Origin of the sequence: Microcoleus sp. PH2017_24_DOB_U_A (genome assembly GCF_020738205.1) — a bacterium.
GTDB lineage: Bacteria > Cyanobacteriota > Cyanobacteriia > Cyanobacteriales > Microcoleaceae > Microcoleus.
The window spans coordinates 1-57,671 of the sequence record NZ_JAEQCT010000031.1 but is presented as its reverse complement, the minus strand read 5'-3'; the positions used below and the strand labels follow the sequence as shown (position 1 = coordinate 57,671).

Genomic DNA, 57,671 nt, shown 5'->3' with positions numbered 1-57,671 from the left:
TGCGACGCCCGCCAGCCGAGGATAGCAGCTACGATCAGGCTGGGGGAAAGGACGGCGATTAGGGCGTTGATGTCGGTGGAGGGTATGGATAAGCTAGGCCCTGCGTACTTGATGGCGAGGGAAATGGCGGCGGAGAGGGTGAATACTTTGAGGATGGGGCTGATGTTGGTGTTCATGGAGGTGGTCTTTGGTTGTATAATTAGCTATTGAGACTATTATGCCAAGTCTCTGCCATGACTGCGGCACATTACAGTTTTTAACAGGAAACAGGCGATGAATATTGTTTTAAACCCAGAATTAGAACAGTTGATTCAATCTCAGTTAGATACGGGAAAATATGAAAATATAGAAGCGGTGCTGAGAGAAGCGTTAAGGCTTTTGTCTGAGCAAAATAGTCGCCGAATCATCGCTCGTAAAGTAAAGGATTTATTTGATAAAACGCAAGCGATACCAGGAGTTCAAGAAATTACTGAGGAGGAGATTGCTGTAGAGATTGAAGCTTACCGGAGAGGCGAATGAGGATTGTTGTTGATACTAATATTTTAGTGTCTGCGATTTTGAGGGGACGGATGCCCAAAATAGCGATTCAGTCAATCGTCGATCGCCCGGACTGGAAGTGGCTGGTATCACTAGAAATTCTAGCAGAATATAAGGATGTTTTGTTACGTCCCAAGTTTAAGCTAAGCCAGGAAGTGATAGAAGAGTGGTGGGAGATTTTTGATACGGTAACGCAGTCGATTGAGGTGGAGGTTGAGGTGGATTTTCCTAGAGATAGGAAAGATGCTAAATTTCTTGCTTGTGCTTTGGCTGGTAATGCAGATTTTTTAATAACTGGCGATCGAGATTTTAGTGAGGTAGAAACTTTGGGCAATACTCAGATTGTTTCAGTTTCTGATTTTCTGGATAAAATTTTAGAATAGGGGCCCGATTGAGAGCAAAGTACCAAAGCGATGAGGGAGTTGAGGCGAGGAATTTCTGGTTAGGGCGATCGCATTTTCCTGGATCGGCTTGATTAGAGTAGGTTGGTGCGATCGGCAGCCGAGGATAGCTGCTACCATCGGGCTGGGGGAAAGGACGGCGATGATGGCGTTGAAGTCGGTTGAGGCTATGGATAGGCTGGGCCCTGCGTATTTGATGGCCAGGGAAAGGGCGGCGGAGAAGCAGAATACTTTGAGGATGGGGCTGATGTTGGTGTTCATGGATGTGCTGGTTGGTTGTACGATCTGGTTTGGCGAGGGGGAGGGAAACTTTGGCCTTAACTATTATGGCAAGGCTGTGGTCTTGTTTTGTGTGGGGTTTGGGGAAAAGTGCGATCGATCGTGCCGGGAGGAGGGCAATACCTGTTCCCTGTGACCGGAAACAAAATGCGATTACATATTAGAATATGTATATGTCACAGCGCAATTTTTCAGCATCAGGTGTAATTCAGAATGGATAATCAAGAATTAGAGTTAATCGAGAAAATTCGTCAGCAATTTGATAATGCTCCTTATCCTAAAGTTCCTCTAGACCAATCCCCCAAAACAGACTATCAATCTCTCTATATTCATAATCTTGTAACAGCTTACTATTTAAGAAATCAAAAAGTTATAGATACTGAAGGGAAAGTTATTTTAGATGCAGGCTGTGGCACAGGCTATAAATCTTTAATTTTGGCAGAAGCAAATCCCGGAGCCAAAATTGTTGGCATCGACATTTCGGAAGAATCTGTAGAATTAGCACAAAAACGCTTGCAATATCATGGATTCAACAGTGCCGAATTTCATGTTTTAAGTATCGAAAAAATACCGAGTTTGAATCTAAAATTTGACTACATTAATAACGACGAAGTTCTTTATATTTTGCCTGATATAGCGGTGGGCTTGCAAGCGATGAAATCCGTACTGAAACCAGAGGGAATTATTCGTACAAATCTGCACAGTTCTCTTCAGCGCACTAATTATTATCGCGCTCAAGCACTCTTTCAAATCATGGGGTTGATGAATGAAAATCCGCGAGAAATAGAGATTCAATTGACCCGCGATATTATGAATTCTTTGAAGGATGACGTAAATCTCAAACTAACTACCTGGTACGCTAACCTCGCTGAAGAGGAAGAGTCTGTACTGATGAATTATTTGTTTCAAGGTGATAAAGGCTATACCATTTCAGAACTGTTCGAGGCGCTGAGAGTTAGTGATTTAGAGTTCTTGAGCATGGTGAATTGGCGACACTGGGAATTAACTGACTTATTTAAAGATCCAAGTAACTTACCTGCGTTTCTGGAGATGAGCTTGCCAGAAATTTCTATAGAAGAGAGGCTGCATCTATTTGAACTTTTACAACCCGTTCATCGTTTGATTGACTTTTGGTGCGCTCATCCCAACCAGGCTCAGTCGTTTGTACCTGTTTCCGAATGGACTCTTGTTGATTGGCAGACTGCACGGGTGTATCTGCATCCCCAGATCAGAACCGCTGAGGTACGAGAAAACTTGATTAACTGTATCACTAGCTACAAACCATTCGAGATCAGCCGTTATGTCCCTTTGCCAACCAGAGTTCCTATCCTGATAGAGAGTACGATGGCTGCTTGTCTTTTACCACTTTGGGAACGAGCTTCTTCTGTAGCCGACTTAGCGGAACGCTGGCTCAAGCTCAAACCGCTGCATCCTGTCACCCTAGAAGCCGCGAGTCGCGAGACAGCCTCTGAGGAAGTAAAAAAACTATTAATAACGCTAGAAGCCTTTATGTATGTGCTTTTGGAGCTATCTGCTTGAGACAGAAAAAAAAAAATGTGCAGCGTGATATCAAAACGAACGAAACTGGGTAAGTTAGCTTTACGAGTTAGAAATCAAGCATTTTGCCCCTCTAGGAGAACCAACCCATGAAAACTGAATTAAAAGCTAAGTTCCTGCATCACCTCAATCAAAAAAGACAAGATAAGGGTTTTACCCTGATTGAACTGCTGGTAGTTATCATCATTATCGGTATTTTGTCTGCTATTGCTCTGCCTTCCTTCCTCAACCAAGCTAACAAAGCCAAGCAGTCTGAAGCCAAGCAGTATGTCGGCTCCATGAACAGAGCTCAGCAAGCTAAGTATGCAGAGGATAACGGCTTTGTAAGCGGCGTTGACGCTTTGGGTTTGGGCATCAAAACTCAAACTACTAACTATACATACACAGTTACGGGTGTCACATCAGACACAAAAGCGACCAACTTAGCAACACCTGTGAATAAAAAGTCTCTCCAATTATATGCTGGTGGGGTAGCTATAGGTTCAGCCACGGGAACAGGCGCAGCTACACAGGACAAAACCACGTCAGCAGTTTTATGTGGATATGACGGTGAGGCCACTAGTGCTACGCCAGATCCGAACGCAGCTATCGGTGCTCGGTGTGCAACTGGTGGTACAGAAGTCTCCAAGTAACAAAAGTATTAGGGCTAGAATGGTTTGATAGGTTTAGCCTAAACTTTTAAAAAAAATGGGTAGTGTTGGTATAACACTACCCATTTGCATAATTTTTATAAATATTGGTTTCCCTATGAAAAATTTGATACCGTCTAACTTTTTAGATAACCCGGGATTGCCTGAAAAAATAAGTTTTCAGCAGCAAGCAGATAAATATTCAATGCAGGGGAATTACGCTCAAGCAGCAAATTTGTACGAACAAGCAATAGAAGTTAATCCAGACACCAAATCTAATTACTGGCATTTGGGCTTGATGCTTCTATTGCAGGAACAAGAGGCAGAAGCTCAAACGACTTGGCTGTTAGGCATGACTGAAGGGGAGCCGGAACAAGTTGAGGAGTGGACAGTAGAACTGATACAAGTTTTGCAAACAGAAGCAGAGCGACGTAGAGGTATAGCAGACTATTCATTAGCTTGGGCAATTCGGCAGCACATCCGAGAAATTAATCCTACAGATATTAGCAACCTCTTGCACTTGATTGGCTTGTCCATCCTGCTTAAGACGTATACAGGGGATGAACTTAATGCTCTCGGTTTAATCGATGTTCTCCAATCGGAGCAACTTCCAGAGGCAGACTCTGAGCTATTAATACAAGTCCTCAACTCTGTGTTAAACTATGCTCCCCTGTGCCCTTCGTCATTGGAACTAGCGGAAGCCTGTCTAGCCCATGTGCGGGAACCTCTAGTTTATATTGAAATTGTAATCGCAGCCTCCGCTGAAATCGCTCATTCGGCATTGCTTCCGGGACTAGCCATACGCTTTGCAGAGTTGGCTCGCCGATTAGATGTTAATAATCTCGGAATTTTACTACAGTTAGCTACTTATCATCAAAATGCTCAGCAATATGATGAAGGTATAAAAATTGCTAAGCTACGCTATTCCTTATGCAAACAATTACCAGATCGAGTTTTTTCTAATCATCAGATTATGAGGGGATTGATGAGTGCAGGTGGATATTGGGAACAGGTATTGCCGATGATTCAGAGACACAAATCACTTTTGGAGTCACTGATCGCTGAACAACCAACATCACTGCACCCGAGTACGGTTCAAAATCTGTTTCTTACTACTTTCTTTTTACCGTACTTTGAAGATTGTCCAAAAATCAATAAACTAATTCAAAATCAAGTCTCTCAGTTATGTCAAACGAATGTTGAATTTTATGCCAAGGAGCAGACCGATCGATACAGACAGCGAGTTCCTGGCATCAAAAAAAATGGTACTGCTAAGCGTTTGAAGATTGGTTACTTATCCCATTGCCTCAGAAGGCATTCGGTTGGTTGGCTAGCGCGATGGCTTTTCCAATATCACAATCGCGCTGAATTTGAAATTCATGGCTATTTTCTGATCTATAGAAAGACGGAGGACTCTTTACAGGAATGGTTTGTCAATAATGTCGATCGAGTCCACAAAGGTGGTTTTTACGGTACTGAAGTCGCCGAACAAATTTATCAAGATGAGATTGATATTCTGATAGATCTCGACAGCATCACCCTAGATGTGACTTGTGAGGTGATGGCGCTCAAGCCTGCACCCGTTCAAGTAACTTGGCTGGGTTGGGATGCTTCTGGGTTGCCGGCGGTTGACTATTTTATTGCCGATCGCTATGTTTTACCGGAGTCTGCCCAGGAATATTACAGTGAAAAAATCTGGCGGTTGCCTCAAACTTATATAGCTGTGGATGGTTTTGAGGTGGGCGTACCAGATTTGCGGCGCGATATGTTGGGTATTCCGAGTGATGCTGTTGTATATCTTAGTGCCCAGAGGGGCTATAAACGCCATCCAGACACAGCGCGACTACAGATAAAGATTCTTGCAGAAGTACCAAACAGTTATTTTTTAATTAAAGGTTCTGCTGATGAGGAGTCAATTAAGAATTTCTTTTTTCAATTAGCAGAAGAAGAAGGTGTGGCGGGCGATCGCCTGCGTTTTTTGCCAGAGGTAGGAGCAGAAGCTGTTCACCGAGCTAACTTGGGCATTGCCGATGTAGTGCTTGATACCTATCCTTATAACGGTGCTACAACTACCCTAGAAACTTTGTGGATGTGCATTCCTCTCGTGACGCGAGTTGGTGAGCAATTTGCGGCACGTAACAGTTACACGATGATGATGAATGCAGGGGTAACAGAGGGAATAGCTTGGACTGATGAAGAGTATGTCGAATGGGGGATTCGTCTAGGGAAAGACGCGGCTCTGCGCCAGCAAATATCTTGGAAACTACGCCAGTCACGACAAACTGCTCCGCTGTGGAATGGTCAGCAATTTACGCGAGAGATGGAAAAAGCTTACGAGCAAATGTGGCAGATATATATTGACAAAAATCATTGATAGTCCTAATCCGAGTGAGTAGTTTGTGCAGCGAGTTGCTGCACAAATTCGCTGGATTAATCAGTAATTCTCCTTCATAAAACGGTCTAGTTCTAATGAGGGAATGTTCTCGGCTTTTGCGTGAGCGATCGCCTCTTTATTCTCATTCTCCAATACAATTCTCCCATGCAGGCGCGGCATGAGCGCTTCCCACTGAATTTCGCTCAATTGTCCAATCAGTGAAATTTCTGGGCCGTCGGATACATCTAAATCTTGTTCCATCAAAAGATTCATCGCCACGCCAGACAAAGCTAGATTGACATCTTCCTCAGAAATATTGCTCGTATCTAGCAGTAAAGTCATCTTGCTTTTGTCTGGGTGAGTTGCGATCGCCTTCACCACTCGTTCCAATTCTAAACCAAGAGACTCTTCTGGCTGCGACCAATCTGGAAAAACAATTAGATTAATCTCTTTGAAGTTTAAACGCACTAGAGTTGCCTCAATCAGCGCTGAACTAACCGTTGTTGACATTTTTGACCAAGAGAAATTTTTAGCTTGTTCCAATCCAGCCACAATTAATGAGTTGCGAACCTTCGGTTTTTGCACCTCGCAAAGTGCATTAACCAATCCATCAACATCATCATCCTTCACATATAATGCTGCTTCGCCTGCAACTTCTGGAAGAGAAGAATTGGGACAAGTAATGACTGGACAACCGCAAGTTATGGCTTCAAGAATAGGTAATCCAAAACCTTCATACTTCGATGGGTAAACCAGTGCAATAGCACCTGAATAAGCTACTCTCAACTCCTCATCATTGAGTTGCAGCTTGTGAATTACAGTACCTGAAGTATAAGCTCTCAATTCTGCTTCTAATAGCACTCCACTCCCTGTACACACAATTTCAAAGCCTTGTTTGCTGGCAAGTTGAGCAAAAGCTTTAAAGAATAATCTAATATTTTTATAGTCCGAGCCACCTCCGACAGAAATAAAGTATGGTTTGGATATCCCATACTTCGTTTTAAAACGATTAATATCTTCTTGACCCGCTGGTGAAAAAATACCTGAAACTCCACAGTGAGCGACTGTTACCAACTCAGAAGAAATATCGGGGAAGAACCCTATCAGGTCACGGGCTGTATTTTCTGAAATTGAAATGTATGCAGATGCGTGGCGAATCGAATAGTGCTTTTCTTGCCACATTGGTTCATTCAAATTAGCTCCTAAAACTTCAGGAATCATGTCATATGCCATGAATACAGAAGGCGTTGATAGTGGCGTTGTATAGTATGTCGAGATAAATAAATCTGCACCTTCTTCATCGCAGACTTGCTGTAACATTTCGCGATCGGCATCAGTTTTACTGTAATCATAAGCAGGCACGGTGCAATACCTAATCCCCGGAATTTTTGGCGATGTCCCCACCCTATCTAATACAATTATGTGCTTGGCGAAATCATTTTGTGACCATTCTTCTAGTAGCGAACTCCAAACACGGGCAATTCCTGTCTTGTACATTTGAAAAAATACACCGTCAACCAATATTGTTAACCCGCTTCGCGAGTCGCCGTCCTCTTCTTTTTCAGCAAGTTGTATCTTCGCTGCGTGTTGAATATTAGTAATTTTGCTAACAGCTTGTAAAAAGTCATTCTGTAAAAGCGACGCCTTATTAACCGCAGTCAATTCTCTTTTTGCCAATTGTTGAAATAAATCATCCGGCAATTCTTTTTCTGTTAATAAATGCAGAGACGATCCATTTGAATATAAATTGAGATTAAATTTAGTAGCAATTATGGAAAGAGCTTTAGCTGTGTAAAGAGAAACGTGCTGACCTTCGTGAAGCACGTAGTACCACCATTCATCAGGTTTAGGATTGCTTTCTGGCAGCAATTCTGTACTAAATAAAATATTTTTAGAATTTTTCAACAATTCTTCCAGCTCATTTATCGGGTAAACTAGATGCTCAAATACTTCAAATGCCGTCACTAACTCAAATTGATTATTTGTGGCTTGACCAATCTCAAATCCTTGAGCAAATATATTCTGACAAAACTTGTCTAACCAGTAAAAGTCAAATCCCGCATCTCTCATCAGCCTGACAAATAAACCGTAGCCGCCACCGTAGTCGAGAAATTTTGACTGATGATTAAAGAAGTTAAATAATAAATTTTGGGTTATTTGTGAAAAGGACAGATTTCTGAATGCTAAGCCCACATCACTGCTAGCTATTGGCTGAGAATAAGCGTTTTCTAGCCAGTATGGTTCTTCGGTTTGAACAAATCCGCAGTTTGAACATTTAAAATAGTCTACTTCGTATTTACCCAGTACCTTAGCAACGGCAAAATGATGGGAATCGGATTCGCAAACTTTGCATTTTAGGGGCATATAATATAGTAAATTCCTAACTTATTGTAACTATTAGCTTTATTTTTTTTCTGCCATTTTTTGTCGCGCCTTCCCCAACAGCGCCTGATAATCAGCCCGATCGCCATTCAACTTCACCAACTTCTCCAAAGGCTCGATCGCCCCCACTCGATCATCCATCTCCAACCGCACATTTGCCAAGCCCTCAAGAGCCGTCTGATTCTGAGGTTCCCGCTGCAAAACCGTCTCATATCCCCGTTCCTGGGCCGCCAGCAGAGACTCCTGAGAAACCACAACAGCAGCCACGGGTTTTTGTCGGTGCTGGCTGCTCAAACCGCTGCTGAACAGACTCACCATACCAAAAATTGTCGAACCCGCAAAGCCAGCCATTGATACAAACGCAAAAATCTGCTTAATACGATCGCCCTTACGAACCTGACTATCACTAGACTTTTTCTGCGTACTTTCCATTGCTAACCTTTACTGTAGCTGTTTTCCAGGCACTCGCACTCGTACCTATATCTAGATTGCCCAAGTTCGATCGCAAAACGATCAGTTTTAAAATGTGGAATTCTTTAACACAAAATTTGAAATTTGTCAACACTATTTAAATAAGAATTATGGAAGTGCGATCGAGAGTGAAGGACGATCGCACTTATAATTCTTTAGCCGTTATCCTGCGGTAATTCTCCAAACTGCGATCGATAACTCGCTAGCAAAGATTCCAGTTCAGTCGCCCGTTGACTTTCAGCCTCAGCCCGTTGACTTTCGGCCTCAGCCCGTTGACTTTCAGCTTCAGCCCGTTGACTTTCGGCTTCAGCACGTTGACTTTCAGCTTCAGCCCGTTGACTTTCAGATTCAGCCCGTTGTCGTTCAGATTCAGCCCGTTGTCGTTCTGCTTTTAAAGCTGAAGCCAATTCATCGGGAATCAATAATTTCTCTCCATTATCTTCCCGATAAAACCCAATCAATTTTCCTTCTATTTCTAACCGCAATTGCAATACATCGCTGCGACTATCTCTAATTAATTCATACCCATCTTCCCCCAATCGATACCCGCGCAATTGTTCGGGAATCCATTCACCTCTAGGGTCAAACAACCAATATTCCTCAACTTCTATCCCCTCATACAAGTCTTTTTTATTGATTATATCTTCCGACTTTGTGCCCGGTGATGTTATTTCAAAAATCACTTTCGGCACTTGGCCTTCTTCCCAGATTTTGTAATTATCTCTGCCACCTGGTTCTACATCAAAAATCACCATCACATCAGGTGCTACGCGCAGTTTTGGGAATCCTTGAGCGTAGTACAAATATTGGTTTGCTAAAACAGTAGCTCGACGGTCTGCGAGGTATTGTTTTAAGACTTCTAAAGTGGTTAAAATTGCGTAAAGATGGTCGTAAGTTTCTGCCACTGGTTCTCCATCAGCGCTAGGGTATATGATTTCAGAAGTTTTGAGGGTGGTAACGACTGCTGTCATGGTCGTGCTTCCTGTGAGTTGTATACATATTATAAACTTTTTTGCTGTAATTAAGTAGGTTAATTTAATTAATATCAAATCCGGTAGCATCGGAATGATTATTAGCCGAAATTAGGAGAAGGCAGTGCCGTGTCCCTACCCAAAATATTGTAGGGACACGGCACTGCCGTCTCCTCTATATCATAGGTCGTGTAACCGGAATTGATATAACCTAAAATGCGATCGTTCTTAGAAGAACCCTGACTTCTTTAAGAAGTCGGGGTTCTGGGAGTTCTGTTTTTTAGTTTGGTCTATTTAATACCTCTTATCCTATGACAATTCTCCTTATTCATTCACAATTCCTGCTTCAAACACCTGTTGAGCAGTCAAGTTCAACTCCGGAAAAGCACCGGATTCAATCCTATCGTCTCCCCGAAACTGCGTCAACTCATATTCCCCGTCAGCCAATTGATATACTGAAAGCGTCGGTTGTTTGGGATTGCCTATGTAGCGTCTTCCACCCAATCCCAAATAATCCACAATCCAGTATTCAAAAATGCCCATTTCTTCATAATCTCGCAGTTTGGTAAGATAATCAGTCTGCCAGTTGGTGCTGACTACTTCTACTGCCAAACGTACTGATGAACCCATTGTGATAATCGATTCTGCTGCCCAACGTGGTTCATTTATCACTTGCTGGCGATCGAGAACTATGACATCTGGCTCATATCCTGATTCGTCGCGATCGGGTTTAAGGACACATTCTTTGGGAAGGAAATAGGGCAATCGGGTATTGCGACATATAACGCCAACTTCTATATTGAGAAAGCCAGATATTTCTGAATGTTGGCCAGTTCCTTTGGGCATTTCAATAATTACTCCATTGTGCAGTTCGTAGTGATGTTCTGAATTTTCAGGATACCAGGCAATGAATTCGTTAAATGTTACTAATTTTGTTAAGGCTTGAATCATGTCGATTGCTCCTTTATTCTAATTATATTTAATTTTAGTTGACTCTAACTATTTTTGTAGGGGCGATGCCCCGCCCCTATACTATTTATTCTACGGCAATTTTCCAAACTGCTCTCGATAACGCGCTAGCAAAGATTCGAGTTCAGCAGCACGCTGACTTTCCGATTGTGCACGTTGACTCTCCACTTCTGCGTGTTGCCGTTCCGCCTCAGCCCGTTGCCGTTCCGCTTTTAAAGCTGAAGCCAATTCATCAGGAGTTAATAATTTTTCTCCATTATCTTCCCGATAAAACCCAATCAGTTTTCCTTCTATTTCTAAACGCAGTTGCAATACTTCGCAACGACTATCTGTAATTATTTGATAACCCTCTACCCCCAGTCGATATCCGCGCAATTTTTCAGGAATCCATTCACCTTTTGGGTCAAATAACCAGTATTCCTGAACTTCTAATCTTTCATACAAATCTTTTTTAATCACTTTATCTTCCGACTGCGTGCTTGGTGATGTCATTTCAAAAATCACTTTCGGCACTTGTCCTTCTTCCCAGATTTTGTAATTATCTCTGCCACCAGGTTCTACATCAAAAATTACCATCACATCAGGTGTTAAGCGGACTTTTGGGAAACCTTGAGCGTAGTATAAAAATTGGTTTGCTAAAACAGTAGCTCGACGGTCTGCGAGGTATTGTTTTAAGACTGATAAAGTGGTTAAGATTGCGTAGAGATGGTCATAAGTTTCTGCCACTGGTTCTCCATCAGCGCTAGGGTATATGAGTTCAGAAGTTTTGAGGGTGGTAACGACTGCTGTCATGGTCGTGCTTCCTGTGAGTTGTAGCTCTATTATAAACTTTTCTGGTGTTAAGCTGGCGCGCATCTAATTTTAACAATCATGTTTCTGGAAACAACGAGTGGGGCGATGCTCCTACCTAGCCCCAAAAAATTAAATTTTAATGCCGCAACAGCTTACCAATTCTTCAATGATGTCACATACGCTCAATATTTTTGACTAATAATTGAGTTCGATCGCCCTTTTGAATTCCTTAACTGCCTCAACATGACTCGGCATATTAACACACCTGACAAGTAAATCAATATCGAGTTCTGGGAGCAATTGAGAACTCGCAATCTGTTCGTATCCTTCCTTTCCCAGAGCATACAGAGACAGTCGGCTGTTTTCCCAAAACCAGACTTCAGAAATTTGCAGGCGTTTGTAAGCCTCTAGCTTATCAATTCCGCCGCTAGTTACGACTACTTCGATCGCTAAATCTGGACGTTCTCTATCAGCACCCAATTCGTAAGATTTGTCTGCTTCACACTTCACTCGTTCCGATTCATTTTCTAAAGTCAACGAACCCGTTGGAGTGAAATCGATTCCTGCTTTCAGCAAATATGTTTCTACCAACGCACCGATACGTCCCTTGGCTATTTCGTGTTTTCTTCCAGCTTTTTTATAAATCTCCAGTATCCCATCTAAAAATGACAGCCGAACTCCGGGAATATCCAGCATCGGTTCTAAGGTTTTGAATTGTTCCCAGCTTAACCCTGGAAATAGTAACGGCCGATCTAATTTTTCTTCTAATGTTGTTGCAGTCATGGCGCTCCTTTATTCCTAATGTAAAATCTCAAATCGATCGACCTTCAAATGGCATCAGGATCTATACCCTGACTTATCAAGTATGCCATTAGGCGATCGGCACGCTGGCGTTCCTCATCGGCCCGCTGTTGTTCCTGTTCCACCCGTTCCGCACCCCACAGCAACAAATTGCCATTCTCATCCCACCAGCGCAACCAATAACCCGTTCTCTGAGATTTTTTTCCTGACCAAACCCCCAGAAATAAACCCATTGATTCTATCCAAAATCGACTATTAGCATCTGGTTCTTGCTTTGTGTACTGTCCTGAAACCAAAAGGTATACTTCTAATTCTCCCGATTTAGGATCGAAGATTGCATAAACTGGAACTTGCAAAATTTGCTCGTAAAACCGCCACTTGCCGTAAGGATATTTTGATATTGTCGAATATTCACTGCCCTTAGTATCCGATAAAAATTCCATCACTACTGCTGGAACTTATCCCTCAGCAGTGCGCGTATAACTGCGGCGGACTTCTCCTAGTTCTGCTGGTAATACCGAGGGAACGTAGACCCAATCTGGTGCTTTTACTACTGTTTTGTCATTGACTTTGGCGCACAGTCCAAAGTTGGAAGCTATTAGCATTGAAGCTATGATAAATCCTGCAAGTTCCAAGGCTTCTCGCAGGGCGGCTGCTAAAAGTGGTTGGTCGATGTTTTCAACTGGATCGTCCGGTAATTTAAAATCGTCTGGCAATTTTTCCCAAGTTATATTGTACTTGGTTTGCGTTGCGGGCGGTTTTGATAATGTTTGCGTCATTGCTTTTCCTTGTTTCGATTGAAAGAGTTTTTTTAATAAGATTTGCACAACTTTAATCTCGGGGTGCGCGCTGCCAACCTTACTAACTGAAACCTCTATAATGCGTACCTTCCTAACTGTAGGGCGCGCCACGCACCTTACCGACGGTTATTCAATGATACCAGATTTCAAGGAGTATTTTCGGGAGCAACTGGTTCTGCTGATTTTGCAGTTTGAGAAGGAATAACAGGCAATTTTTGCTGTTTGTTAAAACTGGGCAATCCCGGCTTAACAGATTGATTTACTGCCGTTGTACTCGCATTTACTTTCTCTGAAATAGGAGCTAATGTTTGAGCAACTTTAACTTGCTGCCGCAGTTGTTCTGTCGAGCCCAACAAGCCTCCCAATCCGTTAAATAACCTGCGAATGTTGTTGCGGAAAGCCGGGTCTCCCGTCAGTTCATCCACGTCGGAAGTGATTTTCTGCACGTTCTGAAATGTAGCTCGTGCAGAATCTAGGGTTTGTTGCAATAATAGCAAAGTTGCGGGATTGTTTAGCTGGCTGGATAAGTCTCGCAAAGTAGCAGAAGCTTGGGCTGCATTGGCTGAGAGGATTTCTAAATTGTTGAGCAATTGTCCTTGGTTGATTCGATTAATTGTTGGACTCAAACTGCTGACGGCTACCCGCAATTCTTGACTGCTTTGATTGATGTTATTCAGGGTTGAGACTAAACTGGCGCGGTTGGTTATTACTAATGAATTGACTTCGTTAGCTGTTAATGTGATTTTATTTGCTGCTTGAGTTACTGAATTGGCAGAATTTATTGCAGCGGCCGATACGGCTTTTGTGGAAGTGTCCGCTGTAACTGCTACTTTAGAAACATCTGCGGCGACTCCTGATATTTCCCCCTTGAGCGATTGATTCAAACTGCTCGCTTCTCCTTTTAAAGATTGATTCAAACTGTTTACTTCCTCCTTTAAAGATTGGGTCAAACTGTTGGCTTCCCCTTTTAAGGATTGATTTAAAGTTGCCAATTCGGTTTTTACTGACTCACTTAATTTACCAACATCTCCAGTTACAGATTTATTCAAAGTTTTGATTTCTGCTTTTGCTGTTTGAGTTAAACTTGATAAATCTTGAGTGAGTTTAGCTGCACCTTTAGCTGTACTGGCTGTATTCTCTGCAATTGATTTAATATTGTTGAACAGCGCGGGGTCGGTGTATAAATTAGATAGGCGGACTGTGGATCGAATCAGTTCGTCTAGACTGACTCCAGCTTGACCTTTTAAGCGGGAATTTTTGCAGATTATCTCAGGGGGACAGTCGGTACTAATGGGATTGGCGGTAAGTAACGATTCGGGCAAAATTGAGTTGGGGGTAATGTCGATCGACGATTCGCCAATTAAACCCGATTTATTTGCTTCAATCGCCACATCGCGCGGCATGACTAAAGTACCGGGGGCTATCTCCATTGTCACCTCTACGCCGTTGGCGCTGGCTTTGATGGCGGTAATTTTACCGACGGCGACGCCGCGATACCTGACGGGCGTGCCTATTTGCATTCCCTGGGCGCTGGCAAATTCTACGGCGAATTTGTAGCTGCGGTTCCCTAGCTGTACGCCCTGCAACCAGAGCACTAAGCCACCAAATAAACCGATTCCTACTAAAATCAAGAATCCGACAGAACCTTCTCTTACAGTTCGCGATCGCATATTGCCTCCTTTGGCAATTGGCAGTTGGCAGTTGGCAGTTGGCAGTTGATAGTTGATAGTTGATGGTTGGCAGTTGTTAATTTTTTTCTGATGTGTTGCCTATAGATTTTAGATAGGCGTTTAGTCGGGGTGACAGTTCGTCAATAATTGGCTTGAGTGTTTCTACTTGTGTAGTTGTTAGTAGTTGCCTAGTATAAGCCCGTCTCAACCAGTGCTTTGTTTCATATAAAGAACCTCTGGCAATCTTGATAAATCTCCGATGATCCTGATAGCTGCCTCGACCATCTCCTTCAGCAATATTAGCACCAATACTATCAGCAGCTCGAATAATTTGCTTGCCGACCGTATCTTTAGCTAGTGCGTCCCATTTTATAACAATATTCCAAATTTCATCAGCTAATTTTTCTGATAATTTATAAACATCTAATTTTTGAAAATTTGTTTGTGACATATCCCATCTCCCAATAATACAAACAATTAACCACTGCCAACCGCTTTCCTAACAACCGCCCACTGTCAACTAACAACTGCCCACTGTCAACTAACAACTAACAACTAACAACTAACAACTGCCCACTGTCAACTAACAACTGCCAACTGCCAACTGCCCACTGCCAACTGCCAACTGCCCACTGCCAACTGCCCACTGCCAACTGCCAACTGCCCACTGCCAACTGCCCACTGCCAACTGCCCACTGCCCACTGACAATTGACTATCCAATCACTTGAATTGGGCCGGTAACGCTGCCACTAAAAAATTGTTTAATTAACAAATTATCTGTCGATGCAATGTCGCTGACAGTTCCCTCCCACTGCACTTTGCCTTGATAGAGAAACACGATGCGATCGGCAGTCCGGCGAATGGTACTGTCTTGGTGAGTGACGATCGCATAAGTGCTACAAACTCCCTGAGCTCTCTGCAAATCCCGAATTAAATCTTCAATTACCGTCGAAGCGATCGGATCTAAACCCGCCGTCGGTTCGTCATACAGCAAAACCTCCGGATTGTCCCTGGCATTATCGGGATTTGCCATGATGGCGCGGGCAAAACTTACCCGCTTCCGCATTCCCCCAGACAACTGCGCTGGATAGCGTTCGCCAATTCCCCGCAAACCCACCATCTCTAACTTCTCCTCCACCAATTCCCGAATCCGGCGGCGCGGCAGCTTAGAATGCTGGTACAGTAAAAAACCGACATTCTCCTCTACCGTAAGCGAATCAAACAAAGCAGCTTGCTGAAACACCATCCCAATCCCGATCGGATCTGCCACGTCGTCCACCCATCCCATCCGTCGCTGTCCCTGAACGAAAACCTCGCCCGCATCCGGGGCCAACAAACCCGCAATTATCCGCAAAATCGTAGATTTCCCCGTCCCGGAAGGGCCAATAATTGCCAGGGCCTCTCCCCGATATATCCTCAGATCCACTCGATCGAGGATCGGGTTATCCCCGAAGGACTTACTTACCCCCTTGAGTTCGATTAGCGGCTCAGCCATAAGATGCGATCGATTATTATGTTGTCAGTCATCAGTCATCAGTCTAGCTAATGACTAATGACTAATGATTAATGACTAATGACTTAAATTGACTGCCAGAATCAAAACTCTCTTGTATTGTAAATTTGTCAGCTTGAGCTATTCCAATACCATTAAGACTAATTAACCATGTCAATTAGTTCATTTCCTAAAGCCCTGCGAGTCTTTGCCAAAGCTAAGCAGGTTTTTGTCCAATCCAGAAATCCTTACCCTTCTTCTTTGCGGAACGGGCGAGTTCACCAGTGGTTTAAGTGGTTGGCCCCCGGACTGTTGGTGAAACGGTGGCTGCTGATCAGTGCTAGCGGTGTGGTACTTGCCACTTTGGGTTTAGCGATTTGGACTGGGATGACTCCGATCTTTTTGCTGTTGCAATTGTTGAGAAATTTTTTGACTTGGATTGCGGAAGTTATTCCCAATTACGTGTCGGGCCCGATCGTGATTGCGGGCGGAATTTTGTTAATTCTGTGGGGCCAAACTCGCAGTTTGAACTCGATTACCCAAGTGCTGATGCCCGAAGGCAATGAGGAATTGGTCGATCGACTCCTCAACCACCGCCGCTTGCACCGCGGCCCGAAAATTGTCGCCATTGGAGGGGGTACAGGCCTTTCTCATTTGCTTAGGGGATTGAAAGATTACAGTGCCAAAATTACTGCGATCGTCACGGTCGCCGATGATGGCGGGTCTTCCGGGCGACTGCGACGGGAAATTGGAGTATTGCCGCCGGGAGATATTCGCAATTGTTTGGCCGCTTTGGCCGATGAGGAAAAGTTATTAACTGAGTTATTTCAATATCGCTTTCAAGCCGGTGACGGTTTGGTTGGTCACAGTTTTGGGAATTTGTTTTTGACTGCGATGAGCGATATTGCTGGAGATTTGGAACAGGCGATCGCCGCCAGTTCTAAAGTTTTAGCTGTGAGGGGGGAGGTGCTGCCGGCTACTCTGAGCGACGTTTCTTTGTGGGCAGAACTGTCTGATGGCCGAAGAATTGAGGGGGAGTCCAGCATCACCAAAGCTAACGGAAAAATCGTCAAAATTGGCTGCAATCCGGCTAATCCTCCGGCTTTGCCCAGGGCCGTCGAAGCGCTGCGGGAAGCGGATTTTATTATTATTGGGCCGGGGAGTCTTTATACGAGTGTGATTCCGAATTTGTTGGTGAAGGAAATTGCTGATGCGATCGCCAATAGTGAAGTTCCGCGCATTTATGTGTGCAATATTATGACTCAGCCGGGAGAAACAGACGGATACAGCGTTGCCGATCACATTCGGGCGATCGATCGGGCTTGCGGCCGCCCCCTATTCGATGCTGTAGTAGTTCAAGGAAAAGTCCCATCTGCAAAATCTTTGATCCGCTATTCTCAGGAGAATTCCTATCCGGTTGTGCTCGATAGAGAAGCCATAACGCAACTGGGGCGGCGAATTGTCATCGCCAATGTCATGGATGAAGATAAAAATACCGGTTTAATTCGCCACAATTCCCAAAGATTGGCGGGGATGTTGCTGCGTTGGTACGGGCGAGCCCAGAATATTTAAGCTGATTAAGGGGGAGATGGGGAGATGGGGAGATGGGGAGATGGGGAGATGGGGAGCATCTCATTTTTGCAAAAAGCATTTTTTTTACAGTGCTGTCCCCGCTCGCGTGCTTTGTATAGCACGCGAGCGGGGACAGCACTCTTAAAGCAAAACTGAGATACACCCCAACCGATAATGACTAATGACTGCTGTTCGCGAGCGGGGACGCTCGCACTTCTGACTAATGACAACTGACTAATGACTAATGACAACTGACAACTGACTACTGACTACTGACTGAAATGAAAACTTTGCTTGCAGATTTTGAGGCTACGCGCCAGTTTGGTATTGCGTTAGGTCGATCGCTCCCACCAGGCACTGTAATCTTGTTACAAGGAGACTTAGGCGCCGGCAAAACCACCTTGGTTCAAGGTATCGCCGAAGGTTTGGGAATCTCCGAATCTGTGGAAAGTCCTACTTTCACCCTGATTAACGAGTATTTTGCAGGGCGGATTCCGCTGTATCATCTAGACTTGTATCGACTCGAACCCGAAGAAGCGGAGGCTTTGCACTTAGAGAGTTATTGGGACGGATTAGAAAGGGATTTGGGGATTGTGGCGATCGAATGGGCCGAAAGATTGCAGTACAAACCCGAAAAATATTTGCAAATTTCTTTGAGTTATCTCGATAACGGGCGCCAAATTGAATTGATGGGGACTGGCGAGTTATTGGATTGGGAATGGGAAAATTGAGGAAGTGCGATTCACGCTCGGGATAGCCACAGCGCGTACTTACTGCGGCGGGCGGTTGACTCGAATCAATTTGCCCCTCAAAGTTTCTTCACCAGCAATAGCATCATTAATGCGTGTTGCCAATATTTCTACATTCCGATTTTTAGTGCAGACAATAATACCTGCATGGTCTGGCTTTCGGTTGTGCAGTCCGATAAAATCAAACCGATTTAATGTCAAAATAGCGCGATCGTTACTCACAGCAAATTCTAGCACTTCAGGATCGGGAATGCCCAGATTTGCTTTTCCTGCTTCCTGAACTGTAAGCACATTGTGACCAAAAGCCCGCAGCAATTCCACAACTGGCAAAGGAAATTGTTCGTCTGCATATAATAATGCCATAAGTTATGCTTCCTCATTTTTGCTGATTGCTTGTTCAATTTCCTCTATATGTGAATCAGCATAAGTCCAAACATTGACCAAATCAGCAGCACTTAGATGGGGATAAAATTGGAGAAGTTCGGAATCGCTTGAACCTTCATTGCGAAAACCAACAAGCAGCCACACTGGAATGCGAGTTTTGGCAATACAAGCATCGCCGCCGCACACTTCGGGAGTCTTGGTAATTCCCGGCCAGCTATTGCTTAAACTTTGGGTTAACAGCCGTATTGCTTCAGATTTCTCGGTCGGAGTTAAGGCAAGAAGTTGTGTTTCTAGTTCTTGGAGCATAGGTAATATCGCCTCGATCGTAAGGGAATATACTCTGATAATTTTAGCACAACTTTTGCTGTAATGTTTTAGGTATGTAGTTGCGCTTCAGCGCTGAAGCGCAACTACATACCTTTGTTTATATAAATTGACTACTCAACGTCAAATGTCAAGGCTTTACCCCTGACATTTGTATCTAATTTACCGTTCTCAAAAACAACTTTTCCTCCCACAACTGTCACCACGGGCCATCCAGTTAAATTCCAACCCTCAAAGGAACTCCAGCCGCACTTGCTCGCCATTTCTGCTCCGATCACCGGGCGGTAGTTGTCCAAATCAACTAAGACTAAATCGGCGTCAAAACCCGGAGCGATCGCCCCTTTGTTCGGAATCTTATAAGCCTTCGCAACAGCCGCAGACATCCAATTAGCAACTTGTGCAACTGTACACCTTCCCTCGACTGCTTGCGTCAACATCAAAGGCAAAGAAGTTTCAACTCCGGGCATTCCCGATGGGCTATTTGGATATTCTTGAGCTTTTTCTTCTAACGTGTGCGGCGCGTGATCGGTGGCGATAAAATCAATTACGCCATCGAGTAAAGCTTGCCAAAGTATTTCGTTATCGCGGGTGTCCCGCAACGGCGGATTCATCTGGGCTAAACTGCCAATCTTCTCATAGGCGCTGGTATTTAACAGTAAATGCTGCGGCGTTACTTCTGCTGTTACCCAACTCGGTTTTTCTTGTCGCAAAAACTCGGCTTCGTCGCCAGTTGAAAGATGCAGAATGTGCAGTCGGCGCTGATATTTTTTAGAAAGTTTTACGGCTAGCTGAGTTGCTAACAAGGCTGCTTGATTGTCTTGAATTTGCGAGTGTACAGCTAAATCGGTACTGCCGGCAAATTCCTGACGACGCTGATTAATTCTAGTTTGATCTTCGGCGTGTACTGCAATTAATCGATCGCCCTTTGCGAAAACTCGCTCTAAATTTTCCTCTCCATCCATCAACAACTGTCCGTGCATCGAACCCATAAACACCTTAATCCCCGGAGTCGGATTCGCATCCAACAAATCCGGTAAATTCTCCGGCGTCGCCCCAATAAAAAAGCCGTAATTGACCAAACACTTGTCAGCAGCGCGCCTTAGCTTGTCATCTAAGGCCGCTTGGGTTGTGGTTAGGGGGCGGGTATTCGGCATTTCCAAAAACGATGTCACGCCGCCCTTAGCGCACGCACAGCTAGCCGTAAACAAATCTTCCTTGTGTTCCAAACCCGGTTCGCGGAAGTGTACCTGCGGGTCAATTACTCCGGGTAAGAGAGTTAAGCCGATCGCATTTATTTCGCGATCGCCGGACATGGCAATCTCCGGAGCAACCCGAACAATTTTGCCATCGCTAATTTGCACGTCCCCTACCAAAAATTCGCCGTCAGGTAACAGAATGCGAGCGCGACGGATTAACAAACTTGATGTGGTCGGCATAAGCTATAATTAAATAGGTAATGTACGTAGAAGCCCAGACAAATTTTATCCTCAAAAGAGTTAGAAAAATACTAATAAATATAACTAGCTTTCAGGAAAATTGTAATTTTTACGATCGACCTCGGCGCACTTTACTCAACCAGATAGTACAAAAACTCACGTCTGGGGCGCAGATTTTGCAGATTTCCTCAAAAAACCCCGAAATAAGTTTATAATTTGTATCCAGCCCAGTGACTTAAATACTTATGACTCGTCTAGACAAGTCAGCCGACCCAAAACCCCCGCAAGATACCGAAAATCCTTGGATAGAAGGAATTAAGACGATCGGCTTAGCAGCATTCTTAGCCTTTGGTATCCGCACCCTGGTTGCTGAAGCTCGCTACATTCCCACCGGCTCGATGCTCCCAACCTTGCAAATTAACGATCGATTAATTATAGACAAGGTGAGCTATCGACTTCAAGACCCGCAGCGAGGAGATATTATCGTGTTTATGCCTCCCGATCCGGCGAGTTTGTGCACGGGACAGCCGCCGCCGATCAAAGATGCCTACATCAAGCGAGTGATCGGACTTCCGGGCGATACTGTGGAAGTCAAAGATGGAAAAGTTTATATCAACAAGCAGCCGCTACAGGAAAAATATATTGAAGAAATTCCGCAGTATCCCTACGGGCCTGTAGTTGTATCTCAAAATTCTTACTTGGTACTCGGGGACAACCGCAACGCAAGCTGTGACAGCCATTATTGGGGCTTTGTACCCAGACAAAATATCATCGGTAGGGCGATCGTCCGTTTTTGGCCTCTCAACCGCACAGGCTCGATCGACCCCACACCGATTTATCCCGCTAAAAAATAGCTACCATTCAAATCCTCGGCGGTTGGAAACCGCGTCTATACAAACGATTCAAATCCTCGGCGGTTGGAAACCGCGTCTATACAAACGATTCAAATCCTCGGCGGTTGGAAACCGCGTCTATACAAACAATGTCCGCCTCCGCGGACTAAGAAATATGGAATTTCAGAGCAATGTGCGATGGCTTACGCCCCGCTACGCTACGACTCTTCAACCCGCGGAGGCGGGTTTTGTTGGTATAGACGCGGTTTCAACCGCCGGGTTTGTGGGTTGATCGGTGATATCAATTCCCGTTGCATCAGTATTGTTCAAACCGTCAACTGTCAACTGTCAATTGTCAACTGTCAACTGTCAACTGAATGACGTTTCGCGATCGAGAACTTTCACAACCTTGTTATACATATCCTCAGCTTCTTGTGGCGAATTGCCAATACTCGTCAATCCCAATTTGCCAAACTCCGACAAACAACCCATTAAATGAAACACGCTCCCCGTCTCAGTACCAGTGTCAAAATGCAGTTGATTGTCAGCAATAATATCCATCAAATCATTCGGCAACAATCCCCGATACCGCTCCTTTTTCAAATTATCCGAAGCCACATAATATTTCGGACGGCCCTGCTGGCTGTAAAATAATCCCGTAGTTCGCTCGTACCGACCGTTTGTTAACAGCTTCAAAGCCATAAACGGATGAGTTGTACCTCCTTTACGCAAGTTAATTTCTATTGCTTGAATATCCCATTTCCCGTCCGATTGCTTGACAGCAACATAATCCACTCCAAATCGCTCCAAAGCACCTTTTGCTGCTAAATTTTTTCCCACTTTCCATCCCAATTCTTGCAACGCCAGCCGATAGGATTCATCCGCCGGAAATCGGCAACCCAAGAAAATTTGACCGTCTGGGCCGCCTAAAATCTGGTCGTGGGTTGACAGAATTTCAACTTCGCCACTGGGGACAATTCGACCTTGAACGCTGGGCGATCGCTTTTCTTCTCCTTCGATAAATGCTTCCGCAATTGCCCCTAATTCGGGAATGCGGCTGCTGAAATTTTTCCAGGTTTCGCCTGTTGATTGAAAGCGCAAATTGTGGAAGCAATCGCCAATTGCTTTAACTCTTTCTTGAGGTGCTTTACCTGCGATCGGCTTCAAATCTAAAATTGCATTTCCTTCCCCCGAAAAACCTTCATTTAACTTAATTACCATCCGCTGCAAATCCGGCTGTCTTTCCCACAACGCAGCCGCAGCTTGGGCCAAATCTTCTGCATTCCAAACCAACTCGGAACCGTCAGGATAAGGTACGCCAGCTTCTTGAAAAATTTGCCTGCTGCCGCTTTTTGTTCCCCAATAAAGCAAATCCGGATCGCTAGCCCACAAAGGAATTCCCAATTTAACAGATAACTCGCGCTCTAAGGGCGTCGAGTTGTAACAAACCATATAAGATTTTGTCGGGCGTACTGCTTGGCGAATTCGCTCCATCAAGCGAGGACGTTCTAAAATTTTCTGGGTGAGGGATTTCGCCGATGCATCGTAAGCCGAGAACAGCAAAAGGCGATCGCGCGCGTGAGAAAATGGAATACCTGGGAGCAATTGCAGGTAATAATCTATAATCATGGGGTGCAGCGGCTCCGAGGTGATGTAAATTAAGCGCGTGCGAGGATTTCGCAGGCGAATCAATGAAAATAAATGCCGCTCTTCGTAGTGGTAAGCACCCTCAACTTTCAGAATTTCTTGCTGATCTAAGCTGAGAGAAGGAATGACGATAATATCACAATCTCCGCTGTCAAATTCTTCTATCTCTCGCCAACGTTCGCGTAATTCTGTCTGAAGATTGCGAAATTTTTGCGAGTATTCGGAAGATGAATTGTTTGACTCTTGCATGGCGTTTTCTCCTAATTATTCAAATAATTATTGCTAATGATGTAGGGTGCGTCAGCCCAAATAGTTGAGACAACTCAACTGGCACTCTTATAGGGGTTAATTTTTAGCTACGTTGTTGCGCTTGGGCGCTTACATATATAAAGAGCGCTGAAGCGCAACTACGTACCTTTGAGCGCTGAAGCGCAACTACGTACCTTTGAGCGCTGAAGCGCAACTACGTACCAAGATGGCGCTGAAGCGCAACTACGTACCTTTATTTAAATTGACAAAATTCTCAAATAGTGACTTAAGGTGCGTCAGTTCAAATATTTGAGGCAAATCAAACAGTTTTTTTCAGCGCACCCTACCGGGAACTAAGAAGTTCGCCGCACTCGAAAAAGTTTGGCGTATGCCAATATCGGCTCTAGGCGGCGTTGATTTTGCTTGAGTGCCGATCGCAATTTTTCCGAAGGGCGGAACACCAGAGGAGCCGAATATTTGTTCAGCATCTCGATATCGGGCGACTGACTCAACAGCATAAGTCGTACATCTTTGTCGAGCAAATAACTTAGGGAGAGCAAATCTCCCATGTTAGTAAAGTCATTACCGCGATCGCTAATTACAATTGTATCTTTAATCGAGCGATTAGCCATCGCCTCTTTGTTAATATTTCTCGCAACTTCAGCATTAAAATAGCTCAAGTCTTTGCTCCACCAAGTATCAGCAACACCGCTGACTGTACAGGATGCTATGCTTGCTGTAAATACCCCGGCTAAAACGACTTGCCAAAACCGCTGCTGAGTTTTCACATTATTGGCCAGCAAGCAAGCAACTGCTAGCTGCACCCCCGGAAAGCAGGAAATCAGATACCGACTGACGGCGGAGCGTTTGCCACCTAGGATTATATCCGGTAAAACTAGCATCAAAAACGGGACGAAAATTGATGTTATAATAAACAGCAAAGTTGAAATATTTGTGCGGCGGCAGATGTTGTAAACGGCTGCTGCAATTAACAGCAAAAATGGCAATCTTAGCAGATAAGTCCAGATATTGTCAAAGCCGAAGTCGAAGTCAAAAAATAAGGCTGTAAAGCTGAGCGTCCACAATTTTGCCAGGTACAGCCAACCAGGAGATATTCGCGTCCAATCTGTCGTTGCTGAGGCTCGTTCCAGGTTGGTCGCCAGCACGTAAATCCACGGCAGATACAAGATTAAAGCTGCTGTTACTGCTAAGAAAAATTGCGAATTAGTTAAGTGACCTCGCAATTTTCTTTTTTTGACAAACAGCCAGCAAGCAATTATAAAAACTCCATGTCCGACAAGTGTTAACGTGAAGAAAGGGTGAGTGTAGCAACCGATCGCGATCGCGATCGAGTAATACGCCCAATTTTGCCACCCCCGCAACCGCAATGCTCTCAGCAGCAGCCAACTGCTGCCAATCACCGTTGCAGTCAGCAAACTGTACTGCCTTGCTGTCTGAGCAAACAAGATATCAAAGGGAGATAAAGCCAAAAGTGTTGTTGCTACTAAGGCTGCCAAATTTGAAGCGAAAAGTTCCTGGGCTAAAGCGTACATCAAAGGCAGCGACAGCAAACTCAATATTGCTGGCAAACTGCGGGATGCTGCAAGAGAACTGCCAAATTGCTGCATCCACAAACGAGCCATCAAAAAGTACAAAGGCGGATGCTGCGGGTCTTCTAGTGCTAAGGAACGTATTGTGTCTGCTGCTGTACTTCCCGGTTTTATCCGCTGATATTTCTGCAATTCTGGTGCGGGAATAATGCGGTTTTGAAATAGTTCGTCGTCGATTTCTTGCCTGGTGAAACCAGCGGCGCGGATTGATGTGTAAGCTTCGTCGTGCCAGTAAAGTTTGCGATCGATCTCGAAGAACCGAAATCCGATACCTAGTAAAATGCCGATCGCCAATAACCAGATCAGCAACCGCGAATTTTGAGGATTTTTGGGATTAACAGATGTGTCTTGATGTGTTGTAGATGCCATGCTTGTCCTAATTGTAGCGATCGTCCCAGATGCGTACCGATCGACTCCGGGGACGATCGCACCACTACGCTCAGAAACCGGGTTTTTTACCGGGTTCGCCTGCTGCAACCTGTGTATTGCTGTGGAAAAACCCGGTTTCTCTCCACCCCCGTTTGGGCCCTGTAAAAGATCGATCGATACCTGTACAGATCCCAACCGACCATTATTCTACCTTCTGCCGAAAGCCTTCTACCTTCCAAGCAAGAGCCACCTTCAACAGTTGACAGTTGATAGTTGACAGTTGACAGTTGACCGAAGGAGAGCGACCTCTACCCTTAAATCCGAGGATTGGAGTAATGAATAGTCTGATTTTAATTTCTCTCTCGAAGGCGGGCGGGCTTTCAACCAATTCTTTCTGGTGAGGGCGCGATCGGGCCCAACCACCGCAAAATCAAGAATTCTAAACCAAATCCCCCCAGAACCTCCAGACCCCAAAAATAACTGCTAACATACGTGTTGTACAGTTAATCAACAAGCTCCGCAAGGGGTCTACCCGCGTACCGAAAATGGCAAAAAAAGAAGCTTCTACAAAAACTACTGAAAACACAGAAAAGCAAAAAGCCCTAACTTCCGTACTGTCCCAAATCGAGCGCAGCTTTGGCAAAGGAGCGATCGTCCGATTGGGAGACTCCACTCGCATGAGGGTAGAAACCATCCCCACCGGAGCTCTGACACTGGACATTGCTTTGGGCGGCGGTTTGCCAAAAGGCCGAGTAATTGAAATTTACGGCCCGGAAAGTTCCGGTAAAACTACTCTAGCGCTCCACGCGATCGCCGAAGTCCAAAAAACCGGCGGCATCGCAGCCTTCGTAGATGCCGAGCACGCCCTCGATCCCACCTACGCCTCAGCATTAGGCGTCGATATTGAAAATCTCTTAGTTTCCCAGCCGGATACCGGCGAAATGGCCCTAGAAATTGTCGATCAACTCGTGCGATCCGTCGCCGTCGATATCGTAGTCATTGACTCCGTAGCCGCCCTCGTCCCCCGCGCCGAAATCGAAGGCGACATGGGCGACTCCCACATGGGTTTGCAAGCCCGCTTGATGAGTCAAGCACTGCGGAAAATCACCGGCAACATCGGTAAATCCGGCTGTACCGTGATTTTCCTCAACCAATTGCGGCAGAAAATCGGCATAACTTACGGCAACCCCGAAACCACAACCGGCGGTAACGCCCTCAAATTTTACGCCAGCGTGCGGCTCGACATTCGCCGCATTCAAAGCTTGAAAAAAGGTACCGAAGAATACGGCAACCGCACAAAAGTTAAAGTTGCTAAAAATAAAGTTGCTCCGCCTTTCCGCATTGCCGAATTTGACATTGTATTTGGTAAAGGCATTTCTACCTTAGGCTGTCTGACTGACTTGGCAGACGAGATGGGAGTAATCCTGAAAAAAGGTTCTTGGTATAGTTACAACGGCGAGAACATCGCTCAAGGACGAGACAAAGTGATTCAACACATGGAGAAAAATATCGATTTCAAAAATGAGATCGAGCGGCTAGTACGGGAAAAACTTGATACTGGGGCAGTGGTTTCTGCTAATTCTGTCGCTCCTGTGGATGTCGATGCTGATGATGTCGATGCTGATGATGATGAGGTTGTTGATAATGATGACATTCAAGATGTAGGAGACATGGAAGAAATTTAAATTTTGTCGCGATCGGTCATTAGTTCTGTCCGCGAAGAGCGTATTGTATAATACGCTCTTCGCGGACACCACTAAAATCAAAAATGCTTGTTACAAAAATGAGATGCTCTCAAATTAAATGGGTGCATCTCATTTTTGCATCAATACTAGCTCGCTTCGAGTGCGTAGGCGCAAGCCGGGACGTAGCCATCGCCCGGGGAAATTTCTGTCACCGAGAGCTATTGAGGTGGGTCGCTACTCGAAAAGTCGATTTTAATTCAGTTTAATGGCGACACACCCTACGAATAATATTGCTACAGGGCAAGCTGTCAAATGTTTACTTCACCCTGCTTCTGGTCTCTTCACCTTGATTCACTTGGTAGCACTCGCATCACTGCGTTTACACGCTTCAGCTTCTGACTCATTGCAGGTGCAAATACTTAGGAGCAGAATAGATTCATATACGTAAGTAAAGGAGTTCCAATCACCGCTAAATACTGTGGAGTTTACGGTTACTTCCCTCTGGGTCAAGCTGCGGTAACTAACACTAGCCAGATTTTGACAACTGACAGATTTCACCTCTGAGGCTGTTTGTAAAGAAATGTAAAAGCTCCTGAAAGTTAATTGCTGTTACAGAATGTAGGATTTCTGAGCTGAACTGTAAAAAAAAGTTGTCTTGATTCATCGCAAAAATGAACTGGACAAACATGAATTTCATTTTTCAGGAACTTAAATTCTTATCCCAGGAGAATCAATCATGACTGACGGTCAATTAGGAGTTATATTAAAGATGGCTCAAACAATTAATCCTCAAATTGAGAGCGATCGACATTTTGAAATAGACTTGGAAAAATTGCGTCAACTGCCAGCAGGAACATTAGGGTGCGAAGTGGCGCGATTTCTAGACGAACAAGGGTTTGAGCCGATCGCATCTGGAGACTGGATTCAACGAAACCACGACGTTTAACCGGTTCTCACTGGTCTTTCACCTTCTGCCGAAGATGAATTTGTACTTCAAGCGTTTACTCGCGCTCAAGTATTTCGCCCTTCCTGTGCGATTTTAGTGTTAGTTGGATTGCTAAGTGGCAAATGCCCGATCGGACAAATTATCAAAGGTTTAAAACATGGAAAATTAGCCGAGCGGCTAATTGACTGGGACGTTGCATCTGATTGGGAAACTCCCTTATCTGAAGTCCGAGAGAAACTGGGGATTCTACCATTAATTGATTAATTTTTTAACTCGTCACTGCACTGCAAAACTATGCAAAGCACAATTTACAAACCGGTAATCAGCCTGAGCCCGCGAGAAAGAGCGATCGCCCAATTAGTAGCGCAAGGTCTGCCCAACAAATGTATTGCCAAAAATTTAAATATCAGTCACTGGACGGTTGCTACTTACGTGAGGCGGATTTTTATCAAACTCGGTGTTTGTTCTAGAACTGCGATGATTGCACTGTTGATGCAAGAAAATATGCTCTGGGACTCATGAGTCGATTTAAGATTTTAGATTTTACGTTGACTCACCTTGATGAATCAGGGAACTTGAACTATGGTCTAAAATTTGGGAATCGATTTTGACCCTCGTGTCGGGCATTTATACCTGTTTTTGAGGCGGAATAAGTTAGATATAGCGGTTCTTAGAAAGATGCGGTACGTAGTTGGGCTTCAGCCCTCTTAGTTTAATGGTTATAGAAGCTGTCAACAGTCAGTTGACAGTTGACAGTTGACAGTTGACAGTTTGAGAGCGACCTTTACCCTTAAGTCCGAGGATTGGAGTAATGAATAGTCTGATTTTAATTTCTCCCTCAAAGACTTGGGGCTTTCAACCAATTCTTTCTGGTCAATCATACCTCATCTCTTTGAGAAAGGCTATAGTAGGGTGCGTCAGCCTGATTTAATTCTCTGGTAACTCAGAAATTCTCTACTGACAAGCGAATTTCTTGATGGTACCCGCCCAAATCGAAAATCGAAAATCCTCTCTTCCCCCGAATTTATCCGTGGGGTCGCCTCTAAAATCTAAAATCTAAAATCTAAAATCTAAAATCGATTGACGCACCCTACAGACATACTCGGAGAAAAATAAAAACCCAGTTTCCGTGTGAAACCGGGTTTTTATTTGCAATATTTAAAACCTTTTATGCCAAAGCCAAAGAACGAGAAGAATTTCTCAAAAAATTCAGCAATTCTCGATTCACCGTTTGCGGCGCTTCCTGCTGAATCCAGTGACCACAATTAGGGATTAATTTTAACTTAAACGGAGCGCTAATTAACCGATCCAAACCTTCTACAAGTGTGTGGCTCAAAAACGCATCTTCTTCTCCCCAAAGCACCAAAGTAGGCACTGTCACAGGATCTAACTTCTGCCCCCAATGCCAAAGACGCTGCGGGTGAAACATCTGCTGGTAATAATTCATCGCCGCCGCTAACACTCCTGGCTTTTCTAAAGCGGTTTGATAAATCTGAGTTTCCTCAGCGCTAAAAGCTCCTTTGCGAACAGCTTGTCCTTGCAAGATATTTTGCACAAAATCTTTCAAATTTTGCCGGATCAACCATTCGGGGATACCGGGAACTTGAAATGCCAAAATGTGCCAACTGCGGCGGAGTTGGTCTAAATTGCTTGCCATTTCCTGCACGAATCGCTGCGGGTGCGGAGCGTTTAAAATTGCCAAGCGGTTGAGTTTTTCGGGGAATTTTTGAGCTAAATGCCACGCGATCGCACCACCGCAATCGTGACCGACAATGTGCGCTTTTGTATAGCCCAGCCGATCGATCAAACCGCGAATATCAGCACTCAGCGTATCCAAATCATAACCGCTTTCCGGCTTGTCCGAATCGTTGTAGCCCCGCAAATCCGGCACCACAACCTTGAAATGACGCGCTAAGGCAGGAATTTGATGGCGCCAAGAGTACCAAAACTCAGGAAACCCGTGCAGGAGGATCACGAGCTCGCCTTCTCCTTGGGAAACGCAGTGCAAGCGGATGTTGTTGGTTTCGACAAAGATGTGTTGCTGTTCGGAATCTAAAGACTTCATAGTTGGAAAGTTAGACTTATTTTCGGGCTGTACAGAACTCGCCGACTGATAGCAGGTTCAAACAGCCCAATGGTTTTAATTCTTCTGTTTTTATTCTAGCTGCTTTTCGATCCCCGCCGCTGCAATCTCATTAAACTTAAAACTTGTAGAGTTTTTCGCCGAATAGCAAGGGTTTGAAGCCCTTACTCAGGTCGGCAGATTGTGATAAGAACGGAGTTTAAATCTATGTTCTTATCACTTCGCACTCAACTGTCAACTGTCAACTGTCAACTGTTTAACGTCTTGTTTTTTAGGTGTAACTACTTAGATAAACTTTCTCACCTTAAATCTGTGGTTTTAACAGCGGCGCAGGCGGTTTAATAATAGCACAATTTCGTCCGTTGCCGATCGCATTTTTGAAGCAGACAGATCGGATTGATTGATGATAATACTAAACACCAGCGGCTCGTAATTGGGAACTTCGATATATCCCGACAGCGCCGAAACTCCGCTCAAAGTTCCAGTTTTTGCTTGCAAAATTACGCGGTTTGGTGTAGAGTTTATGCGATTTTTCAAAGTACCGCTATCGCCAGCCACGGGCAGTGATGCGCGGTAGATAGATCCAGTAGGTGAATTCGCCATCAATCTCAAAGTTTGCACCAAGGCTTCTGGACTAATTAAATTGTGGCGGGAAAGTCCGGAACCGTCGGCTAATATGTAGCTGTTTGGATTTACACCTAATTGAGTTAAAGCTATTTTTAACTCCTTCAAACCAATTTCACCTGTATCCTCTTGTGGCACAGGCATCTTGCCTGTGACTGCTTGTGAAACAGGCATGGAGCCTGTAATTTTCCCCAACAATCTCAATAAAACTTCTGCATAAAGATTGTTACTTTCCCGATTAGTTTCTTTCACCAATTCGGCCAGCGGTGGCGATTCAACAAACGCTAATTCCTGATTTAAATTGCGAGGAACAGGGGCAACCAAAGCTTGTTTGACAGGGATTCCCTCAGCTACTAAAACTTGCTGAAAATGCTGTAAAAAATTATTAGCGGGATTGACAACTGCGACATAAGCTGATTCAGATTCCGCACCAACTTTCAACTGCCCGCCAACTCGAATGACAGGCCGATCGAACTCCCTGCCAACTTCAATAAACTCCGATTCGGTGGTGGGGACTGTGACTGAATTGTTCAGAATTTGCCACTGATTTGCTAACTTAGGTTCGGCAAAAGTGACTTTCAGAGGTTGCCCGATCGCCTGTGGGGACAAAACAAGCTCGATCGCGTTTTGATTGAAAATTAAACTGTTAACCGGCGCGCCATAGCCAGCTTGGGCGTCTTCCCATTCCCAATTCGGATTGACTGCACTGCCTTGAAAATAGCTGTCATCGCCAATCAACTCATTTATGCGATCGACTCCACGACGTTTCAACTGCTGTGCCAAGTCCTTCAACTGAGCCTCTGCAAGGCTCGGATCGCCCCTACCGGCAACATACAAACTCCCATTTGCGCCGCTGTAAACCGATGTCTTAATCCGAAAATCGGCACCGAGTTTCTGCAAAGCAGCCGCTGTGGTTAGCAGCTTGACATTGGATGCTGGAATAAAATATTTGGTGGCGTCACGGCTGTAGAGAGTCGCCGCAGATGATAGCGGTTGAATCAAAATGCCCCAGCGCGATCGGCTAAATTCAGCACGATTGGCGATCGCATCTACCTTCGCCCCCAATTCCCCAGGACAAATATCCCCAGCCACCGCAGACGTTTGAGCGACTACCGCCGACGTGCGCCCCAAAATTAGGACTAACAAACTAACCGCAATTCCTTTAATTCTCAAAGCATCACTTCCATCACAATAGACTTCTTAGAAAAGTCCTTTAAATCAAATTTTCGGACGGGCAAGAAGCCCGTCCCACCAAAAAAATCTTTTCTTGTGGAACGGGCATCTTGCCCGTTCCAGGTATTTTTGCAAGAGGTGCGATCGCCATTCAAAATACTTTTTATCAAAATCGTATTGCGAAGCATGACCGCATATAAGTTATTAGTTATCATCTCATATTGACTGCGGTCATGCTTCGCCCCTACGGATATATTCGCTTGCATTGAGATGCACCCGAAAAATATCTGCGTTCATCTGCGCTTATCTGCTTTAAATCTGCGGTTAACCACCAATCAAAGACTTAAGAGAAAAGTCCAAATTAGATGCAAACATATCTTATAAAAATCACCGAGTCAAGACTAATAATAATAACGCATATGAATTCTCGGATTGAACAGCGCCTCTACAGGTTTTCCGCCTTTGAGGTGCTGTTCCACGATCGACTCTACATCACTCGGTTTAACTCGACAATACCAAATTTGGTCTGGGGTGACTCGCACAGTCGGGCCCGTGTTGCACTGTCCCTGACAGCTAGAAGCTTCAACTTTTACTCCTGGGACTGGTTGGGCTTCAAAGGCAGCTAGCACTGCTGCTGAACCATGTCTCAGGCAAGATTGATACTGGCAAACTAATACACAGCGCGTTTCTGGTTGGGTATCTGCTTCTGCGGCGGTAGATTCTGGCATCGCTAAGAATTTATAGAAGAAGGAAGAGGGAAGAAGGAAGAGGGAAGAAGGAAGAGGGAAGAAGGAAGAGGGAATCTTCGGTAGGGATTTTGGAAATTAAGAACTTCCTCATCGTCGGGCACGGTTGGGATATCTGCTGTTTAACATATTTTAACAATGTTGTCAGGTCGATCGCCCGCGCGCTTGACTGACAAACGGCAGAATTCGTGAGTGCGATCGCAAAAACCTTGATAAATTCTGGCATTCAAACTATTTGAGTCCTTCTAGCTTGTCACGAATCCCTTCTCCCCGGCTGCTTTTCTTCAGTCTGTGTCACGCTTTCCCTATATGATCGGATGTAGAGCAACAACTAAATCAACCGCCAATCATGCCCAAAACAGTAGCCGATGTGATGAGTCGCGATCCGATTTTGGCGCGCCCCGAAACGCCCTTAAACGAAGCGATTAAAATTTTAGCCGATCGACGTATTAGCGGCCTTCCCGTTGTAGATGAGAATGGTTTATTGGTAGGAGTCATCTCCGAAACCGACTTGATGTGGCGGGAAACCGGCGTTACTCCGCCCGCTTACATCATGGTACTCGACAGCGTGATTTATCTAGAAAATCCCTCGCGTTACGAGCGAGAACTCCACAAGGCTTTAGGGCAAACAGTAGGAGAAGCGATGAGTCAAGAGCCCGTTACCATCGAACCAGACAAATCTGTCCAAGCAGCAGCCAAACTAATGCACGATCGCAGCATCCACCGATTGCCGGTAGTCGATAGTGCTGGCAAAGTAATCGGCATCCTCACTAGGGGAGATATTATCCGATGGATGGCAGCCGAGTCTTAATTAATTGTTGCAGTTGAAGGATTGTATCAGAAAATGAGCCGATCGCTCCTTCAATCTCTAAGCTTTTGGCAATCACCAATTACCAATTACCAATTACCAATTACCAATTACCAATTTTAAAATCGCATGAGTATTACCCCTGAATCTGTCGAACAATTGCTAAATTCCGAGGATTTTGGCGAAAGGTTGCGGGCTGTCAACCAACTGCGGCAGCTAGAACCAGCGATCGCCTATAATTTGATTCAAATTGCGATCGGCGACAAAAACGTCCGCGTTAGATACGCAGCCGTCAGCCAAATGTCAACCCTCGGCGAGCAAAATCTGCCGAACGCTTTAGAGGTACTGCTTCACAGCTTGCGAAACGATCCCGAACCCGACGTGCAAGCAGCCGCAGCCGATGCTTTGGGCGCCTTGAAATTAACCGCTGCTTTAGAAGATTTGCAGCAAGTTTACAGCAGTACATCTGAATGGTTGGTGCAACTCAGCATCGTCGCAGCTTTGGGAGAAATGGGCGATCCAAAAGCATTTCCGATGTTAGAAAATGCCCTGGGTTCTGAAAACGAATTGATCCAAACTATTGCCATCAGTGCATTAGGAGAATTAGGGGATAAACGGGCCCTGCCGCTGCTGCTTCCCTACGCTTCCAATGCAGATTGGCAGATTCGTTATAGAGTCGCCCAAGCTTTGGGGCGGTTGGGCGGTGTCGAAGCAGATGCAGCTTTGGAAATTCTTGCCAAAGATGAGGTTGAGCAAGTGTCTCAGGAGGCTAAAGTCGGACAAGATAATATTTTGAAATTGTGAGTTTTGAGCGGTGAATTTTGAATTAATTGAGAATTTTTTGTGAGGATTCTACTAAAAAATTAGTTGGCGCGCGATCGCTAACAAGAGTGAAACCCGGTTTCTTCGTAGATTTTTCGTAACTAAACGCAAAACTCGAAGAAACCGGGTTTCTAGCCCCCAGCCCGCGAACTGGGCGCGCAATATGAACCTTAGTGACGCTCCTACATCAACCGCAAGCGGTATATTGTAGGCATCTGAGTCCTGTTAAGGATATCGAGATCTTCCTTCCCGCGGACTCCAATGGTTTCCCTTTACGGCGTTTTATAGTGAGGAACACGTCCCGCCCCACTTGTCACCTGAATTTTTTGGACTTAGACCCAGATTGTTATTCTTTGATCCAAGATCTAAGTATTTTACCACGACTATTGAACTTTTGTTCATCTCGTCATCCACCCGCCCACTGCTCAAAGCTGCGCTTTGAGATTATGGACAGGTGGAATCGGAGTCTCACACGCCTCTCATCCCACACTAACCTTCGATCGGTATAGTGTGGGGATTCCCGTCTGTTAAGCTAATCAGGAAAAATCTCAAATCTCAAGCTCTATCTCAGATTCCGCACAGGGCGGTTTTATTGTCGTCAGACAAGTTAGGTACGTAGTTGCGCTTAAGCGCTCTTTCCTAATATTATAAAGAGCGCTTAAGCGCAACTACGTACCTCGATCCAGATGCGAGCCGATCTTTGAGCGATACTTAGGGCATGGGGCATACCTCACTTTTTTTGAGAACCGCTATAAATTGTATTGTTGTACGTATATTAACGGTTAAACCTTAAAAAGCAAGTATAATAAATGACTTTAAAAATAATGTTGTGGGTAATTGTTCTGCGTGACGCGCTCGTGGCTGCGGAATCTCGGTTGTATTGATTCCACGGGCGATCGCACTCTTGGCTTTTTTCAACCAGAGTCCGGATATTGACATCCGCAGTTGAAGAATAGGTATAATAACAATAGATACAACAGTGGCAGGGATTAAGACAATTGTTGAAGCCTGCCCAGCCTGCGATCGGGGAAATTATCGTTAAGACGGTAAGCCATCTACCAGCTCAGCCCAGTCTTAAACATTTTTATCATCCCCATGCTTGAACAACTACAAAATTCCGATTCTCAGTCTGCGGACATTTTAACAGGAGAGCGATCGGCTTCTCAACTGTCACAACCCGCACCAGCCACAACCAATCAAAACTTTATTTATAAAGTTTTAGAACTTACGAACATAGAGCGCAGCAAATTGAGTTTGTCCCCCCTAACCTTAAATACTCAGTTGTTGAATGCGGCGCAAAATCACACCCTAAACATGGCAGTGCAAGACTTTTTCGATCACACCGGAAAAGATGGTTCGTCAATGGGAAATCGGATTACTGCAACGGGCTATAAATTCAGCTCGGCAGCAGAAAATATCGCTGCGGGATCGTCTACACCCGACCAAGTTGTATCATCATGGATGAACAGCAGTGGCCACCGGGCTAACATTCTTAATCCGAATCTGAAAGAGATTGGCATTGGTTACTATTTCCTAGCCAACGATACTGGCAGCGTCAATTACAATCACTATTGGACGCAAGTTTTTGCTACTTCGCTTGATGGTAGTGTCAATCCCGCACCACCTCCAACGCCAACTCCAACTCCAACTCCCACACCAACTCCCGTACCAACTCCAACTCCAACTCCAACACCCAGCACATTAGTCTCCATTACTTCGCCAATACCCAATGCTACAGGGGACGGCACCCCGACGACAGCACCCAAGAATACAGCCAGCGGTGGCAATTATTTCCTATCAGATGCTGCTGATACTCAAATACCTGCCAGCGCTGTGGGATTGCAAATTTTTGCCCTTTCCGGGAAAGACAATCTCACTGGAGGAGCAGGCGCTGATACGATTAATGGAATGCAAGGCGCGGATACAATTAACGGCGCAGGTGGTAATGACATCTTATCCGGCGGTAAAGATTCGGATTTAATTGATGGCGGTGTTGGTAATGATTTTATCAGCGGCAACAATGATAACGATCGACTGATCGGAGGAGATGGTAACGATACTCTCCGGGGCGGCAAGGAAAACGATATCTTGATTGGTGGTAACGGCGATGATGTCTTGGCGGGCGATCGCGGGCAAGACATTCTGACCGGCGGTGCTGGAAGTGATACGTTTATCCTAGCAGGAGGTTTGTCTGTTTCGGCTACGTTAGTTGGTGCCGATGTGATTACCGATTTTGTCGCCGGGGATAAGATTGGTTTAACCGACGGGATCGGATTTGCCAACTTGACTTTTGAATCTGTGAGTTTGAAGTTGGATGCAGGTGCAAGCATCGCTTCTACGGCGATTAAGTCGGGGGCTAATTATTTGGGAATCGTGCAGGGTGTAAGTCAAAGTCAGCTTACATCTTCTGTTTTTGTGAGTGCAATTTAGGAAGTAGATCGGGCAGTTGAAACCGCGTCTATACAAACTAAACCCGCCTTCGCGGGTTGAAGATTACTCGTTACCAGGTACAGCGACAAGAACGAGTTAATCTTCTTTCTTCAGTCCGCGGAGGCGGACTTCGTGTGTGTAGACGCGGTTTCAACCGCCGAGTCTTCTCGTATTCTTCTTTCTTCAGTCCGCGGAGGCGGACTTCGTGTCTGTAGACGCGGTTTCAACCGCCGAGTATTCTTCTCGTATTCACGTAAAATCTACAATTGTATTGATGCTACAGCCGATCGCAAATTGCCTTGAAATTCGCCTAACAACAGGTGCGTCGCTTTGAGATTTTCGGTATGCAAGGTGAGGAATTTTCTGGGGCGACGCACCCTACGATCGCAAAAATCTACAATTGTATTGATGCTACAGCCGATCGCAAATTGCCTTGAAACTCTCCCAAAATTCGATCGCACTCTTGCTTCTCCAAACCAGTCCAGTGCATCATCAAAGCTAATTTTACAGACTTGCCGCTTTTTTCCAACAAAAAACCCGCTTCATCCCGGCCCAAATCAGTTAAATCTTGTAACATCCGTACCGCCCGATCGCGCAATTTCTTATTAGTCACCGCCACATCAACCATCCGATTGCCGTAAACCTTCCCCAGCTTGACCATTACGCCAGTCGAAAGAATATTCAAAGCCATTTTTGTCACAGTACCAGCTTTCAAGCGCGTCGAACCCGCGACTATCTCCGGGCCAACCAACAACCGAATATCCACATCAGCCTCAAAATTCACCTGTTCGACGGGTACGCAGGCGATAAACACTGTTTTCGCCCCCCGCTGGCGCGCCGCGTGTAAAGCACCCGCTACAAAGGGCGTTGTACCCCCAGCCGTAATCCCGACAACCACATCGAGATTGTTAATGTGACGGTGGGCGATCGACTCAGCGCCATCTTCAGCCCGATCCTCCAAATCCTCCGAACTCCGCACCAAAGCCCCCGCACCCCCGGCAATTATGCCCTGTACGAGTTCTGGCGGCGTGCAGAAGGTGGGGGGACACTCGGCGGCATCGAGTACCCCCAAACGCCCGGAAGTGCCCGCACCGACGTAAAATAGGCGGCCTCCTTGACGTAGAGATTCGGCAGCAATGTCGATCGCCCGGGCTAACTGTTCGCGGGCACGGGCGATCGCATTTAAGGTTTGGGCGTCTTCTGCGTTGAACAAGTCCACCAATTCGATCGAGCTAAGTTGGTCTAAATTCGCGCTGTTGGCATTCACCTGTTCCGTCAGCAGATGCCCCCGTTCTTCCAAATTCTTCATTTTTTGTCAGTTATTAACGATCCGTTGGCAATTTTTGCTTCTGGTGGGCATAGTCAGGAGACATACAGAGTCCCAGCTTCAGCCTAGAAGCCTGTATCTAGAAATCGAGTCTAGGATTGAGAATGCTGGAAGATATCAAATTTATCCTTCTTCCTTCTTCCCTCTTCCTTCTTCCTTCTTCCCTCTTCCTTCTTCCTTCTTCCTTCGTGATTACAAAAGTCCTTCGAGTCGGCGGCGCATAGAATCCAGTTCGTCTTGAGAAACCTCAGAATCCGACTCCGGCTGTGACTCCGGTTCCGACTGCCCCTCTGCCTGCCACTGAGTCTGTGTTACATTGTCTTCTGGCGGAATCGCTAGTGCGCCCGCCGGCACAAGTTCCCAATCATAATCAACACTGTCGCAGAACTCCTTAATTTCCTCATCGTCGATCGCCTCGACAGCGGGTTCGGGAAAATCCTGAGCTTCCAACATCACGCCAAAGCGTGTGGCGTCGTCTTCTGACTCAAACATCAGAACTTTGTTGCGATCGCCGAGTTGAATGGTGTGAATTCCCTCATTCTCGGTGCGGGCATTGAAGAGTAAGACGAACACTCGCATAAGTTTTAAAGACCTTCTTAACCACCGTTTTTTTATCTTAGAAGCGATCGGGCAATTTTAGATTTTAGATTTTAGATTTTAGATTGACTGTCTGTTGTACGAGGTGTGGCGATTGTAGATTTTAGATTTTAGATTGACTGTCGGTTGTACGAGGTGTGACGATTTTAGATTAAGTTTGGTAAAGATTTCTGGAGTCTGTGCGACATAGGAGGGGGTGAATATTGAAGTTTCATTGTGCGATCGGCACTTCCAAGCTCAGTTATGAGTCTAGCAAAGACAGAAAGCCTTCGTCAGAATCCCAGAATTTTTCCGCTCTACTACTAAATTGTATATTTCAATTCTCGACCAAAACTCGTCAAATCCCCCCTCTCCCCCTCCCCCTCTCCCCCTCCCCCCCTCCCCCTCTCCCTTTCTCCCCCTCTTTCCTCTTCCTCTCTCAAACCGGCTGATTTCCTCAATTCCTGAATTCTCACAACCTTGAGAAATAAGCATGACTAACTCGGACGATGACAAAAAACAACTCGCACCCCGTTCTGGGCGCCACTGGTGGCGTATCTTGCTGCTTAGCGGTACGGGAGTGGGCATTCTCGGCCTGGTTGGGGCGGTAGCCGCACGGGAGTGGGTGCAGAAAAAGTTAGCTCCTTTGGTGGCCTCTGAGGTCAGTCAGACATTGAAGCGGCCAGTGCAAATCGGACGTTTGGAGCGATTTTCTCCGATCGGCTTGCGGTTTGGTCGATCGACTGTACCCGCAACTGCGATCGATCCAGATTACGCTTCCACAGAAGCAGTGGAAGTGAAATTTTCAATTTGGCCGCTGCTGTTCAACCGCACTCTCAAATTAGATATTACCTTAGTTAAGCCGAGCGCTTATATCGAACAGGATGCAGAAGGCCGCTGGGTTGATATTCCCACCCAGGACAAAAAACCTGCGGGTTTATTTAAAACGGAAATTGAAGCAATTCGAGTTGAAAATGCCGCCGCAGTTTTGGTTCCGAGTCCCGAAGTCGGACAAAAAACTTCGGCGCCAATTTCTGTAAGTCTCAAAAATGGCAGCGCTTTATTTCGCGAGCAAAATCAGCGCGTTCTCTACGAACTTAACGGTCAGTTTACCAATAATGACAATTTTGCAGTTAAAGCAGACTCTCTATTGCCTGCGGCTCAAACTAACGTGCTACTGCAATCGCAAAACTTACCTTTGTCCGACATCGCTCGCTTGCTGAAAATTTCCGGAATTTCTCTACAAAAAGGTCTGGCAAATAGCAATTTAACCGTGCAAGTGCGAGATAATAAATTATCTGGAATTACAGGAACGGCGAGTTTTGCTGGAGTGCAAGCAAGTATCAAACCGCTGAAACAGATTATCCAAAATGGTAGCGGTCAATTGCGGTTTCAGGGAACTAATTTAATTGTCGATAGTTTGACTGGTAATTACGGTTTAATTCCCGTTCAAATAGCCGGAACAGTTGCGACTGGAGCTAATTTTAATACCGAACAAGCGAGTTTCAATCTGATAACTAACGTGCAACCGGTAGCTGTGGCAAGTATTGTCAGTGCGGTGGAGGCAGAGTTAGGGCAGAAAGTAGTATTGCCGATCGCAGTTGCCGGAGAAGTTAAGGCGGATGCTAAACTGACTGGAACCGTTGCAAATCCATTGCTGGCAGGTACGATCGCCTCGACAAAACCCGCTACAGTCGATCGCCTGCAATTAAACAATATTAGCACTAACTTTAAATTGGAACGCGGGAGAACAGCTCAAACTCCAACTCCCACCCCGAATTCTCCACCGTCAACTGTGCCGTTGTCCTCTTTAGCTTTGACATTGAGCGATATATTGGTTGTGCCGGCGGCGGGCGGTAAAATTGGTGGCAAAGGTGAAGTCGATATAACGTTGGGAAGTGAGAATTCGCGATCGGGTTTGGTGTTCGATTTGCAAGCGGAAAATCTGCCCGGAGATGCGATCGCCCAAATTTACGCTCTCCCGATTCCCGCTGCTGTTAAAATTGGTAGTGTTTCCGCCAAAGCTCAAGTTTTCGGGCCGTTAAATAATATCCAAGCTAGAGCTAAATGGCAAGCACCACAAGGGACTTTTCCGGCTAGCGGCGAAATTCGCGCCGGAGGTAATACGGCGGATTTGCAAAATACCGTTGTCAAAATTGGCGATGCTACGGTGAATGTGGATGCGGCGATCCAAGACCGTCAGTGGGAAGCTATAATCAAGGGCGATCGCGTGGCAGTCAAAAGTTTGCAGCCACTGATTCCCCGACTTAATTTACCTCCAGAATTAGCAGGTTTGTTCAGCGGCACCGCCGAAGTTGCAGGAACTCTGGACGATTTGAGTTTAAATGGTATTTATGCTAGCGGCAAAGGAACGCTGAATGTTGTTGATAGTATTGTTGATGTTAATGCCAAACTAGAATCAGGCCGCTGGCAAGCTTCTGGCAAAACCGAAAAAGTTGCCATCAATCCCTTACTTGATATTGGCTTGCCATTTTTGGCGATCGCAAATTCTGCCAATCTCGACAATCTAAAATCCAAAATCCAAAATCTAAAATCTCTTGACGGACAGCTAGCCGGAGAATTTCAGGCGGCGGGAAATCTTGACAATTTAACCGCTAGTGGCATCAATCTTAGCACCAACGGTAAACTCAATATTGCCGACAGCAGTGTCAATCTCAAAGGAGAATTGACAGACGGAAACTGGCAAGCAACCGCAGAAACAGATCGCACTTCCATCAGCCGTCTAGTAGATTTGACACTCCCGATTTTAGATGTGGCTTCCGCATTCAATCCCGAAAATCAACCAGATAGCAATCTAAGATCTAAAATCCAAAATCTAAAATCGATCGACGGCCAGTTATCGAGTCAATTTACAGCTTCTGGAAGTCTGGAAAATTTGACGGCTAGCGCAATTAATCTCAACGGTAGCGGCAAACTCAATCTGGGCGGCAACAATGTCAATTTCAAAGGAGAATTGGCAGCGGGAAATTGGCAAGGAACCGCAGAAACAGATCGCACTTCTATCAGCAGCCTGGTAAATTTAGGATTGCCGCTGTTAGATGTGGCTTCGGCATTCAATCCCGAAAAGCAAGAACAATATAGCAATCTAAAATCCAAAATTCAAAATCTAAAATCGCTTGACGGACAAATATCGAATCAAATTCAAGCGGCGGGAAGTCTTGACAAATCAAGCGTCGCCGATGTTTCTGTTAACAGCAGTGGCAAATTAAATATTGCCGACGGTACGGTTGATTTTAAGGGAAAATTAGATGCTGGACAATGGCAAGCTGTTGCGGATCTCGATCGAGTTATTCTCAGTCGCTTAGAAAAAACAGTCCGCAATCTCCAACTGTTTACTCTCACGGCGACTTTGCCTAAAGGATTTGACGGCAGAGTTAACGGCCAATACCAAGCAGCGGGAAGTTTGGATAATTTGACAGCTAAAGGAATTCGTGCTAGTGGAGAAGGACGGATTTTGGTCGATCGACTCGGGGCGATCGATACCACGGCAAAATTGGAAAACGGCAACTTGGAAGCATCGCTAGCAACCAACGGAGTTACAGTCAGCAATTTAGAACAAACCCTCAAACAAACAGGTTTGCTGACAACCAATTTACCGCGAGAAATTGCCGGAACCCTCGACGGCAAAATCAGAATAGTGGGAAATACAGATAATTTAACCGCCAACGGCATCACAGCCAACGGCGACGGACAAATTCGACTCGCCAACGGTGGCGGAGTTGTCAACGCCAAAGGTAGCGCACAATCGGGGAATTGGCGCGCGTCAATTGAAGGCGACCAAATTGCCCTAAGTCGCTTCCAGAAAGCCTTTGAAGCCCAGCGGCAAAGCTTGCAAGGCAGCGGTTTAGTCTCCCAAGCCCAAAATCTCCCCCTACTGCGGGGACTATTTAACGGGAATGTTGATTTATCCGGCCCGATTGCTGCTGCTTCCCCGCAAAATGTTCGCGCCGGCGGCAGTTTCCGCATCTCGGAATTGCCCTTTCTCAAACAACCTTTTGATGCAATATTTAACTGGGATGGCAAACGGATAGAAGTAGAAAAAGCTGCAACTCGCGGTTTGACAGCCAGCGGATTTGTCGGCGTTGAGTTAGCTGGGAAAGGATTACCGTCAATTTCCAATCTAGATTTGGATGTAAAACTCTCCAACTTTAACCTGGAAGCCTTGCCAGCAGAACAGTTGGCATTTTTGACACCCATGGGTGCCAAAAAGTCTTCAGAGAAAAATCAGCCTGTGCGCGGCAATGTCGATTTCACGGGGCGCCTCACCGGAACATTGGCCGCCCTGAGTTTAGTTGGCGACGTGGAAGTGCGGAATTTAGCAGTAAATCAAGTCGCTTTTGACTCGGTACTGGCGGGAAAAGTGACGGCGAGTTCCGATAAAAGTGTAGATTTGCGTTTGGCTGGCCCCCAAGACAAAATCGAAGTCGCTTTAAATCAGTCGTTTCTGCCGACATCATTCTTAGTTAAACGCGGGGAATCGGTAGCCCGCGGCCAAGCTGAGGGCGAAACTTTGCGAGTAAATTTAAGCGATTTCCCGCTGGCTGCATTGAATCTCTCACCGGGAGAAGAGGCAGGTTTGGGGCCGATAACCGGTACTGTTTCAGGACAAGTCAACGTGCCCGGTTGGAAGATGCCGTTAAATCCAGCGACTTTGCAAGCCAACGGACAAATTGCGATCGCCCAACCGGCGATCGGCTACATTAAAGGTGACAGTTTCCAAGCCGAATTCAGCTATGCTAACGGCAGCGCCACTCTCACAAACGGCATCTTCCGGCAAGGTACCGGTCAATACTCCATTTCCGGTAACGTCAAAGCAGGCGCAAACCCCGAATTTGCCGGGAAAGTTAACATCCAGCAGGGGAATTTGCAGCAAGTTTTAGCAGCTTTGCGGTATTTCAATTTAGGAGATTTCGCGAGAGGCTTGAAACCTCCCGTTTACGGTAACAGCGGTGACGTGAAAACAGTCGCAGTCGGAGAACCGGAAGCGCCGTTAATCGAACAGTTGCGCCGCTTGGCAGAAATCGAAGTAATCTTGCAGCAGCAGCAAGCTGTGAAATCAGCGGAAAAATTGCCTGCCTTATCTCAATTGCAGGGAACTTTTGGTGGCGAAATTGCAGTGGCAGGTTCTCTGCGAACAGGCGTGCAAGCTCAATTTAACGTCAAAGGCGATAATTGGCAGTGGGGAAAATATGTCGCCGAACAGTTCAGCATTGAGGGCAGTTTTCAGGACGGGATTTTAACCGTGTTGCCGCTGGAAATTCGATCGGGCAAAAGTGCGATCGGATTTTCGGGACAACTCGGACAGAAAGCTCAATCCGGGCAGTTGCGGGTAGAAAATGTACCCGTAGAAGAGTTAGCAAAACTAATCGAATTACCCTTTGTAGACGTAACCGGAAACTTAAATTTGCGGGCAAACTTAGCCGGAAGTTTAGAAAATCCGCAAGCCACCGGCGAATTAAGTTTGCTGGACGGGACGCTAAACGGAGAACCGATTAAAAAAGCCGACAGCAGTTTCAGTTATAGCAACGCCCGCCTGAATTTTGGGGGCAGCGCTTTGGTAACTCAAACCGAACCAATTGAAGTACAGGGAAGTTTGCCTTTCGAGTTACCCTTTGCTGCGGTAAAACCCGACAACAATCAAATAGATTTCAGGGCGAATTTGCAGAATGAAGGATTAGCAATTATTAATGTCTTAACTCCCCAACTTGCCTGGGTCAATGGCAAGGGACAGGTGCAAATTCGCGTTGGAGGGACGCTGCAACAGCCTGTAGCGCAAGGAATTGCGAATTTTGAAAATGCAACCGTCCGGGCGCGGGCTTTCCCAGAACCGATTACAGGGCTAACTGGGGCAGTGCGCTTTGAGGGCGATCGTATTCGGGTAGAAGGAATTCGGGGACAATTGAGTAAAGGGGAAGTTGTAGCCCAGGGCGTGATTCCGCTGTCTGTCCCTTTTGCGGAGGGCGATGTCGATGCAGCGAATCCTTTGGCTGTCAATCTAGATAAATTGGGATTGAATCTCAGAGGATTGTACCGCGGCGGCGCAGTCGGTCAAGTCCAAGCAAGGGGAACAGCTTTGCGGCCGCAGTTGAGCGGTAAAATTGAACTGTACGACGGCGAAGTATTTCTCCCCAGCGCCGGAGGTGGCGGAACTCGGTTAGCTTCTTCCGATTCCCCTTCCACTACGACATCTTCCCCTACGACTCCGACTGAGGTTTCTACTTCTCCTGCGACTCCGACTTCGCCGACATCTTCCCCTTCCTTTGAAGTTGGATTAAACGATTTGGCGCTGAAATTAGGCCGAGGAGTGCGGGTAACGAGTGCGCCGATATTGAATTTTCAGGCGACAGGGGCTTTGACGGTGAATGGAACTTTAGACGATATTCGCCCTGCGGGTACGATTCGGTTGACTTCGGGTGCGGTGAATTTGTTTACCACGCAGTTTAAGCTTGATAAGGGATACCCACAAACAGCTACCTTTGTACCAACACAAGGACTCGATCCGACATTGGACGTGAGATTAGCAACATCGGTACAAGAAGTCTCGCGGTTTCGCACTCCAGGAACATCTGTCGCCTCTGAAATAGCCGATGAACCGACAAGTTTCGGCAGCGTGCGGAGTGTCCGAATTCAAGCATTAGTCAAGGGTAAAGCCTCCCAGTTGGCCGAAAATATCGAGTTGAGGAGTTCTCCAGGGCGATCGCAAACAGAGATTGTAGCGCTATTAGGCGGCAGTTTCGTGCAAACATTAGGACAGGGAGACAGTACACTGGCGATCGCCAATTTAGCCGGTGCCGGATTATTCAACAACCTGCAATCCGTAATTACCAACGCCACCGGATTGAGCGAATTCAGGTTATTTCCCACTCGAATTAGAGGAAACGAAGGACAAACAGCCAGTTCAAGTTCAGGGGCCGCAGCCGGTGCAGGTTCCCTCGGTATAGGCTTAGAAGTCGGGGCCGATATCACCCGCAATCTTTCAGCATCAATCATTCGAGTATTGTCAGCAAATCAGCCAACAGAATTCAACGTGCGGTATCGTTTAAACGACAAAATATTGCTCAGAGGTTCAACTAATTTCCAAGGAGACAATCGCGTCACCGCCGAATACGAATTAAGATTTTAGTCATTAGTCAGTTGTCATCAGTCATGAGTCATTAGTTTGTAGATGTGCGCTGCACTTAGTCTTGAGTTTTACACCCAATGCCCAGTGCAGCGATGCCCAATTCCCAATGCCCAATGCCCAATGCCCAATTCCCCATTCCGCATTAATTTGCTATAATATAAATAGCAAAACCAAAACGGTACTGCAAACCCCGCACACAAGGTTATAGGAGTTAAGTCAAATGGCAAACAAACTCCAAGTGAAAACACAGTCAATCGGCTACAGCGACTTATACTGGAACCGATTTAGTCCGAGAGTCGCGACTATCAGCAGCATCCGCAACGCCAACCACTGGGACGGCGGATTTATCACCTACATTGCATATCCCACAAAAGTAGAAGCCACAGCAGCAATGAAACATTTGCTACTAAATCAAAAAGCTGCGGATGTTGATATGCGGAAAGCCAAGCGGATGAAAGCAAAAGGCATTCGGTGGGAGCTAAAAATTCGGGGTTTAGCATTTAATGAAGTGTTGAAACTGGCAACAATGGATATAACTGGAAAGCTAGTTATGTCACCTGTAACAACTACTCAAGCCACAGGCTAATAGCTGAATTTAGATAATTTGTAAGGGCGGTACCCCATGCCCGCCCTAACTCCAGATTTTTCTCTTACCTCTACATCTTCCTCAGTGTCCTCTGCGGATCACAAAAAACTATAAATATATGCGTTTCATCAGCCCCAAAATAGACTTTGCATTCAAAAAAATCTTCGCATCTTCAGAACATCCAGAAATTTTAATCAGCTTCCTAAATGCAATGCTGTATAACGGAGAACCCATAATCGAAGAAATAGAAATAATTGACCCTTATTTAGCCGGAAGCGTCACAGGATTAAAAGACACCTACCTGGATGTCAAAGCCAAGATTACCGGAAACAAAACCGTAATTGTGGAAATGCAGGTACTCAACGTCGCCGCCTTTGAAAAACGAGTAGTATACAATGCAGCCAAAACCTATTCAACTCAACTCAAAGCCGGAGAAGGTTATTTAAAATTAAATCCAGTCATTGCATTAACCATCACCGACTTCATCTTATTTGAAAACACCGACAAACTAATTTCGTACTTTGAATTCACAGAAACAGAAGAAAAATTCGTCTATCCCAACTGCGAAATCAAATTAGTGTTTGTCGAGTTACCCAAATTCAAGAAAGAATTGAATGAACTCAAAACCCTGCCTGAAAAATGGATTTACTTCATGAAAAATGCACCATCATTGGAAGTAGTACCAGAGACATTGGGGTCAGTTGCAGAGATTAATGCCGCGATGGGAATTGCCAACCGAGCAAATTTGACCCTCGACGAATTAAATGATGTAGACAAGCGAGAAATGTTTATCCAAGACCAACTAGGTTCTGTGACAAAAGGGATAGAGATTGGTATTCAAAGGGGAATACAACAAGGAATACAACAAGGAATACAACAAGGAATACAACAAGGAATACAACAAGGACTTCAACAAGGGATTGAACAAGGGATTGAACAAGGGATTGAACAGGGAATCGAAAGGGGTAAAATTGAGGGGGAAATAGGATTAATTATGCGTCAGATTGTGCGGCGGGTGGGTGATGTTACAATGGAAATTCAAACTCGCATCCAGGGGTTATCTGCGGCACAGTTAGATGATTTGGGAGAGGCTTTGTTGGATTTTACAAGTGAAGAGGATTTAATTGCGTGGTTAGATTCTGCGGTTGGATGAATAGCAGTTTGTAGATACCGTAGTTCAGCGGTAGGGTGCGTCAATCGATTTTAGATTTTAGATTTTAGATTTTAGATTTTAGAGGCGATCCCACGGATAAATTCGGGGGAAGAGAGGATTTTCGATTTTCGATTTGGGATTGATTCCACGGATAAATCCGGGGGCTTGTAGCACCTTTGAAATTCTCGATGAGTTTGGTAGTTCTCAATTATCACTAAAAATCTCATTCTGACGCACCATTTATTCCGGGCGTGCGTCATTTTTGAGATTGTGATGAAAGTAGCGAAAATCTCATTATTCTGACGCATTCTAATTCTAAATGAATCGTATTGAGATATAATAGAGTTTTAACAGAACACAAATTATTGTCCTATGAAAACCGTTGACAAAAGTCAATTAACCGCTCAATTACTCGAATTATTGCAACTTGTCGAGATTGAAGGCGAAGAGATTTTAGTGATGGATGGGAATAAACCAGTTGTGAGAATTTCTCAGTATGAAAAGTCTCTTTCAACTGAATAATTATTTAAGGATATGCGCGGGAAAGTAAAATATTTTGAAGATTTAACTACGCCAACATTTATTTGATCGAGTATTTTGTAAGGTGCGTCGCTATGAAATTGTTGATTTTTGTTGAATATTTTTCGAGGCGACACACCCTACGACTACTGAACCTTATTGAATTGTACCGAATTAACCTATCTTCGCCTTCCCGGTGATGGCTGCGTAACACGACGCAGCCAACCTACATCATGTGAGTGAGAGGTACGCGAGCATTTTTATCCCAAATCCCAAAACCCAAAACCTGTTTGTCCAAACAGGTCATTTCTATGGCAACCTAAAAAACAGGAAACAGAATTTTATAGACCTTGGTAACAGAAAACTAGCAATCAATTATGCAAACTCTGCCCAATCCAACTAAAACCGTATCTAGCCAACCAGTATTCGACACCAGCATCAAACGCCGCAAAACCCGTCCCGTCAAAGTCGGCAGCATCACGATCGGCGGAGGCAACCCAGTCGTCGTACAATCGATGATTAACGAAGACACCCTCGACATCGACGGATCGGTCGCAGGAATTCGGCGACTGCACGAGATTGGCTGCGAAATCGTCCGCGTTACGGTGCCCAGTATGGCCCACGCCAAAGCTTTAGCCGAAATTAAGCAAAAATTGCACGAAACCTACCAAGCCGTGCCCCTGGTTGCTGATGTCCACCACAACGGGATGAAAATTGCGCTGGAAGTGGCAAAACACGTAGACAAAGTGAGAATCAATCCCGGACTTTACGTGTTCGAGAAGCCGAAAGCCGACAGAAGCGAATACACTGACGCGGAATTCGCCGAAATTGGGGATAAAATCCGCGAAACCCTGGAACCTCTGGTGATTTCCCTGCGCGATCAAGGTAAAGCTTTGCGAATCGGCGTCAATCACGGTTCCCTCGCCGAACGGATGCTGTTTACCTACGGCGACACCCCGGAAGGTATGGTGGAATCGGCCCTGGAATTTATTAGAATTTGCGAATCCCTCGACTTCCGCAACATCGTGATTTCCCTGAAAGCCTCCCGCGCGCCGGTGATGGTGGCTGCTTACCGCTTGATGGCGCACCGGATGGACGAATTGGGGATGGATTACCCGCTGCATTTGGGCGTTACGGAAGCTGGCGATGGCGAATACGGGCGCATCAAATCCACTGCTGGTATCGCACCGCTGTTGGCTGACGGTATCGGCGATACTATCCGCGTCTCGCTGACTGAGGCGCCGGAAAAGGAGATTCCTGTCTGCTACAGCATTCTGCAAGCCTTGGGATTGCGGAAAACTATGGTTGAGTATGTGGCTTGTCCTTCCTGCGGCCGCACTTTGTTTAATTTGGAGGAAGTGTTACATCAAGTGAGAGAGGCGACGAAGCATCTCACGGGTTTGGATATTGCAGTGATGGGCTGTATTGTCAATGGGCCGGGCGAAATGGCTGATGCTGATTATGGCTATGTCGGGAAGCAACCGGGTTATATTTCTCTGTACCGCGGCCGGGATGAAATTAAGAAGGTTCCTGAGTCTGAAGGTGTGGCAGAATTGATTAATTTGATTAAGTCGGACGATCGCTGGTTTGAACCTGAGTAGGCTTTACTGGATATAGTTTTCAGGTTTGGGGCGGGCAAGATGCCCACCCCACAACTCTTGTGGTGGCACAGGCATCTTGCCTGTTGCTTTTGGGGCGGGCAAGATGCCCACCCCACAACTCTTGTGGTGGCACAGGCATCTTGCCTGTGGCTTTTGGGGGCGGGCAAGATGCCCACCCCACAACTCTTGTGGTGGCACAGGCATCTTGCCTGTGGCTTTTGGGAATACAACTCGGCAAAGTTGAATAAATATGTATCCAAAATCCGACCAAGCCTTGCCTGTGTTAGATTGGGCGTGATTATTCTGAACTCTTTTCCTCCCGCGCGTCAGACAAATGGTTATAACAAAACGAGGGCTTGTTCTAAGTGCAGCAGCGGTGTTACTCACTGCTGCAACTCTTGCCAACACTGGTTGCAGTTCTAAATCCCTGGCTTCTTTTAGGGGAAGTCCTAAAGAATTGGTTGATGAAGTTTGGCAGATTATTGACAAAAGTTATGTTGATGGCACTTTTAACCAGGTTGACTGGAAAGCGGTGCGGAATGATTATTTGAACCGGACTTATACTAGCGATGAGGAAGCTTATAAAGCAATTCGAGAAATGCTGAAGAAGCTGGACGATCCTTATACGCGGTTTATGAACCCGGAAGAGTTCAAAAATATGCAGGTTGAAACTTCTGGTGAACTCACAGGAGTTGGGATTCAGTTGACTCAAGATGAGAAAACTAAGAAGTTGGTGGTGATTTCTCCAATTGAGGATACTCCTGCTTTTACTGCTGGTATTCTAGCAAAAGATATCATTACTAAGATTGATGGCAAAACTACTGAAGGGATGGATACGAATCAAGCGGTAAGTTTGATTCGCGGCCAGGCTAATACTGAGGTGACTCTGACTATTTTGCGGGACAAAAAGGAAATAGATTTTAAGCTGAAACGCGCTAAAATTGAAATTCATCCCGTGCGGAAGTCGGTGCAGAAAAGCCCGATCGGCGAAATCGGCTATATTCGCTTAAATCAGTTTAGCGCGAACGCTGCATCGGAAATGCGATCGGCAATTAAGGATTTGGAACAGAAAAAGGTGACGGGTTATATTCTAGACTTGCGTTCCAATCCGGGTGGGTTGCTCTACGGCAGTATTGAAATTGCTCGGATGTGGCTCAAAGAAGGTACGATCGTCTCTACGGTCGATCGCGTCGGTGAAGCCGATCGACAAACCGCAAACAAAGGAGAGATTACCGACAAACCTTTAGTTGTCCTCGTAGACGGCGGTTCAGCAAGTGCTAGCGAGATTCTATCCGGCGCTTTGCAAGACAACAAGCGCGCGGTTTTGGTGGGAACCAAGACGTTTGGTAAGGGTTTGGTTCAGTCAGTACGCGGTGTGGGAAATGGTGCCGGTTTGGCGGTGACAATTGCCAAGTATTTTACTCCCAACGGCACTGATATCAACCACATGGGAATTAAACCGGATTTTCAGGTTGAACTCACTGACGCTCAAAAACAGGAGTTGCGGCGCGATCGCGATAAAATTGCTACGACGGCCGATCCGCAGTACGCCAAAGCTTTGGAAATTTTGACCAATAAAATTACTGGTAAAACAGGGAACGATAAGGCGGAGTCGAAACCGCAGGCGACGCCTTCTAAGCCCGCTGCTGCACAGGCTAAACCCAGTGCGGCACCTGCTAAATCTAAGTAGTTTTTAGTCACAAAAACTTCAGTAAAGAAGGACTAAAGTCCTCACTACGAACCTGCAAAGAAGGACTAAAGTCCTCACTACGAACCTGGTTTGTAGTGAGGACTTTAGTCCTTCCAAGTTCGTTTATTGCGGTTGACATTTACCAGCGCGAATTAAACCGATGCGTCGGGCGATCGCATCTTCAGCAGAATCGTAAGGGCCCCACTGTTCTATAATAGTGGGGCTTTGCTGTGCGATTTGAGCCGGCAAAATCTCGCAATTACCAGCAGGACGTTTGACAATATAAAATTTATCTGATTCTGTCATAGCTAAATTTCTCACCTAAAAGTTCAATACTAACTAATCGTACCGTTGAAACCGCGTCTGTACAAACGATGTCCGTGCCAATCGGACTAAAGACAATTACCGTCTAATCTTCAACCCCCTCTTAGAGTGCGTGAGTGTCTGTATAGATACAGTTTCAACCGTACATCCAATCTTCAGAATTAAGATAAGAATTAAAAAAAACTAACACTTTCGGAAGATGCCAGAAATTTTATCTATGATAAAAATATAGACATTTGTCTAAACTGTGCATTATATCAATTCTGGTTGTATCGGAATTATTTAACCGCAGAGAACGCAGAGGACACAGAGGGAGAGAAGAGAGAGATGAATAATTACTCGGCTAGACGGAATTGATATAATGCACTTTCTGTTCTCACCAAAATATTCTAATCAATACCGAAAAAAACCAATGCAATTTATTCCCAAAACAGTCCCCGAAAATCAATCACAAATCATCCCAGTTAAAGAATCTCCCCCGCCAGAAGTTGTTACTTTCGATGTCGGTGGGATGAAATGTGCGGGTTGCGCTGCATCAGTTGAACGCCAACTCATGCAGCATTCAGGCGTAATTTCGGCTTGCGTTAACTTGGCCGTAGAAGTCGCAACAATTGAGTGTCAACCGGGGGCTGTCGATGCAGAGGCTTTAGCGAAAAAGTTGACTGATAACGGATTTCCTTCTCAGTCTCGCTTAGGTGAAAATCAGCGGGAAGCAGAAGCGGCGGCAATTGAACGGCGGCGGCAAGAAATTCGACAGCAAATCAATCAATTGTCGATCGCCCTTATTCTAATTATTCTATCCGGTTTAGGACACATACTCGGCACCAAAGCCCCAATTCTCAGCAACATTTGGTTTCACTGGGGACTCGCCACCCTCGCATTGCTGCTACCTGGCCGCCCGATTATCGTTGACGGCTGTCGCAGTTTGTGGCGAAACGCACCAAACATGAACACTTTGGTAGCTTTAGGCGCAGTCACGGCTTACACGGCTAGCAATGCGGCGCTGCTGTTTCCACGCATGGGATGGGAGTGCTTTTTTGACGAACCCGTGATGCTTTTGGGCTTTATCTTGTTGGGCAAAACTCTCGAACAGCAAGCCAGACGGCGCGCTGCATCAGCTTTGCAAGCTTTAATCGCACTACAACCAGCGACAGCCCGCTTAGTTGATTTTAAACTGCCGATTTTAGATTTGGACTCTCAAGAATTGCCTGCAAACTCGACATCTGCGGTCTACAATCCACAATACATTGAAATTCCAGCCGATCGCGTCCGAGTCGGAGAATGGCTGCAAGTTTTACCCGGTGAAAAATTTCCGGTAGACGGCGAAGTCTGCGAAGGTAAAACAACCGTAGATGAATCGATGCTGACTGGCGAATCGATGCCAGTTTTGAAGCAACCAGGAGATACAGTCGCGGCGGGAACTATCAATAAATCCGGGGCAGTTGTGATGCGGGCAACTCGCACCGGTCAGGAAACAACTGTAGCTCAAATGGTGGCTTTGGTACAAGCCGCCCAAACTCGCAAAGCGCCGATTCAACACTTAGCTGATACTGTCGCCGGATATTTTGTCTATGGCGTAATGGCGATATCGGCTTTAACTTTCCTATTTTGGTATTTCGCCGGAACTCATATTTGGCCTTCTGTGCTTTTAGGACACAATATGGGGCATGGGGCATCGGGCATGGGGCATGGGGCATTGGGCATGGGAAATCAATTATCAATTACCGATTACCAATCGCCTTTGCTGTTAAGTTTGAAATTGGCGATCGCAGTTTTAGTCATTGCTTGTCCTTGTGCTTTGGGACTGGCTACCCCAACTGCAATTTTAGTCGGTTCTGGCATCGGGGCGGAGCGCGGACTTTTAATTCGCGGTGGCGATGTTTTAGAACGAGTGCATCAATTAGATACTGTGGTTTTTGACAAAACTGGGACTCTGACAACTGGAAATCTCACACTCACTGATTATTTGCCGATTTTCCAGAATTCAGAGTTGGATTTGAACTCGGATATTAATGTGGGAAACAAACAAGATATCTGTTCCACAATTTCCACAATTTCCACAATTGACTCAAAACTGCTGCAAATTGCCGCAGCAGTCGAAAGAGGCGCTTGTCATCCCATCGCCGCGGCGATTTTGCGGGAATCTCAACAGCAAGGTTTGCCGCTGCTACCTGCTGATGATTTCTACACGGAACCGGGCTTCGGGGTTTCTGCTTTAGTGGAGGGCCAGCGGGTGTTCGCGGGGAATGCTGAGTGGATGAACCAGCAGGGCGTCGCTGTGGCTGCGGAACTTTTGGAGTCTTGCCAAGGCAAAACGGCGGTTTACGTGGCTTCTGGGGGTGTTTTGCTGGGGGTAATCGGGCTAAAAGATACTCTGAGGCCAGATGCTAAGGCGGCAGTCGATCGCCTGCGGGGCATGGGATTGCGGGTAATCATGCTGACGGGCGATACGGCGTCGGCGGCGTTGGTGGTGGCGCAGCAGCTAGGTTTGGCGGCTGCTGATGTTTTGGCCGAAGTGCGACCGGAGGGGAAGGCTCGGGCGATCGCCAGTTTGCAAGCCCAAGGCTGTAAAGTGGCTGTAGTGGGAGATGGAATCAATGATGCCCCGGCTTTGGCTCAAGCTGATGTCGGTATCGGTTTGCACTGCGGGACTGATGTCGCGGTTGAGACTGCTCAAATTGTGCTAATGCGAAATGCTTTGATGGATGTTGTTGAGTCGATCGACCTTGGTCGCGCTACTTTTAATAAGATTCGCCAAAATTTATTCTGGGCTTTTGCTTATAATACTCTGGGAATTCCAATTGCGGCCGGTCTCTTGCTGCCTGCAACTGGAATTTTACTCAGTCCTGCGGCAGCAGGCGCATTTATGGCGTTTAGTTCTGTTAGCGTTGTTACCAATTCTTTGCTGCTGCGCCGGAAGTTTCGAGGTTAAATTTAGACCTTCCAAATAAAAGTCATCAGTAATTAGTCATTAGCCAGGAACTAATGACTGATGACTGATGACTGATGACTAATGATTTATGGCTACAGTGCCATACTCTCCAAAAGCCGCCAGTTATTGTTTTTCATAACTGAACGACTGACTAGCTCGAACATTTGACGGCAGTGGTTATTGGTTTGCAGGGGCAATTCCTCGTTTTTGATTACGAAGTTCATGCGAACTTCTGAGTCACTAGCCGTGTTTTTCTCAATTAGGACTTCGGCGGTGACCAGTTTCGGAATCGAAACTTGACCCGGAAGTTCGCGAGCCATCAGGGAATCTCCTGTATTGTAGATAATATCAAGATTGCATGACTCTAAAATTTCAATCAGGGATTGACGGAGACGGTCGATCGGAACTGCAACGATAAAAAAACCAGTATAGCGAGCCATAGAAAACTCCAACCATGAGGCACTGAGACTTTATTATCATACCGAACCTAGAACAGATATACGGGAGGATTCATATTTATTTTATTGAGGTGCAAAGTTAGGCAATGAAGGGCAAACTTATCGTATTTGAGGGGGTAGAAGGTGCTGGAAAAACTACACAAATGCAGCGATTGATACATTGGCTGCAAGTAAGTTATTTTCAGAAAGTCCGGTTGGTGGCTACTCGCGAACCGGGGGGTACGGAGTTGGGAAAAGGACTGCGGCATTTGTTACTCAAACAAGATCCGGGTGAATCTGTATCTGATGTAGCAGAATTACTCATGTACGCTGCCGATCGCGCTCAGCACGTCGAAACTTTTCTTAAACCCGAGTTATCGAAAGGAACGATTGTTTTATGCGATCGCTTTACAGACTCCACGATTGCTTATCAGGGTTACGGCCGCAATCTTAATTTAAATTTAATTAAGCAGTTGAATGCAATTGCCACCGGCGGCTTGGAAAGCGATCTGACTTTGTGGCTGGATATTAATGTGGAGGCGGGTTTGACAAGGGTAAGGGCCAGAGGAGAGCGCGATCGGATCGAGCAAGCTGATTTGCAGTTTCACAAGCGCGTACAGCAAGGTTTTACGGAGTTGGCACAGGAACATAAATCTCGAATTTTCCGGATCGATGCCGATCGCCCTGAAGATGCGATCGCCCAGCAAATTCAAGGTATCGTAAGTCACAAGTTAGAAGTTTGGGGATACTAAATAATCCCAATTCGGAAAATTAGAATGACATAGGCGGCCAGAAACCGGGTTTTTTAGGAAATATTTCCTAAAAATTCTCAATATCGATGAAAAACCCGGTTTCTTCCTTTTGTCCCAGCGCCGTGAATATAATTAACCGAAATTAACCGACAAAAAATCCCAGCACTTTACTGGTTAAAACCTGAATACATTCCCATACGCTTGGGTTAAGCTTTTTTGATGATAGGGCTGCCCAGAGATCGATCGCAGTGTCTCTTTTTCACATCCTTGTTATCCGCAAGACAGTCTTATCGCAAGCGTGTTGTCTTGTATACAAGATTCGCCCGTGGGGACAGCACTACCGATTTTTTTTGCTAACCAGATATCTAAACAGAGAGGAAATCTCCAGGGGCGATCGCCTGATTGCCTGCTGAGTCTACAGAAACGCGAGTAATTGCCATAAATCCCCAAGCTAAAAATACCAGTTTAATTGACAGGTATTTGGTCGATCGGGCTCCCAAAGCCTCCCAGAAGACAGATTCGTGGGGTTGTAGGGCGATCGGCTAATAGACTTCTTGCAAAAATATTTAGGACGGGCTAGAAGCCCATCCCACAAAAATCTTTTTTCTTGTGGGATGGGCTTCTAGCCCGTCCCAAAATTTGATTAATAAGGACTTTTGCAATCTTGTCTAATGTTTCGGAATAGTTGCTGCTGTGGTTTCTAGACTGTTATCCCATTTGGGTTGGCTGTTGTTGTCAAAATGTACTCAACTTGCTAACAACCTGCTATACTCATACTATAACCTACATATGTACATTAAATATTGACTATCAGGTGGGAATAAACAGCTAGTTTGATAGAAGCCTGATAGAAATTTAAGCCCTTACAGAACGTTGAAAACTGAATATGCAAGCAAAAAGCAACCACGTCCCTGAGACCATAGGAATTCAATAAAGAATGGTATTAAGTACGTCTACCCTGGTATTGTTTCGGGATTGGCTGATTCTGGCGCGATAAGTTCTCGCTTATCTATCTACCATACCCGCCATACGTTCATCACCCTACAAGCCCACGCTGGCACTGACTTACTTCTGTTAGCTACCGCCTGCGGTAACAGCGTAGAGGTCATCCAACGCCATTACCTAGGGATTGACACAACGGTTCAACTAACTGACATCTAACCCCCCCCAATCCAGCCCGCCCTAATAAGGCGGGTTTTTTATTGTCTATATTCCCATTCGATAGTCCATATGTAATCTGCATATGGGGTTTTCACCCTGAATAAACAGCCAAAACAAACCTACCTACCGCTTCCTGTAGTACACATTCCCCGCAGTAATACAAAATCATTCATTTCCGATAGCATCTCGCGTTTATTAGCCCCGGAAAAGGGTAAAAACAGCCCCTTAAAGCCCGATTACATCGCCAACATACTTGGGGGGGGGGATTTGCTCACTACCTCTCACCCTACCTACCCACCATCTACCCACACCTTTTTGCCTACATTTACCTAATACTTATTGACTTGAAGTTAATTAACATTATTACACAGGCGAGATGATACGTCACTTCATAAATTCATTGTTTGAATTCATAAAAGTCATAACCCTAATGTCATAAAAGTCATATTTTGAATCATTGGGGAGTTATATCTATCATGCCCGATCGAAAGATGAGGTATGTAGTTGGGCTTTAGCCCTCTTAGTTTCGTCGTTATATAAGCTTTCAGTCATACCTCATATTTTTGAGAAAGGCTGTCTATCATGTCCGCTCGAATTACCTTAGTAAGATTGGTTCGATAGTTGGAAATTCTGTCCTGGGATGGATGCGGACTGAAGTCCTCACTACAAACCTTAGTAAGATTGGTTCGATAGTTGGAAATTCTGTCCTGGGATGGATGCGGACTGAAGTCCTCACTACAAACCTTAGTAAGATTGGCTCTCCTGACTTTATGGTGTATAATGTAACAAACAATACATTTACTGTCATGGACTTTTATTTAGACTATCTATTAGACTTGCCTGGAGTCAAGAT

Annotated in this window: 51 protein-coding genes and 1 pseudogene (1 of these 52 running past the window's edge); 26 read left to right on the top strand and 26 right to left on the bottom strand. The window is 45.5% G+C overall.

Annotated elements, in window-relative coordinates; genetic code table 11:
* The 3 genes from JGK07_RS33135 to JGK07_RS08520 all read left to right on the top strand — a co-directional run.
* A protein-coding gene (locus tag JGK07_RS33135; protein WP_366034739.1) for a hypothetical protein crosses the window boundary here: on the top strand, window positions 1-62 show its final stretch. 73 nt of this gene lie to the left of the window's left edge; 62 of the gene's 135 nt are visible here — the last part of the coding sequence; its start codon lies beyond the left edge, outside the window; it ends in the stop codon at window positions 60-62.
* A gap of 211 nt (window positions 63-273) precedes the next feature.
* Window positions 274-519 (top strand): type II toxin-antitoxin system ParD family antitoxin, encoded by a 246-nt coding sequence (locus JGK07_RS08525; protein ID WP_293241654.1) that lies wholly within the window; start codon window positions 274-276, stop codon window positions 517-519.
* Window positions 516-920, top strand: a complete 405-nt coding sequence (locus tag JGK07_RS08520; protein ID WP_293241651.1) for a putative toxin-antitoxin system toxin component, PIN family — start codon at window positions 516-518, stop codon at window positions 918-920. Before JGK07_RS08525 ends, JGK07_RS08520 begins: the two co-directional genes overlap by 4 nt.
* Here the strand turns inward: JGK07_RS08520 and JGK07_RS08515 are convergent.
* Window positions 912-1,199 (bottom strand): hypothetical protein, encoded by a 288-nt coding sequence (locus tag JGK07_RS08515; protein WP_293241648.1) that lies wholly within the window; start codon window positions 1,197-1,199, stop codon window positions 912-914. The two genes, JGK07_RS08520 and JGK07_RS08515, sit on opposite strands and share 9 nt — an antisense overlap.
* A gap of 231 nt (window positions 1,200-1,430) precedes the next feature.
* Here JGK07_RS08515 and JGK07_RS08510 point away from each other — a divergent pair, with 231 nt between their 5' ends.
* The 3 genes from JGK07_RS08510 (at window position 1,431) to JGK07_RS08500 (ending at window position 5,777) form a co-directional block, all read left to right on the top strand.
* Window positions 1,431-2,756, top strand: coding sequence for a methyltransferase domain-containing protein (locus tag JGK07_RS08510; protein ID WP_293241645.1), 1,326 nt, complete (start codon window positions 1,431-1,433; stop codon window positions 2,754-2,756).
* Window positions 2,757-2,863: 107 nt separating this feature from the next.
* Window positions 2,864-3,406: a type IV pilin-like G/H family protein gene (locus JGK07_RS08505; protein ID WP_293241642.1), complete on the top strand. Its 543-nt coding sequence runs from the start codon at window positions 2,864-2,866 to the stop codon at window positions 3,404-3,406.
* Between the two features lie 115 nt (window positions 3,407-3,521).
* Window positions 3,522-5,777, top strand: coding sequence for an O-linked N-acetylglucosamine transferase, SPINDLY family protein (locus JGK07_RS08500; RefSeq protein ID WP_293241639.1), 2,256 nt, complete (start codon window positions 3,522-3,524; stop codon window positions 5,775-5,777).
* 60 nt (window positions 5,778-5,837) lie between these two features.
* Here the strand turns inward: JGK07_RS08500 and JGK07_RS08495 are convergent, their stop codons facing one another.
* From JGK07_RS08495 to JGK07_RS08445, 11 genes and pseudogenes are all read right to left on the bottom strand, one after another.
* A complete protein-coding gene (locus JGK07_RS08495; RefSeq protein WP_293241636.1) occupies window positions 5,838-8,141 on the bottom strand; it encodes a methyltransferase domain-containing protein in 2,304 nt (767 codons plus the stop codon).
* Between the two features lie 39 nt (window positions 8,142-8,180).
* A complete protein-coding gene (locus tag JGK07_RS08490; RefSeq protein WP_293241633.1) occupies window positions 8,181-8,591 on the bottom strand; it encodes a tetratricopeptide repeat protein in 411 nt (136 codons plus the stop codon).
* Window positions 8,592-8,785: 194 nt separating this feature from the next.
* Window positions 8,786-9,601, bottom strand: a complete 816-nt coding sequence (locus JGK07_RS08485) for a Uma2 family endonuclease (RefSeq protein WP_293241630.1) — start codon at window positions 9,599-9,601, stop codon at window positions 8,786-8,788.
* 324 nt (window positions 9,602-9,925) lie between these two features.
* On the bottom strand, window positions 9,926-10,552 hold the full coding sequence (locus JGK07_RS08480) for a Uma2 family endonuclease (protein ID WP_293241627.1): 627 nt from the start codon (window positions 10,550-10,552) through the stop codon (window positions 9,926-9,928).
* 90 nt (window positions 10,553-10,642) lie between these two features.
* The gene (locus JGK07_RS08475) at window positions 10,643-11,362 is read right to left on the bottom strand and encodes a Uma2 family endonuclease (RefSeq protein ID WP_293225660.1); all 720 of its coding nucleotides are present in this window, start codon (window positions 11,360-11,362) and stop codon (window positions 10,643-10,645) included.
* A 195-nt stretch (window positions 11,363-11,557) separates the two neighbouring features.
* The gene (locus tag JGK07_RS08470) at window positions 11,558-12,145 is read right to left on the bottom strand and encodes a Uma2 family endonuclease (protein ID WP_293225658.1); all 588 of its coding nucleotides are present in this window, start codon (window positions 12,143-12,145) and stop codon (window positions 11,558-11,560) included.
* Between the two features lie 44 nt (window positions 12,146-12,189).
* Window positions 12,190-12,942, bottom strand: a pseudogene (locus JGK07_RS08465) (Uma2 family endonuclease).
* A gap of 167 nt (window positions 12,943-13,109) precedes the next feature.
* The gene (locus JGK07_RS08460; protein ID WP_293196214.1) at window positions 13,110-14,633 is read right to left on the bottom strand and encodes an MlaD family protein; all 1,524 of its coding nucleotides are present in this window, start codon (window positions 14,631-14,633) and stop codon (window positions 13,110-13,112) included.
* 76 nt (window positions 14,634-14,709) lie between these two features.
* Window positions 14,710-15,084, bottom strand: a complete 375-nt coding sequence (locus JGK07_RS08455; RefSeq protein WP_293196216.1) for a four helix bundle protein — start codon at window positions 15,082-15,084, stop codon at window positions 14,710-14,712.
* Window positions 15,085-15,181: 97 nt separating this feature from the next.
* Entirely contained in the window at window positions 15,182-15,307 is a 126-nt protein-coding gene (locus JGK07_RS08450; protein ID WP_293233185.1) for a hypothetical protein, read from the bottom strand.
* A gap of 39 nt (window positions 15,308-15,346) precedes the next feature.
* Window positions 15,347-16,129: an ABC transporter ATP-binding protein gene (locus JGK07_RS08445; RefSeq protein WP_293192047.1), complete on the bottom strand. Its 783-nt coding sequence runs from the start codon at window positions 16,127-16,129 to the stop codon at window positions 15,347-15,349.
* 168 nt (window positions 16,130-16,297) lie between these two features.
* On the opposite strand from JGK07_RS08445, the gene JGK07_RS08440 reads away from it, so the two are divergent.
* Together JGK07_RS08440 and tsaE are read left to right on the top strand one after the other, a co-directional pair.
* The gene (locus tag JGK07_RS08440; RefSeq protein WP_293192044.1) at window positions 16,298-17,698 is read left to right on the top strand and encodes a gluconeogenesis factor YvcK family protein; all 1,401 of its coding nucleotides are present in this window, start codon (window positions 16,298-16,300) and stop codon (window positions 17,696-17,698) included.
* Window positions 17,699-17,979: 281 nt separating this feature from the next.
* Complete coding sequence (gene tsaE / locus JGK07_RS08435) at window positions 17,980-18,429, top strand: tRNA (adenosine(37)-N6)-threonylcarbamoyltransferase complex ATPase subunit type 1 TsaE (protein WP_293192042.1); 450 nt, start codon at window positions 17,980-17,982, stop codon at window positions 18,427-18,429.
* A 39-nt stretch (window positions 18,430-18,468) separates the two neighbouring features.
* On the opposite strand, the gene JGK07_RS08430 is transcribed toward tsaE, so the two are convergent.
* The 3 genes from JGK07_RS08430 to JGK07_RS08420 form a co-directional block, all read right to left on the bottom strand.
* Window positions 18,469-18,810: a DUF5615 family PIN-like protein gene (locus tag JGK07_RS08430; protein ID WP_293192040.1), complete on the bottom strand. Its 342-nt coding sequence runs from the start codon at window positions 18,808-18,810 to the stop codon at window positions 18,469-18,471.
* Between the two features lie 3 nt (window positions 18,811-18,813).
* A complete protein-coding gene (locus JGK07_RS08425) occupies window positions 18,814-19,137 on the bottom strand; it encodes a DUF433 domain-containing protein (RefSeq protein WP_293182674.1) in 324 nt (107 codons plus the stop codon).
* 131 nt (window positions 19,138-19,268) lie between these two features.
* Entirely contained in the window at window positions 19,269-20,591 is a 1,323-nt protein-coding gene (locus JGK07_RS08420) for a dihydroorotase (protein WP_293182676.1), read from the bottom strand.
* Window positions 20,592-20,836: 245 nt separating this feature from the next.
* Between JGK07_RS08420 and lepB the strand changes: the two genes are divergently transcribed.
* Complete coding sequence (gene lepB, locus JGK07_RS08415) at window positions 20,837-21,445, top strand: signal peptidase I (protein ID WP_293182678.1); 609 nt, start codon at window positions 20,837-20,839, stop codon at window positions 21,443-21,445.
* A 348-nt stretch (window positions 21,446-21,793) separates the two neighbouring features.
* Here the strand turns inward: lepB and JGK07_RS08410 are convergent, their stop codons facing one another.
* Both JGK07_RS08410 and JGK07_RS08405 read right to left on the bottom strand, forming a co-directional pair.
* Window positions 21,794-23,320, bottom strand: a complete 1,527-nt coding sequence (locus JGK07_RS08410) for a peptide ligase PGM1-related protein (protein ID WP_293182680.1) — start codon at window positions 23,318-23,320, stop codon at window positions 21,794-21,796.
* 353 nt (window positions 23,321-23,673) lie between these two features.
* A complete protein-coding gene (locus JGK07_RS08405; RefSeq protein ID WP_293241621.1) occupies window positions 23,674-25,494 on the bottom strand; it encodes a glycosyltransferase family 39 protein in 1,821 nt (606 codons plus the stop codon).
* Between the two features lie 350 nt (window positions 25,495-25,844).
* Here JGK07_RS08405 and recA point away from each other — a divergent pair, with 350 nt between their 5' ends.
* From recA to JGK07_RS08385, 4 genes are all read left to right on the top strand, one after another.
* A complete protein-coding gene (gene recA / locus JGK07_RS08400; protein ID WP_293182686.1) occupies window positions 25,845-26,984 on the top strand; it encodes a recombinase RecA in 1,140 nt (379 codons plus the stop codon).
* Between the two features lie 736 nt (window positions 26,985-27,720).
* On the top strand, window positions 27,721-27,930 hold the full coding sequence (locus JGK07_RS08395) for a hypothetical protein (protein ID WP_293182688.1): 210 nt from the start codon (window positions 27,721-27,723) through the stop codon (window positions 27,928-27,930).
* A gap of 96 nt (window positions 27,931-28,026) precedes the next feature.
* The gene (locus tag JGK07_RS08390) at window positions 28,027-28,194 is read left to right on the top strand and encodes a hypothetical protein (RefSeq protein WP_293182690.1); all 168 of its coding nucleotides are present in this window, start codon (window positions 28,027-28,029) and stop codon (window positions 28,192-28,194) included.
* Between the two features lie 30 nt (window positions 28,195-28,224).
* Window positions 28,225-28,452, top strand: coding sequence for a helix-turn-helix transcriptional regulator (locus JGK07_RS08385; RefSeq protein ID WP_293148388.1), 228 nt, complete (start codon window positions 28,225-28,227; stop codon window positions 28,450-28,452).
* A gap of 646 nt (window positions 28,453-29,098) precedes the next feature.
* On the opposite strand, the gene JGK07_RS08380 is transcribed toward JGK07_RS08385, so the two are convergent.
* The 4 genes from JGK07_RS08380 to JGK07_RS08365 form a co-directional block, all read right to left on the bottom strand.
* Entirely contained in the window at window positions 29,099-29,995 is an 897-nt protein-coding gene (locus JGK07_RS08380; protein ID WP_293182692.1) for an alpha/beta hydrolase, read from the bottom strand.
* 336 nt (window positions 29,996-30,331) lie between these two features.
* A complete protein-coding gene (gene dacB, locus JGK07_RS08375; RefSeq protein ID WP_293225646.1) occupies window positions 30,332-31,810 on the bottom strand; it encodes a D-alanyl-D-alanine carboxypeptidase/D-alanyl-D-alanine-endopeptidase in 1,479 nt (492 codons plus the stop codon).
* The gene (locus tag JGK07_RS08370; protein WP_293290819.1) at window positions 31,807-32,076 is read right to left on the bottom strand and encodes a hypothetical protein; all 270 of its coding nucleotides are present in this window, start codon (window positions 32,074-32,076) and stop codon (window positions 31,807-31,809) included. The genes dacB and JGK07_RS08370 overlap by 4 nt, the downstream gene beginning before the upstream one ends.
* Window positions 32,077-32,211: 135 nt before the next feature.
* A complete protein-coding gene (locus JGK07_RS08365; RefSeq protein WP_293196226.1) occupies window positions 32,212-32,538 on the bottom strand; it encodes a (2Fe-2S) ferredoxin domain-containing protein in 327 nt (108 codons plus the stop codon).
* A 367-nt stretch (window positions 32,539-32,905) separates the two neighbouring features.
* On the opposite strand from JGK07_RS08365, the gene JGK07_RS08360 reads away from it, so the two are divergent.
* Together JGK07_RS08360 and nblB are read left to right on the top strand one after the other, a co-directional pair.
* The gene (locus JGK07_RS08360; protein WP_293182698.1) at window positions 32,906-33,367 is read left to right on the top strand and encodes a CBS domain-containing protein; all 462 of its coding nucleotides are present in this window, start codon (window positions 32,906-32,908) and stop codon (window positions 33,365-33,367) included.
* A gap of 126 nt (window positions 33,368-33,493) precedes the next feature.
* Complete coding sequence (nblB, locus tag JGK07_RS08355; RefSeq protein WP_293182700.1) at window positions 33,494-34,168, top strand: phycobilisome degradation protein NblB; 675 nt, start codon at window positions 33,494-33,496, stop codon at window positions 34,166-34,168.
* An 807-nt stretch (window positions 34,169-34,975) separates the two neighbouring features.
* Here the strand turns inward: nblB and JGK07_RS08350 are convergent.
* Window positions 34,976-35,125: a hypothetical protein gene (locus JGK07_RS08350; protein ID WP_293182702.1), complete on the bottom strand. Its 150-nt coding sequence runs from the start codon at window positions 35,123-35,125 to the stop codon at window positions 34,976-34,978.
* 156 nt (window positions 35,126-35,281) lie between these two features.
* On the opposite strand from JGK07_RS08350, the gene JGK07_RS08345 reads away from it, so the two are divergent.
* A complete protein-coding gene (locus tag JGK07_RS08345) occupies window positions 35,282-36,616 on the top strand; it encodes a CAP domain-containing protein (RefSeq protein WP_293196228.1) in 1,335 nt (444 codons plus the stop codon).
* A 394-nt stretch (window positions 36,617-37,010) separates the two neighbouring features.
* On the opposite strand, the gene murQ is transcribed toward JGK07_RS08345, so the two are convergent.
* Window positions 37,011-37,925, bottom strand: a complete 915-nt coding sequence (gene murQ / locus JGK07_RS08340) for an N-acetylmuramic acid 6-phosphate etherase (RefSeq protein WP_293182706.1) — start codon at window positions 37,923-37,925, stop codon at window positions 37,011-37,013.
* A gap of 210 nt (window positions 37,926-38,135) precedes the next feature.
* Entirely contained in the window at window positions 38,136-38,522 is a 387-nt protein-coding gene (locus tag JGK07_RS08335; RefSeq protein WP_293182710.1) for a DUF3110 domain-containing protein, read from the bottom strand.
* Window positions 38,523-39,012: 490 nt separating this feature from the next.
* On the opposite strand from JGK07_RS08335, the gene JGK07_RS08330 reads away from it, so the two are divergent.
* From JGK07_RS08330 to ctpC, 7 genes are all read left to right on the top strand, one after another.
* Window positions 39,013-45,663 (top strand): translocation/assembly module TamB, encoded by a 6,651-nt coding sequence (locus JGK07_RS08330; protein WP_293225642.1) that lies wholly within the window; start codon window positions 39,013-39,015, stop codon window positions 45,661-45,663.
* Between the two features lie 220 nt (window positions 45,664-45,883).
* Complete coding sequence (locus JGK07_RS08325; protein ID WP_293157615.1) at window positions 45,884-46,249, top strand: hypothetical protein; 366 nt, start codon at window positions 45,884-45,886, stop codon at window positions 46,247-46,249.
* 118 nt (window positions 46,250-46,367) lie between these two features.
* Window positions 46,368-47,402 (top strand): Rpn family recombination-promoting nuclease/putative transposase, encoded by a 1,035-nt coding sequence (locus tag JGK07_RS08320; protein WP_293225640.1) that lies wholly within the window; start codon window positions 46,368-46,370, stop codon window positions 47,400-47,402.
* Window positions 47,403-47,774: 372 nt separating this feature from the next.
* Window positions 47,775-47,924: a hypothetical protein gene (locus tag JGK07_RS08315; RefSeq protein WP_293225638.1), complete on the top strand. Its 150-nt coding sequence runs from the start codon at window positions 47,775-47,777 to the stop codon at window positions 47,922-47,924.
* 374 nt (window positions 47,925-48,298) lie between these two features.
* A complete protein-coding gene (gene ispG, locus JGK07_RS08310) occupies window positions 48,299-49,522 on the top strand; it encodes a (E)-4-hydroxy-3-methylbut-2-enyl-diphosphate synthase (RefSeq protein ID WP_293241618.1) in 1,224 nt (407 codons plus the stop codon).
* 62 nt (window positions 49,523-49,584) lie between these two features.
* Window positions 49,585-49,770, top strand: coding sequence for a hypothetical protein (locus JGK07_RS08305; protein WP_293182736.1), 186 nt, complete (start codon window positions 49,585-49,587; stop codon window positions 49,768-49,770).
* A gap of 86 nt (window positions 49,771-49,856) precedes the next feature.
* Window positions 49,857-51,212 carry a carboxyl-terminal processing protease CtpC gene (gene ctpC, locus JGK07_RS08300; RefSeq protein ID WP_293208487.1) on the top strand — a complete coding sequence of 452 codons (1,356 nt, stop codon included), beginning with the start codon at window positions 49,857-49,859 and terminating at the stop codon, window positions 51,210-51,212.
* 123 nt (window positions 51,213-51,335) lie between these two features.
* Here the strand turns inward: ctpC and JGK07_RS08295 are convergent, their stop codons facing one another.
* On the bottom strand, window positions 51,336-51,518 hold the full coding sequence (locus JGK07_RS08295) for a DDE transposase family protein (RefSeq protein WP_293182740.1): 183 nt from the start codon (window positions 51,516-51,518) through the stop codon (window positions 51,336-51,338).
* A 430-nt stretch (window positions 51,519-51,948) separates the two neighbouring features.
* Here JGK07_RS08295 and JGK07_RS08290 point away from each other — a divergent pair, with 430 nt between their 5' ends.
* On the top strand, window positions 51,949-54,468 hold the full coding sequence (locus tag JGK07_RS08290; protein ID WP_293196236.1) for a cation-translocating P-type ATPase: 2,520 nt from the start codon (window positions 51,949-51,951) through the stop codon (window positions 54,466-54,468).
* Between the two features lie 92 nt (window positions 54,469-54,560).
* On the opposite strand, the gene JGK07_RS08285 is transcribed toward JGK07_RS08290, so the two are convergent.
* Window positions 54,561-54,908 (bottom strand): hypothetical protein, encoded by a 348-nt coding sequence (locus JGK07_RS08285; RefSeq protein ID WP_293158409.1) that lies wholly within the window; start codon window positions 54,906-54,908, stop codon window positions 54,561-54,563.
* A gap of 104 nt (window positions 54,909-55,012) precedes the next feature.
* Between JGK07_RS08285 and tmk the strand changes: the two genes are divergently transcribed.
* Window positions 55,013-55,657: a dTMP kinase gene (tmk, locus tag JGK07_RS08280; protein WP_293182744.1), complete on the top strand. Its 645-nt coding sequence runs from the start codon at window positions 55,013-55,015 to the stop codon at window positions 55,655-55,657.
* A 402-nt stretch (window positions 55,658-56,059) separates the two neighbouring features.
* Window positions 56,060-56,203 carry a hypothetical protein gene (locus tag JGK07_RS08275; RefSeq protein WP_293182746.1) on the top strand — a complete coding sequence of 48 codons (144 nt, stop codon included), beginning with the start codon at window positions 56,060-56,062 and terminating at the stop codon, window positions 56,201-56,203.
* Window positions 56,204-57,671: the final 1,468 nt, after the last annotated feature.

Bases quoted from the DNA above. Each gene is read 5' to 3' on its own strand.
- JGK07_RS08350 (WP_293182702.1), bottom strand. From the start codon at position 35,125: ATGTCAATATCCGGACTCTGGTTGAAAAAAGCCAAGAGTGCGATCGCC.
- JGK07_RS08525 (WP_293241654.1), top strand. From the start codon at position 274: ATGAATATTGTTTTAAACCCAGAATTAGAACAGTTGATTCAATCTCAG.
- JGK07_RS08515 (WP_293241648.1), bottom strand. From the start codon at position 1,199: ATGAACACCAACATCAGCCCCATCCTCAAAGTATTCTGCTTCTCCGCC.
- JGK07_RS08410 (WP_293182680.1), bottom strand. From the start codon at position 23,320: ATGCAAGAGTCAAACAATTCATCTTCCGAATACTCGCAAAAATTTCGC.
- JGK07_RS08385 (WP_293148388.1), top strand. From the start codon at position 28,225: ATGCAAAGCACAATTTACAAACCGGTAATCAGCCTGAGCCCGCGAGAA.
- JGK07_RS08285 (WP_293158409.1), bottom strand. From the start codon at position 54,908: ATGGCTCGCTATACTGGTTTTTTTATCGTTGCAGTTCCGATCGACCGT.
- JGK07_RS08480 (WP_293241627.1), bottom strand. From the start codon at position 10,552: ATGATTCAAGCCTTAACAAAATTAGTAACATTTAACGAATTCATTGCC.
- JGK07_RS08290 (WP_293196236.1), top strand. From the start codon at position 51,949: ATGCAATTTATTCCCAAAACAGTCCCCGAAAATCAATCACAAATCATC.
- JGK07_RS08510 (WP_293241645.1), top strand. From the start codon at position 1,431: ATGGATAATCAAGAATTAGAGTTAATCGAGAAAATTCGTCAGCAATTT.
- JGK07_RS08295 (WP_293182740.1), bottom strand. From the start codon at position 51,518: ATGACAGAATCAGATAAATTTTATATTGTCAAACGTCCTGCTGGTAAT.
- JGK07_RS08370 (WP_293290819.1), bottom strand. From the start codon at position 32,076: ATGCAAGCGAATATATCCGTAGGGGCGAAGCATGACCGCAGTCAATAT.
- JGK07_RS08460 (WP_293196214.1), bottom strand. From the start codon at position 14,633: ATGCGATCGCGAACTGTAAGAGAAGGTTCTGTCGGATTCTTGATTTTA.
- JGK07_RS08330 (WP_293225642.1), top strand. From the start codon at position 39,013: ATGACTAACTCGGACGATGACAAAAAACAACTCGCACCCCGTTCTGGG.
- JGK07_RS08345 (WP_293196228.1), top strand. From the start codon at position 35,282: ATGCTTGAACAACTACAAAATTCCGATTCTCAGTCTGCGGACATTTTA.
- JGK07_RS08320 (WP_293225640.1), top strand. From the start codon at position 46,368: ATGCGTTTCATCAGCCCCAAAATAGACTTTGCATTCAAAAAAATCTTC.
- recA (WP_293182686.1), top strand. From the start codon at position 25,845: ATGGCAAAAAAAGAAGCTTCTACAAAAACTACTGAAAACACAGAAAAG.
- JGK07_RS08455 (WP_293196216.1), bottom strand. From the start codon at position 15,084: ATGTCACAAACAAATTTTCAAAAATTAGATGTTTATAAATTATCAGAA.
- nblB (WP_293182700.1), top strand. From the start codon at position 33,494: ATGAGTATTACCCCTGAATCTGTCGAACAATTGCTAAATTCCGAGGAT.
- JGK07_RS08470 (WP_293225658.1), bottom strand. From the start codon at position 12,145: ATGACTGCAACAACATTAGAAGAAAAATTAGATCGGCCGTTACTATTT.
- JGK07_RS08485 (WP_293241630.1), bottom strand. From the start codon at position 9,601: ATGACAGCAGTCGTTACCACCCTCAAAACTTCTGAAATCATATACCCT.
- JGK07_RS08365 (WP_293196226.1), bottom strand. From the start codon at position 32,538: ATGCCAGAATCTACCGCCGCAGAAGCAGATACCCAACCAGAAACGCGC.
- tmk (WP_293182744.1), top strand. From the start codon at position 55,013: ATGAAGGGCAAACTTATCGTATTTGAGGGGGTAGAAGGTGCTGGAAAA.
- ctpC (WP_293208487.1), top strand. From the start codon at position 49,857: ATGGTTATAACAAAACGAGGGCTTGTTCTAAGTGCAGCAGCGGTGTTA.
- JGK07_RS08500 (WP_293241639.1), top strand. From the start codon at position 3,522: ATGAAAAATTTGATACCGTCTAACTTTTTAGATAACCCGGGATTGCCT.
- JGK07_RS08490 (WP_293241633.1), bottom strand. From the start codon at position 8,591: ATGGAAAGTACGCAGAAAAAGTCTAGTGATAGTCAGGTTCGTAAGGGC.
- JGK07_RS08395 (WP_293182688.1), top strand. From the start codon at position 27,721: ATGACTGACGGTCAATTAGGAGTTATATTAAAGATGGCTCAAACAATT.
- JGK07_RS08475 (WP_293225660.1), bottom strand. From the start codon at position 11,362: ATGACAGCAGTCGTTACCACCCTCAAAACTTCTGAACTCATATACCCT.
- JGK07_RS08315 (WP_293225638.1), top strand. From the start codon at position 47,775: ATGAAAACCGTTGACAAAAGTCAATTAACCGCTCAATTACTCGAATTA.
- ispG (WP_293241618.1), top strand. From the start codon at position 48,299: ATGCAAACTCTGCCCAATCCAACTAAAACCGTATCTAGCCAACCAGTA.
- JGK07_RS08445 (WP_293192047.1), bottom strand. From the start codon at position 16,129: ATGGCTGAGCCGCTAATCGAACTCAAGGGGGTAAGTAAGTCCTTCGGG.
- tsaE (WP_293192042.1), top strand. From the start codon at position 17,980: ATGAAAACTTTGCTTGCAGATTTTGAGGCTACGCGCCAGTTTGGTATT.
- murQ (WP_293182706.1), bottom strand. From the start codon at position 37,925: ATGAAGAATTTGGAAGAACGGGGGCATCTGCTGACGGAACAGGTGAAT.
- JGK07_RS08335 (WP_293182710.1), bottom strand. From the start codon at position 38,522: ATGCGAGTGTTCGTCTTACTCTTCAATGCCCGCACCGAGAATGAGGGA.
- lepB (WP_293182678.1), top strand. From the start codon at position 20,837: ATGACTCGTCTAGACAAGTCAGCCGACCCAAAACCCCCGCAAGATACC.
- JGK07_RS08360 (WP_293182698.1), top strand. From the start codon at position 32,906: ATGCCCAAAACAGTAGCCGATGTGATGAGTCGCGATCCGATTTTGGCG.
- JGK07_RS08430 (WP_293192040.1), bottom strand. From the start codon at position 18,810: ATGGCATTATTATATGCAGACGAACAATTTCCTTTGCCAGTTGTGGAA.
- JGK07_RS08380 (WP_293182692.1), bottom strand. From the start codon at position 29,995: ATGAAGTCTTTAGATTCCGAACAGCAACACATCTTTGTCGAAACCAAC.
- JGK07_RS08425 (WP_293182674.1), bottom strand. From the start codon at position 19,137: ATGCTCCAAGAACTAGAAACACAACTTCTTGCCTTAACTCCGACCGAG.
- JGK07_RS08420 (WP_293182676.1), bottom strand. From the start codon at position 20,591: ATGCCGACCACATCAAGTTTGTTAATCCGTCGCGCTCGCATTCTGTTA.
- JGK07_RS08495 (WP_293241636.1), bottom strand. From the start codon at position 8,141: ATGCCCCTAAAATGCAAAGTTTGCGAATCCGATTCCCATCATTTTGCC.
- JGK07_RS08440 (WP_293192044.1), top strand. From the start codon at position 16,298: ATGTCAATTAGTTCATTTCCTAAAGCCCTGCGAGTCTTTGCCAAAGCT.
- JGK07_RS08505 (WP_293241642.1), top strand. From the start codon at position 2,864: ATGAAAACTGAATTAAAAGCTAAGTTCCTGCATCACCTCAATCAAAAA.
- JGK07_RS08325 (WP_293157615.1), top strand. From the start codon at position 45,884: ATGGCAAACAAACTCCAAGTGAAAACACAGTCAATCGGCTACAGCGAC.
- JGK07_RS08520 (WP_293241651.1), top strand. From the start codon at position 516: ATGAGGATTGTTGTTGATACTAATATTTTAGTGTCTGCGATTTTGAGG.